Raw genomic sequence first — 57,671 nt, forward strand, 5'->3', positions numbered from 1 at the left:
GCCAGCACCAAGCCCGCGTCAGTCACTACAAACGCCGCAGACACAGCCCCTGAAACCTGCCCAGCACTCAGAACAAGCACCGTTGCAGTACTAAGCGGGTACTGGCGTCCGCCCTGGAGGGCGAGCTCACTGATCACCTGGGGCACGAGACCGGCCGGCGGGCCGAGAGCGGCCGGGAGATCCCTCGGCAGCCGCGTCTGTCTGGCCATCGCCTGTCAGCCCGCTGGAGATCCGGCCAGTGGGCTGGCACCGGCGGACGGACTGCTGGCCGCCTTCGTGGTGAGTTCATCCGCCGTCTGCCTGCTGAGTGGCAGTCCGCGCCAGGCTGCCGAGGTCGAGGCGGTGGCGGGCCCGGGTGACGGCGACGTAGGCGAGACGGGCGTCCGTGTCGCTCACTTCAGGGCTCTGGCCAGCCGCGCTGGCGGCGGGATCGGTGTCCTTGGGCTGGGGGAAGTCGTTGCCGACCCTGACCGTCGGCCATTCGCGGCCTTTGGCCTTGTGGGCGGTGGAGACGGTGACGTCGGCATGCGCCTCCTCGGTGAGCTGCGACACGGCGGCGAGGATGGCGTCGGGGCCGTGGGTGTCGACGAGGTCGACGAAGGGCTGAAGGTCCTTGCCGGCCGGGTCGTAGGCGGCGTAGTCCTGCAGGTCGCCCCAGGTCGCGAACAGCTCCAGTTCGGGATGGTGGGTGCGGCGGCCTTCTTTCAAGCCGCGTGCTGCGGAGGCGAGTTGTGCCAGTTGCTGGCCTCCTCGGGTGAGGGCGACGCGGTGTCCTTCATCGAGCAGGCGCATGACCTCGGTCATCGCGCCGATGTTGGTCCGGCACAGCACGGCGTCGGGGTGCTCGACGCTGCTGAGCTCCGCGCGAATGGTAGTGGTTCCCGTCAGGCGGATGGGGGCGCCGGCGAGCGCGAGCCACCGGTTGGCCTCATCGGCGATCTGTGGCCCGAAACGGAACGAGCGGGTGAGGGTCAGCTGCTCGGCGTCGAAGCCGGTCATCACGTCGGTGGCGCCCCGCCAGCCGTAGATGGCCTGGGCCGAGTCTCCGACCATGACGAGCTGGGCGTGCTCCCGCTGTGCGGTGAACACCTGTTCCAGAACGGGGTTGGTGTCCTGGGCCTCGTCGAGGAAGAGGAAGTCGGCTTCGATCTTCGGGCCGGTCAGGGCCCACATTTTGAGGTAGTGGTCGTGCTCGAAGCGGACGACGCCGTGGTCGGGGCGCTGCAGGTCTGCCCAGGCCTTGGCTGCGAAGGGGAGCACGGTTTCGGCGAACTGTCGGTGGCCGGCGGGAGCGTCGAGGCCGCGCAGGGGTGGGACATGGTGACGGGCCAGGGTGGTGTCGGCGGAGTGGCAGAAGCGGGTGACGGTGCGCAGCACGTTGTGGGACAGGGTTCTCTGACTGATTTCGTGGTCGGCGATCCGCACGGGGTGCAGGATGCCGAGGGCCCGGCCGGTCATCCAGGCCGGCTGGCGCGGGGACTTGAGTCGGTCGGCGTAGCGGTGGCCGAGCGCGGCGAAGGCGGTGGAGTGGGCGGTGCGGCAGCGCACTGTGGAGGGGAAACGGGCAGCGGCGTCCTCGGCGATGGCCTTGTTGAAGGCCAGGTAGCGGCCACGTCGTTTGGTGCCGGCGGCGAGCAGGCACAGGGTGCTGGTCTTCCCGGTTCCGGCACCGGCCTGCAGCGCGAGGTGCCGGCCGGCACGGAAGGTGTCCGACGCGTGGAGCTGTTCGGGGGTGGGGGTGTGCAACAAGGGCTCCGTTTGGTGGGAACGGCCAGGCCGAGGCGCATGTGGCGTCTGCGGCTGGCAGGGGAACGCCAGCGGGTTCATTCGGGCGGACGTGTCTGGAGGAGGCACTCTGCCGCGCCGGCCAGGATTTCTTCCGGGGTGTGGCCGGTGAGCAGGCTCCGCAGCTGCGTTTCGAGGCGATGGCGCCGGTGGCGTTGCTCGCATGTGAGGTGAGCCGTGATCCGCTCGCCCAGAATGTCTCGGGGCCGTCGCCCGGTGGCGGCGGCCTCCTGGCGGATCCGCGCGTCGGCGCCGCGGCCAAGGACGACGTTGAGCAGGACGCGGCCGTGGCGGTCGGGGTAGTGCGTACTGAGCACGTCGATGGGCAGGAGCGAATCCAGCCGGTGTCGCAGCCGGTGCAGGGCCCTGCCCGGGCTCTTGCCGCTCTGCAGCGCCATCAGCCGCGTACGGTCGCAGTTCACGGCGAACCTCACGCGGCGGCTGGCCTCGTGGAGTTCCCTGTCGTAGGCGGGCCGGGTCAGGGAGATCTCGACCGCGAAGTGACGCCTCACGGCCGGGGCCGCCGTGAGGTGTGAGCTCCGTGGCCGGGACGGCGCCCACGGGTGGGCAGGCGGGTGTGGATGTGCTCGTGGTGACGGAGCGGGTCGAAGGTCTCCCAGTCGGCCGCGGCGAGATCACCGGCCGTGGAGGCAACGGCGTGCTGCGGGCACCGCTGGGCGCGCCAGCGCAGCTGCTCCTGATACGGCAGTGCGGACAGGCTGTAGAGCGCCATGACGTCGGCGGGCAGGGCGAGTTGGCCGTGTGCTGCAGTGACCGGGACCAGAGCCCAGGTGCCGCCTGGAGCGTCGGAGGCGAGCAGCGTGGCGGTGCAGCGGTGCCGGCGCCGCGTCTGGGCGACACACTGGATCTCGTCGACGGGTCGGGACGCCAGGTAGCGCACATACAGCAGCTGCACGATGGGTCTGGCCGGGCGGCAGACATCCCCACCCAGGCGCGGGCCGTCCGGTGGCGGGGGCGCGGACGGGGTGAAGACCCCGGTGTCGAGCAGCCTGCGCGTACGCAGGGCGAGAGAGCGCCGCAGCCCGTACAGCTCGGGCGCGTCCGGCGACGGCGGACGCGCGGGGCACAGCACGGCGTGAGGCAGGCGGCACCAGGTGCTCCCGTCGCCCGAGGGATGAGCGACGCCAGAGCTGACATGCCAGCGGCAGGACTCCGGCACCCGGGCTGCGGGCACCTCGTGCGGATGCAGCCGCACCCGGCGCTCGTTGCTGCGCGCGTACCACTCGACCGGATTGCCGCACTCGCGGCACCGCGCAGTCTGTCCACAGCGCAGCAGTCGGCTGACGCCCTCCGGGTCGACGCGGAGGGCCCTGCGCGACGCGGAGCTTGTACGGCTGCCGTCCCAGCGCCGTGCAGAGGGATGAGGAGAAGAGCACATGCGGGCGAAGCTTCCAGCCAACACGCCGCACCCGCAGCACCCGGCCCGTCGGATCCCCCGGACAGCCCACAATGTCGCTACACCAGTGCGGACCGATGACCGTACGTTCGATGCGGCACTGCCGGTTCGGGTGATTCGCCGCAGCCGCCGCGCACCCTTGATCAGCCGTCAGCGACCCCGGGCAGCTCATGCCCACGGCAGAGGGTGGCGAAGAGCTCGTCGAGCCGGGTGTCGAATGCGTGGGCGAGAGCGTGCAACGTCTTCAGCGTGCCGACGGTGCGCCCCTGCTCGATCTCGATCACAGTGCGCCTGGCCAGGCCACTGCGGGCCGCGAGCTCGTCGTAGCTCCACCCCCGGACGGCCCGCAGACGCGCCAGCTCCAGCCGTAGCGCGTCGAGGTCCGGATCGGGCGGCAAGATCGTCACCCAACCATCCGACGGTGCAGCCCCCTGCCCTGTCAGTGCAGACCTCTGCCCTATTTCTCCCGGTCGCCCCTGCGGCAGGAGGGCAGAGATCTGCACTACGGTGACGCCCGCCCGCCACAGGCGAGGAAGGGCCGACGCGCAAACAGGAAGGAGGAGCGCTTGTTCACGCGACTGCGCACCGAATGCTCTGCGCCGCCGCGCGCCTGGACAGTGGAGCTGCAATCCCAGTCCGGCCGACTGGTCCTGACATGCCAGCAATGCCCCCAGACCAGACGGCAGGTCACCGCGGCCTCCGCCCGATCGGTGGCGTTGGCCCACCTCGCCCGGCACGCCCGCGGCGACCTAAGAGCCCCCCATCTGCGGACGTGTCACTGCCATGAACGCGGCTGCCACTGGCACCGCCGCCACCGCGGGTGCGACGGGCCCATCCACCTGCTCCTGGCCTGTGAAGGCGGCGGCCGGGTATGGCGCCTGGTCGACGCCTGCAGCGCCTGCGCCGCCGCAACAGCCCAGGCCGCCGTCGTCCCCGACACCGTGCCGGCCAGCCCCCTCCGCCCTCCCTCCGCACGGCCGCGCCGCCCCCGGCCGGCCAGGGGGCCAGGCGAGCGCGTACGCGTGGGCTGGATCCTCAGCTACCTGGCTGCGGCCGTGCCCGAGGGTGTGTCCGCCGAAGCAAGGCTCCTCGCCCTACAGTGCGCCCTGCGCATGAACACACAGATGAGAGTCACATTCCCCGCGGGCATGCTGCGCAGCCTTCGCATCGACGCAGCACCAGCCTGCCGCGAGCTGGAGCGGGCACGGTGGCTGAGCATCGACGACGAGCCCGAAGGGGCCGGAATCAGCGCGCAACTGCTCGACGCCTCCCTGCTCACCCAGCCACCCGCCCGTCCCGACCGAAGGCGCGCCGCCGACTGGGCGCTGCGCACAGGGTGCCCGGCACGGATCGGAGTGGCAGAGCCACGGCTGCAGCTCCTCGGCACCTCCCTCACCGCCCACAGCGATCCGTCCTCGGGAGACGGACGGCACGAAGGCGATCGGATCCTGCGTGACTGCGGTATGCCCGGTCATGAACTACCCAGTGCGATGAGCCGCCTGACGGACAGCGGCGTTCTGGAAGCGTGGCAGATCTGCCCCGACTCAGGCGACCTGCACTGGACTCTCACACCGGGACAACGATGAGATCGGGCCGAGGACCTGGGGGGTTGAGACTGGTGGGCTCGCATGTTGAGGTGTCGCGTACTCCGGTGGCTTCCAGCTTTCGTCACAGCGAGTCGTAGTCGGGGTTCTGTCGCTGGGCGGGCGACTTCGGCGAAATCGCGGCCTGAGTGTGCCTTGTTCTTGTATAGCTCCGGCCAACGGACACGCAGCGCCCAGCGTGGGGCACGGAAAGCGACCCACCTTCTATAACCCTAGGAATCCAAGTATTTCCAAGCATTGCTAGGAGAGGCTAGGGTAGCTAACCTGACGGCATGACAGACAGTGCGACCACCAACCGCTGTTACTGCGGCTGCCAGACCGCCATCGGCTACGGACGTACCTTCGCCGCCGGTCATGACAAGATCGCCGAAGCCGCCTACCTCGCCGTCCACCACAACGGCTCCGTCGCCGAACTCCTTAAGAGCCAGGGCTACGGCCCCGACAACCCCGTCACCGACGCAGCCGTCGAAGCGGGCGCTTGGAAGAAGTGCGACCACTGCGACTACAAGGGCGCCCCTGAAAGCATCCGCAACCACATGGCCAAGGTGCAGAAGGCTGAGAACACCCAGCGAGAGTCCCTGGAGAAGTCTGTTCGCACGCTCGGCGGAACCTGGGACCCGAGCCGCGGAATGCAGACCCTGCGAGACGCTGGCTACCACCCCTCCGAGAAGTACATCCGAGAGGTGTACCGACGGCTGTCGGACAGTGGCCTGCTGGAGAAGGTGGATGAGCACCGGGCCATCTACTTCGTCGTCGAGAAGTAGGGCCAGCAAGTTGGCCCTGTGCTCGTGAAGCTCCGGCCAGGGGACGTGCCCCCGTGGCCGGAGCTTCACGAGCACAGGGCCGGGACGGCCCGGACGCCGTGCGGGATGTGTGCGAGGCGGGCGCCTGACGGCCGTGCTACGGAGTGCCGTCGATGCCGGATGCCGTGGCGTTCGGAGTGCCGACCTTCCGCCGGGGCATCGAGCACGTCTGCCGGCCGTGCCCCGTAGGCGACGCAAAGGGCTTCGAGGCGGTTCCGAAGGATGTGCTCACCGACGATCGACACTCTTCGCTGCTGCTCGACGGGACGCAGCGGCACGGCATACCAGGCCAGTTGCGCAAGGTCGTCGAGGGCGTGGCCGGGCGCTGCGAAGTCCCAGTCGATGAAACCGGCCAGGTGGTCGCCGTTCCAGATGGAGTTCCACGGACCGAGGTCTCCATGCCTGATGATCATGCCGGGACTCCAGGCGTCCTCCTGGCCCTGCCATCGTGCGTCGGCCGGCGGCTGGAAGTCCCGGACAGCGTCGTGGTATTCACGCAGCCAGCACCCCAGTTCGCTGATTCCGAGGGTCGATCGCAGAGCCGACGGCCAAGGCGAGAACGCGGGTTCGCCGTGCACCAGAGACAGCACCTCATCGGTGCCGTCAGTGCCAAGGGCCCGCGGAGCCCGAGTGAAGCCCACCGTTTCCAGGTGGGTCAACAAGGCGTGTACCGCGGACGTCCACTCGCCGACGGGCCGGCGGATCGTCTCTCCGACCCGCCGCACCGTGGTCACGCTGCCCTTGTCCGTAGCACCATCCGCGATCATCGGCTCAGCGTAGCCCTGCCGCCCACATCATCGTCGTGGATATCGGCGCCCACGACAGTCAGCGCGACACGTCTATGACAGGCACCAACCAGACCGTTGAGGTCGCACTCCCCACGGATGCTGCCAGTTACGGGACAGCCTTTAAAGGGTGTTGCAGAAGGCTGCGTTTGGGCAGGTCAGAGCCCGCGACCACAGTCTTCTGGTCATGATGTGAGTGCGAGGTTGTGCATGTGGGCAACGGCCTGGACGGCGTGGTGGAGGCCGTCGCCGTGCTGTCGGCAGTCGCGGAGGATCTTGTAGTTCTTCAGTCGGCCGATCACATGCTCCACCCGGGCACGCACCTTGCGGTGGGCGGCATTGTCGGCTTCCTCGCCCGCCAGCAGGGGCCGGCGCGGGCGTTTACGGTGCGGCACGACCATCCCGCAGTTCAGGTAGGCGCCGTCACCCAGGACGGTCACGTCATGGCAGTGCTCGGCGAGGCCGGACGCGCGCCAGGCGTGGGCGTCCGCCGTGGTGCCCGGCGCGGGTCGCGCGGCCGCGATCACCAGCCGTGAGTTCGCGTCCACGATGACCTGCACGTTCGCCGAGAAGCGGTAGTTGCGGCTGGACGCGCCGACCTTGCGGTCACGGACCGGGACCAGCGTGCCGTCCACGATCCACAACCGGTCCGCGGCGTCGGCCGGACGCGAGACGGGCTCCAGGGCCAGCAACGGTCCAAGACGTTGGATCACCCGGCACACGGTGGACGAGGACACTCCGAACAGCGGTCCCAGTTGCCGCATGGTCAGGTTCGTCCGGTAATACACCGCGACCAGCAGCACCCGCTCGGCCAGCGGCAGGCTCCACGGGCGACCCTGCATGGTGCCGTTGCCACCCCGCTCCCGCACTGCCCTGAGCAACCGCGAAAACTGCGTCAACCGCAGCCCCGTGAACGTCTCCACCCACACCCGTTCAGCACTCAACACCCCAGCCATACAAGGGAAATGCCCAGCTCGCAGCCTTCTGCAACACCCTTTACTGACCTTCAATGCGTGTGTCGTGAGAGCTGACAGCTGGTGATCCCAGCGGTATGCCGTCTTCATGAGGTACGCGCAGGGTGGCGGCCTGACCGCCGAGCGTCGGGCGTTTCGGGAGCGACTTCGGACAGAAGCGGCCGAGCGGTTCGCGCGCGGCGACGACACCGGCGTCGTTGCTCATGACCTGCGGGTCACCGTCCGCTCGGTGCAGCGCTGGCGGAGAGCCTGGGCCGAGGGTGGGACGCGGGCTCTTGCGTCGAGGGGACCGGCGTCCCTGCCGCTCCTGCGCGATGACCTGTTCGCGGTCCTGGAAAGGGAGTTGGACAAGGGCGCAGTCGCGCACGGCTGGCCCGACCAGACCTGGACTCTGGCACGGATCAAGACCCTGATCGGGCGCCGGTTCCACATGAGCTACACGATCCAGGGCGTCGCGGCCCTGCTCAAACGGCACGGCTGGACCTGCCAGCTTCCCGCCCGCCGGGCCCTGGAACGCGATGAGACAGCGGTGGCCGGCTGGGTGAAGGAGACCTGGCCGCACGTGGAAGGACCGCGGCGGCGCTCGACGCCTGGCTCGTCTTCGAGGACGAGGCCGGCTTCTCGATGACGCCGCCCACCCGCCACACCTGGTCCCGCCGCGGCCGCACTCCCGTCGTGCGCGTACGGGGCCGCTCCCGCCGACGATTATCCGTCGCCGCCCTGGCCTGCTACAAACCCGGCGAACGCTCCCGGCTGATCTACCGGCCCTGCCCGGATGCCCGGCCCGACGGACGCAAGAGCTTCTCCTGGAAGGACTACCGCGACTTGATCCAGACCGCGCACCAGCAGCTCGGCGGCCCGATCGTGCTGGTCTGGGACAACCTGAACACCCATCTGACGGCCGGAATGCGCCGCTACATTGCCGAACGGGACTGGCTCACCGTCTGCCAACTCCCGCCCTACGCACCCGACCTCAACCCGGTCGAAGGCATCTGGTCGGTACTGCGGCGCACCACCACGGCAAACCGCGCCTTCGCAGACCCGCACGACCTGATCACCGCCGTCCGGCGCGGCTTACGCCAGCTCCAATACCGCCACGACGTCCTCGACGGCTGCCTCACCGGAACCGGATTGGCACCCGCCTCACCATGACGACATCACCCATTCAAGGTCAGTAGGTGTGCAGATATCAGCCCCGCTTAGCGAACAGATCACGCCAGACCCCTCCTAGCCAAGAGGATCGAGCAGTCTTCGACGTGTCGAAAATTTCGAAATGTTTAATCGCTGTGATGCCTGACAGTGGATGTCAGCAGTGCGGTCTTCCTCAGGGAAGACCGTGGCACGTGAAACCACCCGCGGTCGGCAAAGTTTTCGTAAGGTTGCTATCCGGCCACGTGGCGATAAATCGAAGCGCTTCGACATGCCTGTTGACTTTCACGCTTGGGTTTTGTGATCGTGAGGCGTCACCACTCGTACTGGCAACCAAGAAGGGTTGACCTAGCAATGATGCGTGAACGAGCGATGGTTCCGGCGTCCAGCGACAACGGGCGGGCACGGGCGATGGTTCCGGCGTCCAGCGACAACGGGCGGGCACGGGCGATGGTTCCGGCGTCCAGCGACAACGGGCGTGCACGGGCGATGGTTCCGGCGTCCAGCGACAACGGGCGCTAGTTTCCGCCCTGAATCGCGGAACATGCCAGGAATCTTGGGTCATTTCCCTCGCTTCCGGTAAGTGTGCGGTCTGAATAGCCTGGCCAGGCAGAATTGAGCGCGTGTGGTTTCGGTTCCGGTATCTCGGTATCGAAACCACACGTGTCCATGCCATGGCAGTAAGAAGTCGTCTACGGCAGTCGCATCACCGATCGCGAGGACGCTGTGTGGCCCGATGGTAAGAACTTTGGCGAGGCGCTCAATGACTGGATGGACGGCGTGTCAGATGTCCTTGACGTGCCTGAAGCGCTGGTCGAGGAATCGGCAGCCGCTTCCGCCGATTTCCTGCTCTGCGCGCTGATCAGCCGGGTTCAGGCAGGTGAGGATGGCCAGGGTGCCAACTGTGGTGCCGATGCCGACAATACCGCGAACGCTCCAATCTGGTGGACGGGAAAGACGGCCACCATCGAACACGCGGCCTCGACGAACCTCGCCGCCGGCATAGCCGCCGATTTCGACTCGGTTCACTATTTGGCGGGAGGGCACCTTGCGGCGTTCCTGACGCCGTCGCTGTTCGGTCAGCCTGATATCTTCATGGGTGACATGCTGCGCATTCAAGCAGTAGCTACCGAATTCGGTGTGCGTCTAGGGCAGGCAGTCAAGGATCAGGTGCGTGCCAACGCATTTCATGTCACGCCGATCATCGGGGGGCTGAGTGCTGTGTACGCATTGGCCAGCAGGAACAGACTTCCTGTGGAACGCATCAGATGGTGCCTGCGCCTATACCTCTCGACATACAGGTCCGACTATCAACTCCTGGGCAGTGACGGACGTATGTATCAGATGGGTCAGGCCATGAAGCAAGCGCACGGAGTGGTGACAGAAGGCGGTGTGCACACCAAGATCGATCGACGTGCCGCCAATGAATGGTGGCAACCATTTTCCGCCATGGGCGTGTCGACGAATTCTCAACCAAAGAAATCGGAAGAGTGGCTCTCCCGTTCAAGGGTCACCACTCTGAAGTCCGCGCCGTGCTGCGCATACTTCTTCGAAACATTAGCTGCTGTCGCAGCCCTCCGGAGAGAAGTTCCTGGTGACACATTGCGGCAGCTCCACGTATATGTCCCGCGGTACGTCCTCGCCGCACATCGTGGTTCGACCGATGCCACCTGGCTGGACCCGTTCGACCTCGTGCACAACATCGCCATCTGTTGGGTGCTGGGAAGGGAGTCCTGGACTCCATTGGCTGAACGGCCGATCGGCGTCGTGGAACGGGCCGCGAAGCTGATCACGCTGCATGAAGTGTCTGATCGGACATCGGCGGCACTGACGGCGGTGATGAGTGACGGAGTTGTGACGAGTAGCGCTGAAACGATCCCAAAGAGGAACGACCGAGAACGCTCATATCCGGCACTGCAACGAAAGGCCGAGATCGTTACCGGACTCCTCAACGGGGAATGGCGACGCTGGGCAGTTGCGGATGATCCACGACAACTGTTGCGCCAACTCCTCGATGCGTGCGGCGAGGACGTCTACGAGCAGACAAGTGGAGTGCGTATGAGCGTTGGAGGCTTCCAGTGACGTTTCCCCCGGTTGAAGTGTCGAGCGTTCACGTTCTGGCGTCTCAGGAGTTCACGTCCGTGTCGGCGGAGTTGAAAGCGCTGCTGTCCGACGACGAGGAGCGCAACTCCGTACGCGAGGGTGGAACTGCGGCGCAGGCACTGTGCGTGGAGGTCGTGAGCGTCGGCGGAATCGACGATCTGCTGCCCAGAGCCCTCGACTGGACTCGACGCGGCGGCCTTCACCTGCCAGTCGTCGTCGGTGCGCAGCACACATTCGTGGGACCGCTCACCAGTCCGGGCTACGCCGCTTGCATCCAGTGCGCCGGCTACCGCGGTCGCTTTGACTCGACGACACCACCTGCCGTGGCGGACGGGCATGGAAGTCCGCCCGATGTCTCCGCGCTCACCGTGAAGCTGATTTCCGTCACGGTGGCACAGGAGATCGACAGAGTGGTACATGCCGCGAACACCCTGCCCATGACCCTGGGCGGCTTGATCCGCATCGACCATGTCACGGGGACCGTGGGCATCGAGAGGGTCGGCCAGGTCGACGGCTGCGAGGTGTGCTCGTCGCTGATCGAGTTCGCCTTCCAAGGGGCGCTGGGATGACCAGAATCCATGAACTGTCGCAGCACATACGTCAGCTGGAAGAACTGCTCCTCGACGAGAGCGGCCAGGTGTCGACTCTGCAGCCCCTTGACGACTTCTACAACGACGAGCCTCGAGGGCAGGGCTGGGTTGCACAATTACCGCCCAATGCGCACTTGCCGCTGGGTTCGGCCCATAATCCGCGAGCCACCGGAGGGCGGGGGCGAGGGGAACTGGCCCGGTTGAAAGCCTTGATGGAGGCAGCTGAGCGCATCTGCCTCAGCACGGTACCCAAGGAAAGTCTCCGGTACGGTTCGGCATCGGAGCTCGACAACTGCATCGCTGCCGAGGCGTTTCCGACACCTTGGCGCGATTCTCCGGTATGGCGGATGCCTGTTCACTGGTGTGCAGCCACCAAGATCGGCTCACCGTCATCGGCGCCCGTCCTGATTCCGGCCCAACTCGTCTACTGCCCGTTCAGGGAAACCGATGAGCGCGCGATGCTCTGGGACCCGAGCAGCAACGGTGCTGCCGCCGGCTTCTCTGTCGAAGACGCGGTGGTGCGCGCGACGCGGGAGGCATTCGAACGTCACGCCATCATGCTCTCCCACTACTTGCGCCTGGGGGGCCGGGAAGTCGACTGGAGTGACCTGGCCCTTGAGCCGGGCCCCATGGCCATGGCGATGGAGGCCACGGCGCTGGGGCTGCGGATACGGGTGGCATGCCTGGTCGAGACACCCTTCCCCGTGGTCGTCTGCCGTGTGGTCGATCCGACCGGCAGGTTTCCGGCGCTCACCACCGGCAGCGCCTGCAGCGCTTCGCTTGGGGAAGCCGTAGGCGGTGCGATGAGTGAGGCACTGTACGCCCGCAGGCAGGCTCGGGATTTCCTGACGAACATCGCGGCTGTTGACGCGAGGGACCTGGAGACGATCGAGGACCGTGTCGTCTACTGGGGTCAACCGCAGGCCATGGAGAGACTTGATTACCTTTTCGGTAGCTCCATGCCGCTTGAAGGTACGTACACGAACGGCTTCTTGGACCAGGGGTATGTGGCGGATATCACGACGCCGTTGTTCGTCAAAGCTGGAATTTCGGTTGTGAAGGTGGTCTACCCGCAGCTTCAGCCCCTCTTCTTCGCCGAGAGCGAGAAGCTGATTCTTGGCGATCCGGACGCGAGTCTGATTTCCTCCGAACCGCACCCCTATGCCTGACGGGAAATGAATATGAGCGCGCACAAGGGTGCGGTTGATTCGGCACTCGGCTTTCATCGGACGACCTACGCAGACGCTGCGATGCTCTCCGACTGGGCGATGCTTCCCGTCGACCAGTGGCCCGATGAGTGGTTCACGTACAACGAAAAGAATTTCCCACGCCTTGAGAGCGTGCAGCTCCAGGTGCCGGAGGCTCCGCCTTCCGGTCTCGGCAGTGAATGGCTGGCCCGCCGGGCCAGCAGTCGTACCGCACTCGACGAGATGTCTCTTGCTGCCCTCTCCCAGGTGCTCTGGTACACGACACACTCCGATCCGCCGGATGACCACGCTCCCGGCAGTTGGCATCGTCCGTATCCGTCCGCCGGCGGGCGCCTCGGCTGCGAGTTCTACATCATCGCGCGAACCGTCGACGGCCTGCCGTCGGGCGTCTACAGCTACGGTGTGGCCCGCCATGAACTGAGTCGGCTGCGTCCCGCTGCGACCGAGTCCTTGCTGCGCTTCATCTTCGGCGATGGGTGGGTGACGGGGACCTGCGCGCTCCTGGTCGTCACACTGTCGATGGACAGGCTCGAGACGAAGTACGGCGACCGCGGGTACCGCTACGGGTTGATCGAGACCGGTGCCGCCGCACAGACGGTCTCCCTCGTGGCCGGTGCCGCATCGATCGGGTCCTGCGTCCTCGGCGGGTTCGCGGACGTTCCGTTGGGTCAACTTCTTTTGTGCACCCCGGAATCGGAGGTGCCGGTGGCAACCATCGCCTTCAGTCTCATGGAGGAGGAGCGCTGAGATGCTCGTAACGGACGACCACGTCGAACCCGTTCTGGGCGTCGGCAAGACAGAACTGTCCCGCGTGAAGGGGCGTAAGTGGCTTCACCGGAGCGCCGCCCTGCAGCCCTACGGCACGTACTCGTGGAACGACTTGAACACGTCCTTGCAGTACGGCAATCTCGGCCCGGACCAGGTTCGGCTCGTCGGCGGTGAGGTGTCGGTCGACGAGCTGTTCCTCAGGGGGGTCGCGGGTGGTTCGCGCACCTTCCTACGGATTATCCCCGAGGCGGTGCACCGATCCCTGGCGACCGGCGGGACGCTTGTGATCGACCAGCTTGACTTGATCAACCCCTGGGCCGATCAGGTGTCCCGTGCTCTGTCCGGCATCTTCACCACACGCGTCCAGGCCAATCTCTACGCATCACTGCGTGGAGCACCCGGATTCGGTGCGCATCAGGACACCCATGACGTCTTCGTGGTCCAGGGCAGCGGGAAGAAGCACTGGACCTTGGGAACCGGGGCCGAGACCACCCAACTGACCATGGTCGCCGGTGACGTGCTGTACCTACCCGAGGGCACGAGCCATGACGTCGCCACCGGCACTGAAGGGTCGTTGCACATCACTTTCGCCATCCCGCGACCCAATGTGCAGGAACTGCTGTCGTGGACGATCGGCAATGCACATGACCGCGGTCTGCTGGCAGCCATCGACGAAGGCGATCCCGGCGCCACGGCCACGGCACTTGCCGAGCGGACGCACAAGATCACTGACACCGAGGTGAGCGCCTTCCTCGAAGAAGGTCTGAGCAGGGGTGTGGCACCGACGTACGTCAACCTTCCCCATGTGGTCCGTGAGGCAGAACCAAGCGGGAAGGCCACGCTCTTCGCCCGCCGTTCCTTCGTGAACGTCCTGCCCGACGGCGAGGACGAGCACGCACGGGTGCTGGCCTGTCTCAGCGCGACCGACGAGATGGCCGTGCAGGACCTGTTCTCTGTGAGCGGTGTGAGCAAGCCGCTCGAAGTGGTCCGCGAACTCGCGCAGCGGGGCCTGATCCGCCTGTCGGAGCGTTGAGGTGCACAGGATGCGGGAGGTGGCTCCGGGGTTGGGTTGGTACGACCACGACGGTGGCATCGGCGCGCTCGCGCTGACGTTTCCCGTCGGCTTTCACACCGAGGGAGCCGACCGTCCCGGTCTCGCTCACTTCACCGAGCACATGGTCATGGCGCCGAGGGGCGGGGCCGCGTATCCGTACGCCCAGCTCGAGGAACACGGTTGCCTACTGGAGGCGCAGACCAGACGGGACCATCTCACCGTCACCGTCAGTGGACCGCAAGGGCACCTGCTGCGCGCTGCCGAGACCATGGTCGCTCACCTCACCGACCTGCGCCGTCCGAGCACCGCTGCCCTTCAGCAGGCGGAGATCATCCACAACGAAGTGCTGGAGAAGACCGGGCTCGCTCCCTGGTCGGATCGATGGCGTTGGTGTATTCCCACGCCCGACGGGGGGATCGGCGTGGACCACGATCCCGTCGTCGCCCCGGCGCTCGCGGGGCTGGCGGTCTACGAGGAGGCATGGAAAGAGTTCGCCGCGCAGAACATCCGTCTCGAGCGGTGCACCGCCGCAGTGGTCGCCGACTCGGCGCTGGTTGCTCCTGAGCACGTGGAATCGCTGCTGGGTTCCAGGACGCCGCCTGAGGCCCGTGATGTTTCGCGCCCCGACATTGCCTCCAAGACGATGCACGACGAAATCGTCCTTCCTATGGAAGCGAACGACCTTGCCGGGCAGAGCGCCGCGTTGACAGCCGCCAAGCTGGCGGCGAGAGAGGCTGCCGCGGTTCAACGCCAAGCCGGTGCGGCCGTGCGGTACGGCCTTTTCGACGAATGGTTCAGTGAGAACGCTCCGACGACTGTCACCGTGCCCCTCCCCTCCGACCTTGACTTCGGTGCGCTCGAGCGCCGGCTCGACAGGCTTCGAGAGACCGTGGTCGAGCCGAGCGCTTTGAACTGGGCTCGCGAGCAACTACGGGAGGAGTGGGCCGCGCGCCTCAAGTCCCCCTCGGCATGCGCGCGGTCGATGGCATGGATGCTGTCAGGCGGACGACTGGGCGCCCCCTTTGCGCGACTTGACTCCCGTCTTGTCGAACACAGCGCATCCGCGGCCGCCATGCTGAGGAGGGCCTAGATGCCCAAGCCCATGACACGTGTGAACCGCTGGGGCATGAGCATGGACCTGGTCCGGCGGCCCTCGCATTTCTCTGCCACCGCGTCCGTGCAAGTCGCCTCCCCCGAAGACGTGCTGTCGTGGCTGTGTCTGTGCGAGTGCTTCGCGGGTGGCTTCTCAAGTCCCTTGATGCGCGCGGGTCGGCTCAACGGCACGCTGTTCCGTGTTCACCTGGCGCTGCTCCCCGGTATGCCCGGGGACGGCGTCCTGGCGTTGACGTTCACCTCGTCCGCTCAGTCCGAGCCGACGAGCCTGGTGAGTGTCGATCGGGCGCTCGGCACCATTCTGGAGGCCGGCGAGGTGACGCTCGCGCAATGGCAAAGCGCCGCGCTTCGCCTGCGGACGCGCCTGGACACCAGTGATCGTCTGCCGCGCCGTTCGCTGTGGCACCGGTCCCCGTACGATGCCCGCCTCGTCGATCCGTTGTCGTGGGCGGCTCGCACGCGTCCTGATCCCGAGCTCTACGAGCACCCCCTGGCCGTGCTGACGCACGAACTGTCGGCATATCGAGCTGACGTGCAGGGGGGTCGGTGATGCATTCCTCCGTCAAGAAGGAGGCGCCGAGCCCCGTCAAGGTGCTGCGCAGGACCAGCACGGCGTCAAGCCTGGAAGACGGTGCCTTCGCCCTGATCCTGCCGGTGCTCGCGGAGCAGTCCACAGGGAAGTACGGTGTGGCGGCGGTCTTCGTGGCGGTGACGGCACCCTGGACACTGGCATCACTCCCGATCGGATATCTTGCCGACCACATGTCGCGCACGCGGCTACTGCGGATCGTGGCCGTCGTGCGCGCGGGGCTCGCGGCGCTGCTCGCCGCTCTGTACGTGCTCGGCAGTTCCGTGCCGGGGCTTGTGGCCGCCCTGGCTTTCGGATTGGGCAGCTGCGCCGTGGCTTCGGAGATCGCGCGCCAGTCACTCGTACCGCAGCTGGTGTCGAACCCGGACCGGCTCGTGTCCGCCAACACGGAGATCGCCAAGGTGTCCCAGCTGTACGGCGGCTTCGTCGGGCCGTTGGTGGGTGGCGGACTGCTCACCTGGAGCCAGTCGGGTGCCACGCTCGCTCTGGCGGCGTTCGCCCTGATCACTATGATCGTGACGTGGGGACTGCCGGAAACTCCTGCCCTGCGTGACGAACCCATGCGCGTACAGACCATGGTGTCCGTGGGGTTGGACGGATTCCGCCACATCTACCGCCAGCGCACACTCCTGACGCTGGCCGCTCTGAGTTTCACAGTCTCGGCCATCTGGTACGTCTGGCAGACGTCCTTCACGGCCTTCGCACTGGCCGACAACGGTTTGGGCGCCTCAGGTCTCGGCTACTCGGCTCTGCTCCTGGCCGGTACAGCGGGAGCGCTCGTCGGCAACCAACTGGTGCAGCCCCTGACGCGGACGTTTCCCTTGCGCGCGGTGCTGTCCATGAGTCTGGCCGTCTGGGTCATCTGGTTCGTCGTTCCCGCTCTGACATCGAGTTGGTACGCCATCATCGGCTGCCTGGTTCTGGGCGGCTCCGCCGGACTGCTGTGGAACACCGTCTCCATCACCGCTCGACAACTGGTCACCGAGGGGCACCTGTTGGGTCGGACGACCGCCGCATACCGCATGGTGACGCGCACGGGCCGGGTGATAGGGGCGGCCCTCGCGGGACTCATGATGACGCATACCTCCTGGCAACACATCTTCGCCATCTGTGCCGGTGCCGTCGCAGCCGTCGCCGTAGGAATCCTTGTCCTCTACCGCGACCGATCGCTGCTCGAGCCGGAAGCGCGGTGACCGGGTTGACCACTCGACGGAACCAACGCCGGCCGGTTGGCGAGTGGATGCCCGCCGCATCTCTCGTTCTCCACTCGTGCGACGGCAGCACGGAGTTCCTCGAACCGGACGACATGCGAGGACACCTGGCGCAGATCCGAGCGGAGCTGCGCCAGGAGGTGGCCTCCGACGAGTCCATCTGCCTCCTGCCCAACGGGCAAGCACCGTTCGCGCGCTTCCTGTTGGAGTTCCTCGCCGCCCTTGGACTGCCGAATCCTGTGGCTCTGCCAGACGATGACACCGATACGTCGATTGCTCGACTGGCACGCCTGGGCCTGACGGCTCGTGCACTCGGGCAGGAACGGCGGCCACACGACGAGGCCGCCCGGCGCGAGGCATTGCCGGGCCAGGCCCTGTTGCTCAAAACCGGGGGTACGAGCGGCCGGGTCCGTTACGCGGTGAACACCAGCATGCGCCGAACCCTGGGCCGGGATCGCCGGTTGAGCCTGGCGAGCGCGCTGGCGCTGAGGGACGGAACCCGTGTCTCCCTCGCTGGATCGATTCGTCACGCCGCTCCCCTGAGCATGCTGTTGGAGGCGTTGAACTATCGCACCGAGATCCACCTGTTCGAGAAGCCCGACCCCGCGCAGGTGTTGGGCCACGTCCGCAGGGATCGCGTCCAGTGGCTCGTCGCCACTCCTCTGCATCTGCGGATCATGCAACGCCAACTGCAGGACGGTCTCGGGACGTCGGACCTCAAGACCGTCGTCCACATGAGTGCGGCCTGCTCGATGCCGATCAAACGGTTCTGGCATTCCACACTCGGCCCCGAAAACGTGTACGAGGTGTTCGGGGCCTCCGAAGGAATAGGGACCACGGTGGCTCGTGGAGACGAATGGGAGGAGCGTCCCGGAACGGTCGGCAGGGGCTTCTACACCTCGGTGACCGTCATGGACTCCTCCGGCCGGCCGACGGTGCCCGGCGTACTGGGTGATGTCTACTTCAAGAGCGGAATGTCGGCGCGACCGCTGCACGTCGGACAACGAGACCTCGTCACCTGGACCAGCGACGGGCAAGTCAGTATCGGCGACCGCGGCAGGCTTGACACGGACGGCTACCTCTATCTCGAGCCGAGGCCCCAGCTGAGGATCACCGTCGGGGGGACCACCGTCCTGGCCACGGACATCGAGGAGGCACTGCTCGAAATCCCCGGGGTCCAGGACGCGGCCGCGGCGGCAGTCTCCAATCACGTGACGGGGCAGCGTGTCGTCTGTTTCGTGGTGCGTGACTCCCACGGGTCCACCGCCGGGCCGAACGAGTTGATTCCGGCGCTGCGACGGGTGCTGCCGCCCGCCGCCGTTCCTCGCAGAATCATCGAAGTCGACGCTGTTCCCCGGTCGCTGTCGGGCAAGGTCAACCGCACTCTGATCTCGGAAATGGCGCAGAAGCACTTCGCAAGGGAGAAGAACAGTGACCGTGCAAGCGATTCCTGATCATCCGCATTTCTCAGGGCTTTACCGGCGCACAGCGGACAGTGACTATGTCGTCGCGGTGGCACCTCGCTCCTTCATTTCCGTGCCTGAAGTGCGCGCCGTTTTAAGTGAGCTCCTCGCGACCCAGCCGCACCGAGTCGTCTTTACGGTTCTCCACTCGGGGGAGGGCCTGGAGGACGACGCGATCAGTGACGAGGCGGTTGCCACCAGGAAGTTCCACCGGATGCAGTCCCCCGAAGGGCCGGTGGAGTCGCAGTTGGCGGAGAGACTCCGTCTCACCCTGCCCGATGCCGCGGTACTCAGCATGACCGACGACATCAGGGACCTGGGTGGTGATTCGTTGCTCTGCCTTGAGTTGAGCGAGGCCGTCGCGGACATCTGGGAGGTCGAGATCGAGCCCGTGGACGTCTTCCGGGTCAACTCTCTGGCAGCCCTTGCCGCGAACATCGAGGCGGGACGATGACGTTCGCGGCTTTCGACCTGCTGGCCGAGGGCGCGGACGACGCCACGGCGCTTGTCGATGAGACGCAGATCCTCACCCGCAGGCGGGCACGGCAGATGGCCGATGACATCGCCCGATTCCTGGGTGATGACGCCAAGAAACTCGTGATGGTGGAGAACCCTCGCTCCTTGACGGGAGCTCTGGCCTACGCGGCCGCGTTACGTGCCGGCCATGCGGTGATGCTGATGGAAGCCGCGGGCTATGGTGACGCGCCGAGGTTGATCGAGCGACTCCGCCCCGATGTGCTCATGGGGCCCTCATGCGTCAGAGCGTCCGAACCTTCACCGCATTACCAGCGCCATGTGCGGAAAGTTCCGCACGGCGGGGTGGCTCGTTGGTCCATCGACGCTCACCCGGTCGCGGTCGCACAGGAATTGGCCTTGGTCGCACGTACCTCCGGCTCCACCTCCGAGGGCAAACTGGTACGGCTCTCGTACGACAACCTCGTGAGTAACGCCGAAAGTATCGTTGCAGCGACAGACATCCGCGGCTCGGACCTCGTCGCGACTTCACTGCGCTTGGACTACAGCTTCGGTCTATCCATGTTCCATTCCCATCTCGTGGCGGGTGCCACCGTGGGCCTGACCACGGCATCGCCGACCAGCGACCGCTTCTGGACGGACGTCGAACGCTGGGGTGCGACATCTACGGGGATGGTTCCGTCCACGGTGCGTTTCATCCTGCAGGATCCGGTCTCGAAGGGACGGTTGTCCGCGCTGCGATCGCTGCTGGTGGCCGGCGGCCCATTGCGGGCCGACTCGCTGCGACGGCTTCGCGAAGCGGTCGGTCCCGAGGGTTCCGTTTTCTACATGTACGGCCAGACCGAGGCGACCGCGCGGATGACTTGCCTGGATCCGGGGTTGGCTGCTGAGCACGAAGGAAGTGTCGGAGTTCCGATACCGGGCGGGCGGATCGAGATTCGCGGACCGGACGGATCCGAGGTCGCCCCCGGTCAGCGGGGCGAAGTGCACTACAGGGGGCCCAACGTCATGCTCGGCTATGCCGGGATACGTGATGATCTCGCACTGTCCGACGTCTGCAATGGGGAACTGCGGACGGGGGACATGGGTCGTCTGCAAGACGGCGTGTTGTACATCGAGGGCCGTTTCGATCGCCAGGTCAAAGTACTGGGTGAACGGGTCAATCTGGACGCGGTCGAGGCCGCAGCGGCATCTGCCCTCGGCGGGACCGCGGCAGCGGCCGTGTTCATGGAACCCGATCAAGTCCACCTTCATATCGAGGGAGGACCTGAGTCTCTGAAACGGCTGCGGGCCTGGGGACTGGCTGGTCTGGGAGTTCCAGCGGGATGTCTGAAACTGCGAACCGTGGAACATCTCCCGAGAACTCCTTCCGGCAAAGTGAGGTATCTCTTGCTGAGCTGAATGATGGCGACAAAGAGCACTGGAGTACGGCTCGACGGAAAATGGCCTTTGCTGAACCAGGGATTGGATACCGAGGAGGCGATGTCGGACATGAGTGAAATGACGACACTGGCGGTACGGGGCGAGCCGGGCGTTCTCCCTTTTACCTGGGGGCAGCGGTGGTGGTGGAACGAGTTTCCTCCCGAAAGCCCGGACCGGCGTAGAGGAAACATGATTTTCTCTCTTGATTTCCCGACCGGTAGGTCTCTCGCTGACGCCCTCGGGACGCTGGAAGGAATAGTCGGAAGATTCGACACCCTCCGGACTCGGTACGAATTAGGCGGAAAATCCAAACCGGTTCAGGTCGTTGAGCGTCAGGCGCAGATTCCCGTCTACCTCTACGCTACGCACGGTGATTCTCCGGAACTCCCGGATAGCATTGACAAGTCCATGCGTACGCATAATTTCGATCTTCATGGGCATCCGCCTGTCTGCATGGCCATCGGGCTGGGAATCCGAGGAGAGCCAGTGCGATTCCACGTGTTCCTCGACCACATCATCACTGACTTGGCGGGTGCAGTATATCTGAAGCGCTATTTTCGAAGTGTAATTTCCAGGGAAGGCGCCCCAGTTGGCGCGATACATCAGCCCGCCGATCAGGTGGCCCTAGAGTCTACGGACGCCAGGCGGAGGCGCAATGAAAAGGCTATTGATTATTGGAGATCCGAACTGGCAGCTCCATCTCCCGACGCATGGTTGTCCCATGTGGCCGAAGTGAGGAGTGGCAGTACCCTCGACTTTGCCAAGGTCGCCCTGGACTCTCCCTTCCTCGGTGCAGCTCTTCCGATGCTCGCAGAGCGCCATAAGGTTAGCGTCGGACATATTCTCTGCCATCTTGCCACCTTGACTTTCGAGGGCTTCGCAGAAATTCCACCCCTTTTCAATATGATTGTTTCGACTCGACGTTCGCAAGTGGAGCGGTCCGCCCTGGGGATGTACTCTCGATCCATCCCGATCATTACGAAATCGCGGGGGCGGATGGTAGGTGAGCGCATCGGCGAATCGGCACGGACAATGATGCGCGGACAGCTCTTTGCCGCGTGTGACCCCATGGATTTCGATGCCGTGTGCCGGGATTCAGGGTGGCCGGACAGGGCGATGATCGGAGTTTCTCTCAACGACGGATACAGTGCCACGACCAACCCGGAACAGCTCCGCGCGCGAAGCGATGACCTCGAATCCCTCCTGAAGTTCAGTAATTATGAATATCCGAGCTTCCGGGTTCATCAAAATGGGCGTGCGATCAAGATTGACTCCGGAAAGAGCCCGACAGGCATATTTCGCTTATCTCTCGAAGTGGATGCCAGAATATTTCCCGTCTCTGCTGCAGAGAGAGCTCTGAGTGAAACTGAAGAACGAGTGCTGACGTACCTCAAATCGAGCCTGTGAAGACACGGATTTCCTGTGTGGAAAGAGGGCCGGACCCCCGAGTCCGTGACGCGTATCCGTGTCCTGCTGAAGGAATGGGTCGACCGAAAGATCATCCTCGGCGCTCAGCTGTTCCTTATGGAAAATGGCGAGGGCCGTCACATCGTCGCAGGAGAAGCAGCTCCGGGGACGGACGTGACGCCGGACACCGCTGGACGCCTCTACTGTGCGAACAAGCCCGTGCTGGCTGTCAGTGCGGGCATCGCGGCGGAGGAGGGCCTCATTGGCCTGCGTACCCCGCTGTCGCACTATTTCGACGACTGCACCCCATCCATGGCGTTGGTCACTATTGCAGATTTACTCGGACACGCCGTCAGGCTTCCGCCCACCCTGTACAAAAACACTCCGTCACTGGACGAACGGGCTCGACGCATCGTTGCGTGTGCCGTTCCTCGACCCGGGGCCGCGCACTACAACGCGCAGACCACATCGGCGTTGCTCGGAGCGATTCTCGAGCGCGTGTACTCGATGTCCCTCGAACACGTCATAGCGGAGAAAATCGCTGGACCGCTTGCCCTGCGCGGCCTGTTCCTTGTGCCGCGCTCGGGCTGGCAATACGGCCCACTGCATCGCCGTGACGGGAGCACGCGTTTCGTCCCCGTCGAGGACGAGTCGCGAGGTTTGAACCCTGCAAACCCCGGCCAAGCCGGCGTATCGACGGCCGCGGCTATTGGCCTGGTGTACGCGGATCTCTTGAACTCCTTGAAAGGGCATGGGACTCTGCTGGCTCCGTCAACTGCCATGCTTTTGCTCGAAATCAGCCGTTCGATACAGCTCTACGACCTTGGTCCGCGCAGCTGGGGTCTTGGCTTTCAGCGTGACTTGCATGAGGGAATATTGGGGGCTGGGTGGAGTCGTGAAACTTTCGGTCATGTGGGTACCGCTCCGCGGCGCATCGTTGTTCTTCACGCAGCCGATCCGGTTGCAGGTCGTGTTCTGACGTTCAGGCTCTTCAGCACTGTCGAAGATCATCGGGTTCAGCAGCTGACGACGATGTCGTGATCATTGACCTTCTTCAGCGTTGCCGCTCCAGAGTGAGGATGGATTTGGCGATTGACGTCACGCGGTTCGGACTGCACCGGGAATCAGGGGCTTTTGAGGAGTGTCGAGGTGCGTAACTCGTCGGCTTTGCATGAGAAGTGACGGCTTGTCGTATGTCCACGGTCGGCACTGGGAACGAGCGCAGGCACGGCGCCGGTGATCATGTGGGTGTCGAATCCGTATGACCGCCGAGCGAGACCGTGCCTGCCAGGGCTGATGCGTTCTCAGGTTTCAAGATCGAGTAGTTGGAGTGCGTGGTCGGTTCGTGACCGGTAGTGGTCGGTGGCGGCGGCGATGTTGGTCCATCCGGCCTGGCGGATGAGGCCGATGGCGAGGTTGCGGAGAGTCGCCATGGCGCGGGGTGATGTGCCGGTGCGGACGCTGGAGGCGTCTTCGGCGAAGGTCACGTCCCGGACGTGGTGCAGGGCTTCCACCTGTCAGTGCCCGCGGATGAGTTCGGCGAGCTGGGATGCTGTGGCCTGGTCCGGGGTGAGGCTGGTGACCGCGTGGATCGTCTTGATGGTGGTCTTGCCGGTCCTGCGGTTGGTGCGGCGGCGCTTGACCTCGATGGCCTGGACGGCGTGAGGGAAGAGCAGTCCGGGTTGGACGGTGCAGACCTTGAGCCGGCGGATCTCACGGCGTCCGTGACGCTGGTCGCGGGTGCGGTGCTGGAGCGGGACCTCGCGCCAGGGCAGGCGCCGCAGCTGACGGCGGAGTTTCTTTTGGTTGCCCTTGACGACCAGGATGTAGTGGGCGCCCTGGGCGGTGATCTGCTCGGCGTGGCCGGTCTGGGTGTGCAGCGCGTCGGCGGTGATGACGTGGCCGCGCAGGTCGAGTGGCTCAAGCAGCGGGGCGAAGGCGGGGATTTCGTTGCTCTTCGCGGCGATCTGGCGCTGGGAGATCACGGCCTGGGTCTCGTGCAGGACCGCGGCCAGGAGGTGGACGGCCGTCCGGCCGTCACGGCGGCTGCCGCGTACGGCCTTTCCCACCAGTGCGGGCGCCTCGTCCTCGACCGGGTCACGGGAGTACCGGGCGAGCCAGGCACCCACGGCGTCATCGAAGGCGTCGCCGTCGATGCGGGAGAGCAGGCGGCCCAGGGTGGTGGCACGCGGCAGACGCGTCAGACCGATACGTGTCCCTATTTCGGGGGCGGCGTCGACGGCGAACCGGGCGATGCCGGCCAGGGTGGTGGCGCCGCCGAGGACCGCGAGCAGGCACAAGGCGAGCAGGGAGCCCAGCCGATAGCGACGGCCCCTCACCCGCCTCGGATCGGGGAGTCGGTCCAAGACCTCACGGAGTGAGGCGAGTTGCTCGAGCGGGCAGGGCAGGCCGACGTCCCCGCAGTGGCGCTGCAGGACTTCGATCAGGGAGGATGACACGCGAACGCGACCCCTGTTCGTGATCAAAGGCTTCGAGAACCTTGATCATCGGGGGTCGCGTTCACCGTCTCCAGTCCGGGCAGTCCGGCCGCCTCGGCGCGCACACGCGATCAGCTCATCTCGCTGAGTGAGAACGCATCAGCCCTGCCGTGCCTGCCCGTTCATCATCCCGCATAACCGCCCTCCCTGCGTGCACGAGAGAGCAACCTGCGAAGCCAACTCCACGCCCTGGAAACCCAGATCGCCGACCGCGACGCCTACCTAAAGCTCGCCGACGACCTCGAAGGCTTCCTCGCCCAGCTCCGCGACAACGCCGAAAGCGCCGAGGTCCCCGAGCGTCAGCGCGTCCTGCGACTCCTCGTCAAGGACGTGCTCATCGGCCCCGAGAAGATCACTATCCGGCACCGCATCCCCGTCCGCGAACACGCGGCCAACGACGGCCAACGCCAAGATCAAGACGCTACGGAGGGTGACTCACGCCCTGGTTATCAATTGCGTTGGGGGCGTGGAGGTTCCGCCCTGGGATGTCTACGGCATCAGTCCAAGTGACTGGCGACGAGCGGTCTGGAGAACTTGACCGAGCCGGAAATTCTAGGCTTGGCCGCTGCGTCGCTGTCTGCCCCGTGTGCTGGCTGATCGCTGTACGCGCAGCGCGTGCGGGGTCTGGCGTGCGGTCGGGAGGACGCCGGTCACGACCAGGCGCGGGATCTCGGTGGCACTGCGGGCATGGCTGATGACCCAGATGCTGTCTTCGATGTCACGGTAGCCGGCAGAGTGGTCGCTGGCGTCACCGACGAGAAGAAGCGCAAAGGGCGGTCCGGTAGCGGTGTAGTTCGCTGCCTGGGCGAGGTATTTCCGCTCGATAACCTCTTGGGTCTTCCACGGCGAGGTACGCCACTTGATCTCGGCGACGAATCGGCTGCCGAGCTGCGGCGTGAAGATGACGTCGGCGCGTCCGCCGGCCATGTCCCACTTCTCCCGCTCGACGCTGCCGGGCGGGAAGAGCGGGCTGAGGTGCTGGTGGAAATCGTCCTGGAGGTTCTTCTCGTTCCAGGGGACCTCGGCGCCCTCAGGGTTCTTGTGTGCTGGTCCGAGGTAGGCGGTGCGATCGCCATAGAGATTGGCCTGGGCGTCGAAGCGGTCGTAGAGGAAGCGCAGGAAGTGCTCAAGAAGAGTAGCGAAGTAGTGGCTGTCGCTGGGCTTCCAGGCCGGACTGGTCTTCATGATGTCGAGCAGCGTCTCCAGGTGCCCATCGACGCGGGCGTTGCCAGTGGGGGTGTATCCCTTGCTGATTTCGCGTGCACGCTGCTCGAGCAGGTCGAGAGCGTGCGGGTCGACAACGCCGTCAGTGAGGAAGAGCGCGGCAAGCTCTGGGCGGCCTTCGAGTGATTTTCCCGGCATCCCCTCCTGTTGCGCCGCTGCGGTGGCTGATTGCTGGCGCCGCTTCTGGACGGCGTCGTGCAACGCCTGGGCGTCGGGGTGGCCGGTGAACTGGGGGTCGTGGGCCAGAGCTTGTTCCATCTGGTGCAGGAGGCCTTCGCTGCGTACGAAGGGAGCCTCCAGAGTGGGACTGATCAGTGCGTTGAGTCCTGGCGCGTCGGGTGCGGGGATGTGGATGCTGCGGCTGGCGACGTAGATCTGCAGCAGGTCGTTGAGGGCGCTGGCGGGGTTGTACCAGCTGGGCTGGTCAAGGTGTGTCTGTGCGGTGTTCAGGGTGGTGACTAGGCGTGACCAGGCGCTTTGGGTGAGACCGCGTGCGCTGAGCCAGTCGAGCTGGTGCATGCGGCCTGTCCATGCGGCCAGGTTCGCGGCAGCGGCGTCCAGTTGGTCGGATGCCTCGGTGAGCTGCTGCCGGGCTTTGTCGGCGCCCGTTGGATTCTTCTCAAGGTCGGCGAATGCGAGGACCGCTTTGATGGCGGCTGCGTGAGCTCGGGCGTCAAGGCGGGCTTCGTGGTTGCGGTCGATCTCCGCGAACCGCATCAGGGCTCGGCGTAGTTGCTCGTCGGCCGTGGTGCGGTCTGCGGCCTCAAGGGCGGTGCGCTCGTCGGCCAGGGCCAGCTCGAAGCTTGCGTCGGCCCGCGTGGCTGGGGCGAGATCGGGTTGGTTTTCCAAGGCATTGAGGACGTCGAGGAGCCGGCCGGTGTCGGCGAAATGGTCGCGGGCGATGCCGATCAGGATCGGTAGGCGTTCCAGGGCGTCGGCAGGCTCGGTGCCGGTGATCTCGGTGAGCAGTGCGAGCAGACGGTGCGGGGTGCCTCCGGCGACGGCCAGGCGCAGGAGACCGGCAATGGCCGGCTGAGCAAGTGGGGGATCCGATTCGCCGGAGAGAGCGTCCTCGGCGAGCGAAGCAAGATCTCTCAGTGTCCGGGCGCCTAGGCGGGCCGCGAGGCCGGGCTGGGCGCACACGACGTCGAGGGCGTCGGCCAGGACCCACGCCGAGTGGGGATGGCGCAGTCCGCTCTGGGCAGCAGCGAGAAGAGCGCGCGTCCGGTCGTCAGGAAGGGTGTCGAGGCCGTGGGCCAGCGCGGTGAGGATGTAGGGCAGCTGTGGGCCGCTGGCCCAGGTGTCGGCCTCTGCCGCAACGGCGTCTGCTCCGCCGAGGTCCTCCATGCGGGGGCCAAAGTCCAGTTCCTCCTCGCTCGCGCGGCTGGCCCATTCCTGGAGGGCCTCCTCCACGCTCGAAGCCACCGTCCCTCTCCCTTCTGCTGCGTCCCGTGGGACTCGAACAAGCAGACTAGAACATGTGTTCGCCATCACGGGTGATGAGCTGGTCAGCGGGCAGGGCATCCAGGAGTTCGGGCTGTGCGGTGGTGAGTACCACCTGCAGGTCGGGAAGATCCTTGGCGATGGCTTGCAGCTCGGCGATCAGGGTGCGAGCCGGTACTTCGGTGACCTCCTCGGCCGCGACTGAGTCGATCAGCAGCAGACCGGGATGGGCGGCAACGCCGCGATCCGCTCCGACACGCAGCAGCGCGATGACCGTGGCAATCCGCATCCGGAGCCGGTCACCGCGGCTGAGGCTTTTGAACGAAGTCTTCACACCGGCCTTGACGGCGTTGACCTTGCCCGAGCGATCGAGCCGGACGCTGTCGAGGTTCTGCACTCCGAAGCGGGTCGCCAGCTCAACGATCTGAGTGTTCATCGCTGGGAAAAGCCGCTTGGCGGAGGTGTCTACCGCCTCCCGGACGGCCTCCGTCACGGCCGCCAAGACCTGCGCGGACACGGGCACGGGCGGTTCCTCGGGGACCGAACCGGTAGCGGCCAGGCGCCCTTCCAAACCAGCCGCCTGCAACTCCAGCTGGCGAAGACGCTCATGATTCTGCGACGTCGACAGGGCTTCCTGCAGCGCGGCCGCGGCCGCCCGCTGCTCCGCGAGCGCGTCCGTTACCGTGCCGGTCACGGCATCGCGCTGCCGACCCGCCGCTTCCTCGGCCTTCCGGGCGCTCCCCAGCTGCAATTCCAAGTCGTGCAGAAGCACTTCGGCAGTTTCTTCGTCGACCTCGGGCAGCTGCCGGGTGCACACCGCGCAGGAGGCGTCCTCTCGCTCCTGCTGATGGCGAACCTGGTCGAGGGGCTCCTCGCATCGCGGACAGCACACCGGATTGAGCCGGCCCAGCACCCGCCGTGCCTGCCAGGTCTCGCGCGCGTCCAACAGCGCTTGATCGGCGCGCACCCTGGCCGTGTTCGTCTCGGTCAAGTCCTGCTCGGCCTCGCGCAACAGTCCCTGCGCTTCCCGAAGGCGTGCCGCGGCCTGGTCGGCGGCCTGGAGCAGGGGCGAGACATCCCTGCTCGCCACCTCCCGGAGGTCGGCGATCTGGCGGGAAAGCTGCTCCAACTGTTTCTGCCAGGAGACCCGTTCGGTCTTGCGCGCGTCGGCGTCTCCCTCCGCGCGGCGCTTCTCCTGTGCGAGGGTCTTCCGCTCGCGCTTGCCGGCGACCGACAACTGGGTGAGGACGGTGCTGTAGGGGATGTCGACGAACAGCTCCATGAGCCGGGCGGACAGGCCCACGGCGTTGACGTCCCCAAGAAGGATCTCGTCGCCGCCCGGGTTGAGGTAGCACGCTCCGAAGTACGAGGCCCAACCGTGGACCTGGGGTGCGCCTCCGCCGTCGGCGCCACCGCCGGTCTGCCACAGGCTGGTGTGTCCCATGCGTAGCGCGTCGAGGAAGAAGGATCCGATACTGCGGTCCACTTCGTCGGTTCCGGACGCCTGCCCCAGCAGCCGCAGCCCATTCCCGCTGTCGTCAGCGGCCAGCAGCTGCTCCGGTGTGTCGGCGGAAAGGATGCGTCCCGTCAGTGCTGGATGGGCGTCGGGGTCGATGTCGAGGGCGATACGGATGGCACGCCCGGCCACAGCCAGGTCCAGGCTCAGATGCCGCACCCAGGACCGGACGTCCGGCGGCAGATCTCGCGGCTCCCCGCGCAGGGGCCAGACCAGGAACTCCAACAGGCTGGTCTTGCCTGCACTGTTGTCGGGATGGACGATCGCCCACACGCCGGATGAGAAGCTCTGCTCCACCTTGAAGGGTTCACCCGAGTGCTTCACCCCCTGGGCCCGAAGTCGCAGCATACGCAGCCGGCGGTCGGCCGCCGCGGGGCTCTTCAAGGTGATGTTGGCCTCCGCGAGCGACCGTTCGACCTGTTCCGCAGTCAGGCCCGTCTTCGAGGCGACGCTTTGCAGAATGTCGCCGGCCAGGGGGACGCCGGTTGCCTTGGCGGTACTGTTTTCGGACGGCGCCGTCACGAGGCCTCCTGGTCTACGTTGGGCACGGGCATTGCGGTCTTCAGCTGACGCAGCCGTTCTCGCGCCGGCTCGGTGATGGGTCCGATGTAGTGCCTCCATGGAGTGTCGGCATAGTCACTCAAGAGATACTGCCTGTTCTTGATCTGCGTTCCGCCGAGACCGTCGACCAGCGCCACGACCAGCTGAGTACGGTGGGCGTACCACGCCAGCGCGGGCGCGTCTTCAATCAGCGAGCCGGCCACTTCACGGCCCCGTTCGAGAAGGAAGTACACATGCTCGACCACGCGCTTCTGGCCGGTGCGGCCAAGGATCTGTGTTTTGCGCAGCAGACCACGCTCCACTAGCGGCGCCAGTGCGTCATCGAGTTCCTCGAAGGCACCGAACTTGTGGCGCAGCATGGGAAAGCGCCGAAGGTCCGGCTCTTCGGATTCCAGGATGTCCGCAGCTAGGGCAAGCAGATCCTGCTCGTCAGGCGCTGCCTCGTATTCATTCATGAGCTCGAAGGCCAGGTAGTCCGGGTAGCGCACCCAGAAGTCAAGCTTCTGCAGGCGCACCTGGGTGTGCACCACGCCCACTGTTGACGGGGGCGCCGTCTCGCCCTCGGCCAGCGGCCTTGCTGCCGCGTCGATCAGCAGCAGCAGCCGTACGGAGTCCTGCCAGCGGCTTGCCCTGCGTACCCCCAAGGGCGCGACCATCGTGCTCCTTCACACAGACCATCCATTCCGTTACCAACCGTCATAGTGGCAGCTAAATGGAAGGGAGAGCCAGGCTGATGCACTGAATGAAGGATTGCCGCGAGAACTCGGAACCGACAGCAGCCGTCAAGGCGTCGAAAGTCCTACTTCCGTCGCGCCCCGCAGACTCCGGCGTAGTGGAGGTCGATTGCGGTTACCTTCAGCCCGTCTGCCCTGAGCTGTTTGGTCGCTGTCGCGCCCCGCCCGCCGACGCCTCCCATCACGAGGGCTGCTCTGGATAGTCGTCGTGTCTCGCCGCGACATCGGGGCTGGTGATGCATGGACCCGGACTCAGTGAGTGGATTCACGGCTCACGTCCGAGACGCTGGAGCCGACGAGGAAGTCGCCGACCAGGTGTTCTTGGTGTGGATCATGCGGGCGAGTTCGTCGGCCGGCACGACGAGGCTGATGTGGTCCCCGTACGTGCGAGCGCGAGCGGGCCTCCGGTGCCACGTACAAGACGACGGTGCCGTACGCCGTGCCGCTCATGCGGCTCTCACAGACGAGGACCATGTCGCGCGCACCCTGTTTTGGGGAGTTTCTTCAGGAGCGGCATGTTGGCCACCTTGGGCATGCCCGGGTAGCCCTTGGGGCCGCAGCCGCGCAGCACGAACACCGAGTCGACGTCGAGATCAGGGTCGTCGATGCGGGCGTGGAAGTCCTTGACAGAGACGAAGACGACCGCCCGGCCACGATGGCGCTACCAGCAAGCACGCGGAGGCCGCGGCGGGTTTGGTAAGCGCGCCGTCCGAGGCGAGGATGCCGCGGAGCACCGCGATGCCGTCAGCGAGGTGTTGAGTGCCTCACTCTGCTTCCGTGCGGACACGATCGAGGCCGTCCTCACCGACGGTCCACCACGTCACGGACACCTACGCGATGTATCTGCGCAGTTCACAGCCCACCTGTTCAGTTCGAAAGTTGGTAAACTGGACGGTCGCCGGGGATCAACGATTCCCGCATGTGTCCCCCGGCCTCCGGGGGGGGAGCGTAAGGAAGCTGCGTTTACACAGGTCAGTCTCCGTAGCTCAGTGGGTAGAGCAGGCGCCTTCTAAGCACTTGGTCGCACGCGCCCGACTGCGGAGCAGGCACCAGTTTGGAGTAAGACTCGGCCGCCCCATAAGGCGACCGCTATGCCGTCCACCAGGTCGCACAGTTCGCGGGCCGTGGCGTTGCGGTCCTCGGTCGCCCCGGAAGGCGACCGCCACCGGTCGCCCTCCGGGACGGCCGGGGATCGCAACATCCTCTTCGACTACCAGGACCTCCTGAAGAACGAAGTGGCGGTCGTCCTCCGGGGTGACCGAGGATCGCAACGCCAAGTCGCTAGCCGACCAACGCGGACGCTGCTCATTAGCGGTCACCCTCTGGGGCGACCGAGGATCGTAACAAGCCTACATAGCAGAGAGATCCACGCGTTGACTTCTGTCAGCGCAGCTGCCGCACCTCATGCAGTGATATTGACTGCTACGCCTTCGGCCCCGCCTCAACGCTGCCCCAAGCATGGTGCACCAGAAATCTTCGCCGCAGACCACAGGCGGTACACGGGCTCACGGCTGAGCGACCGCGGGGCGCTCCGACCTTCGCCCACCTCCTCCGTGATCTTTGGCGGCCGGGAGCTGCCCGAGGTCGTCATGAGGCGATCGCATCCGGGCGACCAGCAACCCAGGGCATCCCTTGTCGGGGTTGGCGCGGGGATCCGTCCGGCCTGCCTCGTCCCTCATTCGCCACCCACCACCGTATCCCCGTCGAACCGCAGCGACGTGATCCGCGACTCGCCGACCCACTCCCGGAGGGTGTCCAGTGCAGCGGGCTCAAGTTTCGTGGTGAAGAGGATGGCCAGGTGCTCTCTGGCCCGTGAGCATGCCACGTAGAAGAGGTTGCGTGCCCTGATGAACGCCTCCAGTTCCTTGTCCCTCAGTTCGTCGCGCCGGGAGAAGTTAGCCAGCATTTCGGGGATCTGGAAGCGGGAGTGTCCCTTGCTGACCACGGCGAGGACCCGGTTGAACTCCAGTCCCTTGACTCCGTGTTGTGTGGCGAAGGGCGTGCCGCCGCCGAGGTGCTCGTTCAACGCCAGCAACTCCGCGTACGGCACCTGGCGCAGTTGTTGGTACTCCTTCGACCGCGCCGCCGCCCGGGCTTCGGCCTTGTCGTCACTCACAGCCTGCGGGTCGGTGCCGGATGGTGACACGGCCTTCCGGTGACGCTCGCGCACCTTCCCCAGGCCGTCGAAGAGCTGCTGCTCAAGACAGAGGTCGAGGACGTCGCCGACCGTGCCCGTCTTGCGGGCCTCCCCCAATTTCGTCAGGAACGCCATCCATTCCTGCTTGTCGGCCGACGAGTTGATGGGTGGGCGGCCACGGGGGTCGAGTGCGTCGAACATCGCGCCGTAGCGCTTGTTCCGGTGGTGGAGCAGGGCCGGTTCCAGCGTGTCCATGAAGAAGGCCATGGCGTGGTCCTCCTTCCTCACGTAGGAATCGTTGCGCCGAAAGGCCCCGTGGAGCTTCTGATATCCCAGTTCGCCTGCGATCGTCTCGTGCGTGAGCATGAGGATCTTCGTGCTGGGCTCCTCCGTCCGCTCCTGGGCATCGTGCCCGGATGCCCAGGTGCTCCATAACCGGTCGAGGACGTCGTCCAGTACCCATTTCCGGGCCGCGTGGGCCGCGTCCCAGCCGAGCTGACCCTTCCGGTGGTGGGTGAGCCTCGTCCCGGCCCATTCGTTGGTGTGATAGACGGCGACGGTGCCCTCGCCAACTCCTGACGCCGTGGTCTGCGTCAGTTCGGGACGCATCGTGTTCAGGAGGTTCACGACGGCGCGCTGCGAGCGCCGATTGCGCCGTCTGAAGACCGGTGTCGGGCGGGCGTCCTCGAGTGCCCCGCACGCGTTGTCGTAGATCTGCTGCCAATGGTCCCCGAAGAAGCCGCAGAGGGGGCCGCGCGCGGTGGCCTCATCGCCCGGCGTGCCCAGCATGGCCTCCACCAGACCGGCGGGGGTGTCCTGGTACTCGTCCACGAAGACGATCGGGAACCGGTCGGCAGCCAGGGCCCGGAACTTGGGAAGGGCGAAAAGCGCCCTCGCGAGGACGGGCAGATCGTTGTGACCCAGCTGCACGCGACGGCTGTCGTGGTCCACTTTCTGGAAGCCGGTGCTGTACTCGACGGTGTAGCTGTCCAGTGAGGTGTGGCCCTCTATCTTCGACAGCATGAGGTCCAGCTCGACGATGTGGCGCAACAGGTGCTTGCGGAAAGGGGAGAGCAGCTGCCACAGGAAACCATGGATGGTTTCGGCGAACACGTACGGGCTGCGGTCGGTACGGCTGATGATCTCGTCGCGGGCCACATTGGTGTAGGTGACGCAGGCGATGCGCTGGTGGGGCCGCGGGAGGTAGCGGGGGCGGTCAGCCAGGATGCTCTGGAGCGCCTCGATCAGTGAGCTGGTCTTGCCCGCACCTGCACCGGCCTCCACCTTGAAGTGAAGGCCCGCCTGGAGAGCCGTCAGGATCGCGTGCGTGACGTCTTCCGTCTCGGTCGTCACTGGACGTCCGCCTTCGTCGCCGTCCCGTCCTGTGCCATGAGCCACTCGAGGCCGCGCCTGATGTACTTCGGGACCTGCCAGTCGTGGTCTCCGAGGACGTGGTCGAGGGCGAAGTCGACCTTGCTGCGCCTGGTCTCCACGCTGCTACGGGCCTGTTGTTCCAGTTCCTCGGCGGGAGCGGCACCCGTGGGGATACCGAACAGGGCCCGGTTGGCCAGCGCGAAGGCGTCCTCGAAGGTGCGGCCGCACGGACCGCCGGGCTCCTCCGGCACCTGGTAGGCGAGGCACATGCTGCCGCCGGCGATCGGTGGGTCCGTCTCGGCCCGCTGCAGTAGCTCGGCCACCGTGATGTCGGCCATCTCGGGGGACCACGCCCTGATGGACTGGTTGGACGTGTGTCCGGATTCGGACACCAGGCATTTGCGGATCTTGGGCTCCCTGTCGTCGACGGGATCAAGATCCGTGATGATCAGGGCTGGGATCCCGAGGACCTTCAGCAGCGGATAGAACCTGTGGGCATGCGCCCCGCCGACCTCCATCAAGGTCACGTAATGGTGCTGGGGCGTCTCTCCGGGCCTTCTCGCCGCCAGCTTCTCCTCCGCAGCCGGGACGAAGATACGCTCGCTGGCGCCCTCGACGAGGATGGCCTTGTCCGCGAAGTAGAGGTCGGCCCGGGTGAGGGTCAGGTACTTGCGGAGGAACCTCTCGTCGCCGGTTACCTGGGACAGGTCCTTGATGACGGTGCGGGCCGGCCCTGGCTCGCTTCCGCTCTCCACGGTGTCCTCCTCCTTCCGGAAGTACCGGATGTCGGAGAAGTGTCCCCGGTTGGCCACGTGTGCCGAGTGGGTGGTCACCACGAACTGAGCGTTCCACCGGGGGCTGCTGTCGATTGCGGTGCTGCTCTCCTCGGCCACTCCCATTGGTCCGGGCATAGTCGCTCTCATCTGCGCGTCGATCCGGGGGAACAGATTGACGGAGTACGTGAGTCGCTGGATGAACGCCTCCTGCATCTGCGGATGCAGATGGGCCTCCGGTTCCTCCAGGAAGACGAGATGGATCCCCGACTCCGGAGAGGTCGCCGTGTGGTCGCGGTAGCAGGTGAAGAGCCTGAGCAGAATCATCACCAAGTTCCGCGTACCGAGGCCGTTGTACGACTCCGGGAACCGCACCCCGGCCACTCCCGGATAGTGAATGCGCGCGAAGTTCCTGAGCAGCCTCTTGGAGTCCAGCCGGGCGGCCGTGACGAACTCCTGGTTGGCCAGACCCGGATAGCCGAATGCCTTCAACGTCGGCGCCACCCGTTCGCGGACCTTCTGGAGGCTGCTGTCGAGACTGCCGGAGGTGTCCACGAGTGTCCTGTCGATGTTCGCGGCGAGCTCCTCCAGCCACGTCGCGTTCTGGCTCTTCTCCGCCGCGGTCAGCAGTTGCTCGAAGACCGCTCCGATTGGTGCGGCATGCCCGTCGCTCTCGTCGTCCAGCCCTCGCTGCGCCTCGACGAAGTCCACCCTCACCAGGGTGCGCACGTCCGCGAGGTCGACCGGTCGGACGTTCGCCTCATCGGTCGGGTCGACCGCCATCACCGACATCTCGAAGTGCTTCGGGATACCTCTGCCCAGCTGCTCAAGCGTGGCCGTGGCATCCGGCCCCACCGGCACGCCGCCGAAGAACTCCTTCAGGGCACCGTCTCCCAACGCGAAGGCGAACCTGATCACCACCTCGGAGCAGTCGGGGTCGAGGTCCACCACGAAGGGGGCCAGGGGTCCGTACTGGCCGCAGTCCTTGTCGTAGGAGATGTGGAGGGTGAGGGTGACTGCCGGAACCGTGTCGCGCGCCTGCTCCGCCTCACCCGAGGCGAAGAGGCGATGGGCGGCGAGGAACTCCTCGTAGCAGTCGGCGGAGAAGTCCTCGATGCGCAGCGCGGCCTTCTTCCTCGCCACGAAGAATTCGAACAGTTTCGCCAGTGAGGTCTTTCCCGTGTTGTTGCGGCCGACGCACAGTGTCACCTTATCCGTGAAGGAAAGCTCGGTTCTGCGGAGCAGCCGGAAGTTGCGGATGACCGCCTTGGTGAGCCGGGGCGGCACCGGGACTACGGTCCCGTGTGGTTCGGCGGAGCCGTCTCGCGGGCCTGGGATGGCACGCGGATCACTGGGCTGGGTCATCGCGGCTCCTTGCTGCGCTCGTACACACCCTGGGACGTCCGGCGGGAACACACAGCAAAGGAAGCCACAAGCCCCATGAGATGCCGTCACCCCCTCAGGATCTGGGGTCGCATCTTGTCACCATAATTCTCTAAATGCACGGCGGTCGCATTTGATTCTTTTTCGGTCGCCTATCGGTCTGAATTCACTCTCGAATGTTCGAGATACGGCACCCATGCGGCCACCACCTCATAGGCCGACGGACCGGGTGAGGAATGGCCATGTACGAGGCGCACAGCGTGACCGGTGCTCAGCGAAGGCGTTGCGCCAGGAGCGGTGAATGGGTCCGCATCAGGTCCGATGCCAGCCCATGGCCAGTCCCGTCGAGTCCTTGAGGACCTGGTTCAGCGCTTCGACCTGTCCGACGTCGTCGAAGAGGCTGCGGGGAAGGTGGTCGTGAGCGAGAGGGCCGACGCCGTGCAGGATGTCGTCGTACGCCGACGCCACGGCGGCACCTATCAGTAGGTCCGTCGCCTCATCGAGGCCCACGTGCTCCGCCGGCCACCGGTACTCACCCTGACTCACCTGGAACACCGGGAACAGCCACTGCATGTCCCGGCCGGGCTTGATGAACCTGGTCGCTCTCTCGCCCAGGAAATTGACGCCGTAGTGCGAGATCGAACAGACGTCTCTTTCCCGCAGGGCAAGCAGACGTGAAGCGCACATGAGGGACACAGCAGGCGTTCGCGCGGACAGGCGCATGGGGGCCGTGGCGGCTTCCCGGAGGGTCGAGAGGTCGGACAGATGGGAAGCCACGCTTCCCATCCGGAGCCCACTGCGCTTGGCCAGCATGTGCTGGAAGTGGACCGTCGCCTCGTGGCTCGGATACTGGAACTCCAGGTCCGTCTCCCAGCCCGTCATCGCCTTGGCTGCCGTCACGAATCGGTAGGGAGGGTAGAGCTCTTTCCAGTCGACGGACGGGAGAACAGCCGGGAGGGACTCCCGCCTTCCCGAATCCACTCTCAGCGGTTGACCAGCATCGCAGGACGCCACCAGTCCTAGACAAACACTTTGTGACCCCGCACCCCCGCGCCCTTGCCGACGGTTCCTTCATCAACACAAGCGGCGGTGAAATGCCCCCAGGAAAATCACAATGCTGCTCTGCGACCAGAAACAGGAGCTTGGGGCCTCTGGCTGGACGCAACAATGAGACGCCCGTTCCGCATGCCCGGCGGCGACTCCAGCGAGAGGGCGTCGGCCTCCCCTAACCAGCCTTCACGGATGGCGCTCACGGGGCGCCGAAGCCCACGGCTTCTTCTGTTTCGGCGCGGAGAGAACCCACGCCCCGAATCCCCACACCCGCCGCAGCCGCGCACCCCGCAGTCACTCAGAGTTACACCCCGATTCAGGGCTAAACCGACCGGCCCCACGTCCACGAGACTCGCAAGTACTGTTTCCACGCCTCCTGACGCCTCGTCAACAAAGTCAGCATTGGGTCAGCATAAGGCCCGCTGCCCACCGCCTAGCATCGCCACCAAGCGCCAAGATCTCCAGCTGCCAGAGCCCGCCCCGGATCCAACGGCCCCTCAGCACACCCGTCACCCACCTTGTAGACACCCCACAATCCGACACCCTTCCCGGGCAGCAGAGAAGGTGACACACTCCGGCCGCTTTCTTCGGACACACATCCCGGCGTCGAGCACATCGTGTAACTATGACCGGGCGATGCCGGGACGACGAGGGGGAAGATCCCCAGACCTCTCGTCGCTGCCGCCTCGTACAAGTCTCGATGCGTGCGACAGGAGTGGAACACCGAATGCCCAGCCCTTCCGCCACCCAGCCCACCGCCCAGATCGGCGTCACCGGGCTCGCCGTCATGGGCAGCAACCTCGCCCGCAACTTCGCCCGGCACGGGCACACCGTCGCCGTCCACAACCGCTCGTCCGCCAAGACCAAGGCGCTGATCGAGGAGCACGGTCACGAGGGGAGCTTCGTCCCGGCCGAGACCGCCGCGGAGTTCGTGGCCGCTCTGCAGCGGCCGCGGCGGCTGGTGATCATGGTCAAGGCGGGTGCGCCCACCGACGCCGTCATCGAGGAGTTCGCGCCCCTCCTCGAAGAGGGCGACGTGATCATCGACGGGGGCAACGCGCACTTCGAGGACACCCGGCGCCGGGAGGCAGCGCTGCGCGAGCGCGGGCTGCACTTCGTCGGCTCCGGCATCTCCGGTGGCGAGGAAGGCGCGCTCAACGGGCCCAGCATCATGCCCGGCGGATCGGTGGAATCCTACAAGTCCCTCGGACCGCTGCTGGAGAGCATCTCCGCCAAGGTGGACGGCACCCCGTGCTGCACCCACATCGGCCCGGACGGCGCCGGACACTTCGTGAAGATGGTCCACAACGGCATCGAGTACGCGGACATGCAGCTCATCGCGGAGTCGTACGACCTGCTGCGGCGCGCGCTGGGGCTGACGCCGGGTGAGATCGCGGAGGTGTTCCGCACCTGGAACGGCGGTCGGCTGGAGTCGTATCTGATCGAGATCACCGCCGAGGTGCTGGCGCACACCGACGCCGCGACCGGCAAGCCGTTCGTGGACGTGGTGCAGGACCAGGCCGAGCAGAAGGGCACCGGCCGCTGGACCGTCCAGACCGCGCTGGACCTGGGCGTGCCGGTGAGCGGCATCGCCGAGGCGGTGTTCGCCCGCTCGCTGTCGGGCCACGCCGATGTGCGGGACGCCTCGCAGGGGCTGCCCGGGCCCACCGCCGAGCAGCTCACGGGCGAGGCGGCGGAGCGGTTCGCCGACGAGGTCGAGCAGGCGCTGTACGCGTCGAAGATCGTGGCGTACGCGCAGGGCATCCACCAGATCCAGGCGGGCAGCCAGGAGTACGGCTGGGACATCGACCCCGGGGCGGTGGCGCGGATCTGGCGCGGCGGCTGCATCATCCGGGCCCGCTTCCTGAACCGGATCACCGAGGCGTACGGCAAGGAGAACAAGCCGGTCACGCTGCTGGCCGACGACTACTTCGCGCAGGCGCTGGGCGAGGCGCAGGACGCGTGGCGGCGGGTGGTGACCACCTCGGTCGAGCTGGGCGTGCCCGCGCCCGGCTTCTCGGCGGCGCTGGCGTACTACGACGCGCTGCGCTCGGAGCGGCTGCCCGCGGCGCTGGTGCAGGGGCAGCGGGACTTCTTCGGCGCGCACACCTACCGGCGCACCGACCGCGACGGCTCGTTCCACACCCTCTGGGGCCAGGGCCGCAGCGAGCGCGAAGCCTGAGATCCGGGACCCCGTGCGCGCGCCCGCGACCGGGCGCGCGCACGGGCGCCGGTCAGGCCGTGTAGCGCCGGAAGCCGGGCACCGCGACGGCCAGGCCGAGCATCAGCACGGCGACCAGCAGCCCGCCCGCGGCGACCGCCGTGCGGGGTCCGAGGAGGGAGCCCGCCGTGCCGTGCAGCAGATCGGCGACGCGCGGGCCGCCCGCCACCACCACGGTGAACACGCCCTGCATCCGGCCGCGCATGTCGTCGGTGGCCGCGGACTGGAGGATCGCGCCGCGGAAGACCATGGACACCATGTCGGCCACGCCCGCGGCGGCGAGGAACGCGGCCGCCCACCACAGGCTGGAGCTGAGGCCGACGCCGCAGATGGCGACACCCCAGGCCACCACGGCGACGATGACCATGAGGCCGTGGCGGCGGGCCCGGGAGAAGGTGCCCGACAGCAGTCCGCCGGCCACCGCCCCGATGGGGATCGCGGCGAAGAGCAGGCCGAGCGCGAAGCCCTCGCCCCAGGGCGCGTAGGTGTGCGAGGCGAGTTGGGGGAACAGCGCGCGGGGCATGCCGAAGACCATGGCGATGATGTCCGCGAGGAAGGACAGCAGCAGTACCCGGTGGGCGGTGATGTAGCGGAATCCGTCGGTCACATCGCGCCATCCGGCCCGTGGCCTGCCACCAGCGCTGTCCTTGAGCGGCGGCATCGCGGGAAGCCGCCAGACGGCCCACAGGGTGACGCAGAGCGCGACGGCATCGGCCAGGTAGAGGGCGGGCAGGCCGACGACGGGTATCAGCGCGCCCGCCATCATCGGGCCGACGATCATGCCGGTCTGGGCGACGGTGGACTGCAGGGCACCCGCGGCGGGCAGCTCATGAGCGGGGACGAGCCGGGCGATGGAGGCGTTGCGGGCCGGGGAGTTCATGCCGAAGAACCCCTGCTGGGCGGCGAGCAGCACGATCAGCAGCGGCACGGAGTCGAGACCGGCGAAGGACTGCGCCCAGAACAGCAGCGAGGTGACGGCGATCCCCGCGTTGGTGACCAGCATCAGGGTGCGCCGGTCCATCCGGTCGGCCACCACACCGCCCCACAGCGCGAACACCACGAGCGGCAGGAGTCCCGCGAAGCTCGCGTAGCCGACCCAGGCCGAGGATCCGGTGATGTCGTAGATCTGCTTGGGTACGGCGACGGCGGTCAGCTGGCTGCCGACGGCGGTGACCGTGGTGGACGTCCACAACCGGCGGAACGGGCGGTGGCGCAGTGGCCGGGTGTCCATGACCCAGCGGCGCCAGCCGGTCTTCGGCGGGGCGGCCGCGTCGGTTCCCTGGTCGGCGGTGGCGGGGGTGTCGTCGGGAAGCGGTTCTCCGGCGTCGTCGGTGGCTCGCGTGGTCTCCACGGCGGTTTTGATTTCCTCCTACATCCACTTCGGTCGCGGACCATTGTGACGGTCCGCGGCCAAGCGCCGTGCCCGCGTCTCAGCCCTCGGCCGCCGGGCGCACCGCCTGAGGCCCGTGGATACGGCCGGTGAGCGAGGTCAGCCGGGTGCCGCTGCCGTCCCAGCGGTCGGCGATGATCTCGGCCGCGATGCTGACCGCGGTCTCCTCGGGCGTACGGGCGCCGAGGTCCAGGCCGATCGGGGAGGCGAGCCGGGCCAGCCGGTCCTCGCCGATCCCGGTGTCGCGCAGTCGGCGCAGCCGGTCCTCGTGGGTGCGGCGGGAGCCCATGGCGCCGACGTACGCCAGCGGCAGCCGCAGCGCCTCCTTCAGCAGCGGCACGTCGAACTTGGGATCGTGGGTGAGGACGCAGACGACGGTCCGCTCGTCGACCCGGCCCGCCTCGGCCTCGGTGCGCAGATAGCGGTGCGGCCAGTCGGCCACCACCTCGTGGGCCTCGGGGAAGCGGCGCTTCGTGGCGAAGACGGGCCGCGCGTCGCACACGGTGACGTGGTAGCCGAGGTAGGTGCCGATACGGGCCATGGCCGCCGCGAAATCCACGGCGCCGAAGACCAGCATCCGGGGCGGTGCGGCGTGCACCGAGACGAACAGGGTCAGCTCCTCGTCGGTGCGGACGCCGTCGTAGCCGTAGCGCAGCGTGCCGGTGCGCCCGCCCGCCAGCAGTCCGCGCGCGTCCTCGGCGACCGTCGCGTCCAGCCGCTCCGAGCCCAGGGAGCCGGTGGCGGTGTCCGGCCGGACGATCAGCCGTCGGCCGAGCCGCCCGGCCGGGTCGGGGCCGTCGACCGCCACGCAGATGACCTCGGCCACCGGCTCGCCGTCGCGCACCGCCACGGCCACGTCGTCGTATTCGGGGAAGGCGGCGCGGTCGATGCGCTCCACGAAGACGTCGATGACTCCCCCACAGGTCAGGCCGACCGCGAAGGCGTCGTCATCGCTGACCCCGTACCGCTCGAGGACCGGCGTGCCGCTTTCGGTGACCTCCTGGGCCAGTTCGTAGACCGCGCCCTCGACGCACCCGCCGGAGACGCTGCCGACAGCCGAGCCGTCCGGTCCGACCAGCATGCTCGTGCCCGGCGGCAGCGGTGAGGAGTGCCAAGTGGCGACCACCGTGGCCCGGGCGAAGGGCTCGCCCGCGCGCCACCATCGGTGCATCTCCGCTTCGACGTCTCGCATGGAACTCCATTCTCCTCGCCACGAATGTAAGAGGTTGATACATTCAATGTATGAGCCTCTCACATCGCTCTCCGAGTAGCGACATCAGCTTGCGAATCAATGGCACGACCCACGTCTTGACCATCGACAACCGGACGACGCTGCTCGATGTGCTGCGCGAGCGGGTTGGCCTGACGGGCACCAAGAAGGGCTGTGACCACGGACAGTGCGGCGCCTGCACAGTGCTGATGGACGGCGAGCGGGTGAACAGCTGCCTGATGTTCGCGGTGGCGGCCGAGGGGCGGGAGGTCGTCTCGATCGAGGGGGTCGCGGATCTGGCGGACGGCGCGGGGCTGCACCCGGTGCAGCAGGCGTTCCTCGACCATGACGGTCTCCAGTGCGGCTACTGCACCCCGGGCCAGATCTGTTCGGCGATCGGCGCGCTCGGCGAGGCGCGGCGCGGCTGGCCGAGCCATGTCACCGAGGACACGGCCGCGGGTGTGCCGGGCTCCGCGGGGCTGGACGAGACGGAGGTGCGCGAGCGCATGAGCGGCAACCTGTGCCGCTGCGGCGCGTACGGCGGGATCGTGGACGCCGTCATGGAGGCGGCCGGGGCCGAGGGCATCGAGGGCGCCCGGTCCGCGAGCGCCGCCGGAGGCGTGCGGTGAAGGAGTTCGCCTACGCCCGTGCGGGCGATGCCGCCGAGGCGGCCGCGCTGATGGCGGAGCGGCCCGACGCCACGTATCTGGGCGGCGGGACCAATCTCGTGGACCTGATGAAGCTCGGGGTGGCGGGCCCGGGGCTGCTGGTGGACGTGTCCCGGCTGCCGTACGACCGGATCGAGCACCGCGACGACGGTTCGGTGCTGATCGGTGCCACCGTGCGCAACGGCGATCTGGCGGGCGACCCGGGCATCCGGGAGCGATTCCCGCTCCTGGCGCAGGCGCTGCTGGCGGGCGCTTCCGGGCAGCTGCGCACGGTGGCCACGGTGGGCGGCAATCTGCTGCAGCGCACCCGCTGCGTGTACTTCCAGGACGTGTCCAAGCCGTGCAACAAGCGTGAGCCGGGGTCGGGTTGTCCGGCCATCGGGGGCGCGCACCGCGATCTGGCCGTGCTGGGCACCTCCGACCACTGCGTGGCGTCCCATCCCTCCGACATGGCGGTTGCGCTCGTCGCGCTGGACGCGGTGGCGCATCTGCGGTCGGTGGACGGCACGAGGCGCACCGTCCCGGTGGCGGAGCTGTACCGGCTGCCCGGGGACACTCCGCACCAGGAGACCGTGCTCGGCCACGGCGATCTTGTCACCGCCGTCGAGCTGCCCCCGCCGCCGAGCGGCGCGGCCATGCGGTACCGCAAGGTGCGCGACCGGTGGTCGTACGCGTTCGCGCTGGTGAGCGTCGCGGCCTCGGTGTCCGTCGCGGACGACGGCACGCTCGCGGACGTGCGGATCGCGCTCGGCGGAGTGGCGCCGCGCCCGTGGCGCGCCCGGATCGCCGAGGAGCGGCTGCGCGGGCGGCGGCCGGAGGAGGAGACGCTGCGCGAGGCGGCCCGGGCCGAACTGGCGCAGGCCCGCCCGCTGCCGGACAACGCGTTCAAGGTGGATCTGGCCGCCGATCTCATCGTCGCGGTCATCCGCGATCTCGTCGCGAGGAAGGACCGCGCATGACCACCGCGACCACCACCCGGCAGACCGTCGGCACGCCGATGACCCGGGTCGACGGCCTGGCCAAGGTCACCGGCGCGGCGCGCTACGCGTATGAGTTCCCGACGCCGGACGTCGGCTATGTGTGGCCGGTGCAGGCCACCATCGCCCGCGGCCGGGTGACGGAGGTCGACGGCACCCCGGCGCTGGCCCGGCCCGGTGTGCTGGCGGTGCTGGACTCGGGCAACGCCCCGCGGCTGAACACGCAGGCCCCGGCGAGCCCCGATCTGTTCGTGCTGCAGTCCCCCGAGGTGGCGTACCACGGCCAGATCGTGGCCGCGGTGGTGGCCACGTCGCTGGAGGCGGCGCGCGAGGGCGCGGCGGCGGTGCGGGTGAGCTACGAGCGGGAGCCGCACGATGTGGTGCTGCGCTTCGACGACGAGCGGGCCCACGTCGCCGAGGCGGTGACCGACGGCAGTCCCGGGTTCGTCGAACGCGGCGACACCGAGGGCGCGCTGGCGGCCGCGCCGGTGCGGACCGAGGCCATGTACAGCACGCCGGTCGAGCACACCAGCCCGATGGAGCCGCATGCCGCCATCGCCGTCTGGGACGAGGACCGGCTGACGCTGTACAACTCCGACCAGGGCCCGTTCATGTCCTCCCAGCTGCTCGCTGCGGTGTTCGGGCTGGAAGAGGGCGCGGTGGAGGTCATCGCGGAGTACGTCGGCGGCGGCTTCGGCTCCAAGGGCATTCCGCGCTCCCCCACCGTGCTGGCGGCGCTCGCCGCGAAGCACCTCGGCCGTCCGGTGAAGATCGCGCTGACCCGGCAGCAGATGTTCCAGCTGATCCCCTACCGGGCGCCCACCATCCAGCGGATCCGGCTCGGCGCCGAGCGCGACGGACGGCTGACCGCGATCGACCACGAGGTGGTGCAGCAGCGCTCCGCGATGGTGGAGTTCGCGGACCAGACGGGGACCTCGACGCGGATGATGTACGGGGCGCCCAGCGTCCGTACGACGGTGAAGGTGGCGCCGCTCGATGTGCTGCCCCCGGCGTGGTTCCGCGCCCCCGGCCACACGCCGGGCATGTTCGCGCTGGAGTCGGCCATGGACGAGCTGGCCACCGAGCTGGAGATCGACCCCGTCGAGCTGCGGATCCGCAATGACACCGGTGTCGACCCCGACAGCGGCAAGCCCTTCAGCAGCCGCGGTCTGGTGGCGTGTCTGCGGGAGGGCGCCGCGCGCTTCGACTGGGCGCTGCGCGATCCGAAGCCCGGCATCCGGCGCGAGGGGCGCTGGCTGGTGGGCACCGGCGTCGCCTCCGCACACCACCCGGACTATGTGTTCCCCTCGTCGGCGACGGCGCGGGCCGAGGCCGACGGGACGTTCACGGTACGGGTCGGCGCCGTCGACATCGGGACCGGCGGGCGCACCGCGCTGACCCAGCTGGCGGCGGACGCCCTCGGCGTCCCGGCCGAGCGGCTGCGGCTGGAGATCGGGCGCGCCTCGCTCGGCCCGGCGCCGTTCGCGGGCGGCTCGCTGGGCACGGCCTCCTGGGGCTGGGCGGTGGACAAGGCGTGCCGTGCGCTGCTGGCGGAGGTGGACAACCGTGGCGGCGTCGTCCCGGACCGGGGCCTGGAGGTGCGGGCCGACACCACCGAGGACGTGGAGCTGCGGGCCTCGCTCTCCCGCCACTCCTTCGGCGCCCACTTCGCCCAGGTCCGGGTGGACACCGACACCGGCGAGATCCGTGTCGACCGGATGCTGGGCGTGTTCGCCGCGGGGCGGATCGTCAATCCGAAGACGGCCCGTTCGCAGTTCCTGGGCGCCATGACGATGGGTCTGTCGATGGCGCTGCTGGAGATCGGCGAGGTCGACCCGGTCTTCGGCGACTTCGCCAACCACGACTTCGCGGGCTACCACGTCGCGGCCAACGCCGACGTTCCGAAGCTGGAGGCGGTCTGGCTGGAGGAGCAGGACGACAACCCCAATCCGGTGCGCGGCAAGGGCATCGGCGAGCTGGGCATCGTGGGCGCGGCCGCGGCGGTCGCCAACGCCTTCCACCATGCGACCGGACAGCGGGCGCGCGATCTGCCGATCCGCGTGGAACGCTCGCGCGAGGCTCTGCGGGCGGCGCGCACCGAGGCCCGTCAGCGCAGGCCGGGGGCGGCGGGGCAAGGGAAAACGGTCGGGTAGGGTCGCCCGGATGGCACCCACCTGCAAGGGGCGCGCCACGTACCACCACGGCGATCTCGCCGCCGCGCTGGTACGGGTGACTCTGGAGATCGTCGACGAGGTCGGGGTGCGCGGTTTCTCCGTCGCGGAGGCCGCGCGCCGCACCCGCGTCAGCCCGGGTGCGCCCTACCGCCACTTCGCCGACCGCGACGCGCTGTTGGCGGCCGCGGCGCTGGAGGTCGTGCGGCTGTTGCGGATCGGCTATCTGGAGGCGGTGGCCACGGTCGAGTCGCCGCAGGAGCGGCTGGCCACCATGGCGGGCAGCATCGTGCGCGCGGCCGGCCGCTTCCGGGGCGGGTACGAACTCCTCTACGCCTCCGGTGCGCGCACCGCGCACCCCGAGGTGCTGACCGGCAAGCGGGAGTTCGTGGACCTGTTGCTGCCGAGCGCCTTCGAAGTGGTGGCGGAGGACCGCGGGGCGGCGGTGGCGCTGTTGGAGGCGCTGCAGGCGCTGGCGCGTGGATACGCCACCCTGCTGCTCGACGGCGTGTTCGGCGAGCCGGACGAGGTCGTGGAGGATGTCGCCGCGCGGGCGACGCGGTCGGCGCGGGCCCTGGTGGCGGGGTATTCCACCGCGCCTGCGGACGGCTGACATCTCCGAAATTCCCTGACGGGGACGGAAATTCAAGGTTTCCCACTTTATAGCCGGCCATACCGTCGGCGGTGACGGCGGCGACCGCAGGGTGGACCCATGCAATTTCCAAAATCTCTTCCATATGTTTGATCTACGCGCGTACCTTCGGTGCGGACTGCTCTCCCCACGGAGCACCAATTCCGGAGGAACAGATGTCCCTAAAGGCCGGAAAGGGGCGGCACCGGGCCCCCTCGCGCTGGCGCTCGCCGTATGCCATCAGCGGTTTGGCGGCCGCGGTCGGCGCCACCGCGCTCGCCACGCTCGTGCCCGCGATGGCGTCGACGACCGTCAATGACACCGACTCCGCCCCCAGCCGCCCCCTGTCCTCGTCCGTCCCGCACCCCGAGCGGGACTGGATGGGGTCGACCCTCTCCGCGCACGAGAAGGCCGCGCCGAAGGCGGCTCCGGCTCCCGACGCCGCCACAGTGGAAGGCGTCGATGTGAGCAACCACCAGGGCTCGGTCAACTGGACATCCCTTTGGAACAAGAACGTCCGGTTCGCCTACGTCAAGGCCACGGAGAGCACGACGTACAAGAACCCGGCCTTCTCCTCGCAATACAACGGGGCCTTCAAGAAAGGCATGATCCGCGGCGCGTACCACTTCGCCCTGCCGAACAAGTCCAGCGGCACCAAGCAGGCGGACTTCTTCGTGCGCAACGGCGGCGCCTGGTCGAACGACGGCAAGACGCTGCCGCCCGTGCTGGACATGGAATACAACCCGTACGGCGGGGCCTGCTACGGCAAGACGAAGGCTCAGATGGTCAGCTGGATCAAGGACTTCAGCGGCCGGGTCAAGTCCCTCACGGGCCGCGATCCGGTGATCTACACGACCACCAGCTGGTGGAAGTCCTGCACCGGCAACAGCGGCGCCTTCGCCTCGAAGAATCCGCTGTGGGTGGCGCGCTACGCCGCCACGCCGGGGGCGCTGCCGGCGGGGTGGAAGACGCACACCATATGGCAGTACACCTCCACGGGTGCGGTGGTGGGTGACCACAACCGCTTCAACGGCAGCCTGACCGCGCTGAAGGCGCTGGCCAAGGGGTGACCGCCCACCCCGCCCCGCTCCGGGGCGGGGTGGGGACCCGTCAGCCGCCGAGTGCGCCGGTCAGGCCGCCGACCACACCGTCCAGCGTGTCGCCGAGGCCGTCCACCACATCGCCGACCACACCCGTCCCCTGGCCGCCGCCGTTCCCCGGCTGCGGGGACTCGCTGGGCTGCCCGCTCGGGGTGCCAGGAGTGGCCGGGCCGCCGCTGGGCGTACCGGCGGGCGACGAGGGGTCGGCGGGGGTCTGGTCGGAACGCTGGGCCGGCGTGGGGGCCACGTCGGTGTGCGCGGGCGTGGAGGGGACCGCGCTCGGCGTGTGCGACGGGGTGGCCGCCGCCGAGGGCTCCGTACCGCCGCCGGTACCGCCCGTGCTGTCCGTGTGGTCCGTCTGCTCCGGGAGCGGCCGGGGCTTCGCGGACTCGGAGGGCGAAACATGGCTGCCCGTGGGCTTGTCATCGGCCGTGGGATCGATGTCCGGTATCTGCTCCTGATGCGCGTGGACATCGGAACGGGCCTGGGTGGACTTGTCGCCCCCGACCGAGGAGTGAAGGCCGAAGGCTATGGTCCCGGCCACTCCGAGGGCGGCGGCCGCCTTGAGGGATGTGGCTCGGGCCTGCTGTGCAGGGGTGGGACGGCTGTGTCGGCCCATATCGCTGATGTCTCCCCGTTATTACGTCAAGAACAAGCCAGATGATAGTCATGCGTCCCCGGTGTGCGAAGAGCCGCACACCGGGGACAACCAGTGACACACCGGCACGTACGGTGGCACAGTCCTAGCGCGCCACTTCCGGATAGAAGTCCCGCGACTGCCCCTTGGCGTCCTTCAGCCGACCGAGCAGGCTCGCCGGGTACTCGATGACCCAGTAGCTCACGATCGCCGCGGCCACCGCCACCACCAGCACGATCAGCACGGCGAAGGGGAAGCCCTGCTGGCCCGCGGGCGGCAGCAGTCCGGCCTCGTAGAGGCCGAGCATGATGGGCTCGTGCCAGACGAAGAGGCTGTAGCTGGCCAGTCCGATCGCGGTGAGCCACCGGGCCGACAGCCACGCTTCCAGCCGCCCTTGCGTCCGCACATGGAGGGTGGCGAACAGCAGCACGGTCCACATCAGGGCGGAGAGCGGATGGTAGAAGGTGGTGGCGAAGTCCTCGGGGTCCGCGCTGAGCAGCGACAGCACGTACAGGCCCACGAGCGGCGCCACCCGCAGCGGGATCGCCGCCTTCGGGCCGAGCCGTCCGCGGTCGCCGAGGGCGACGGTCAGCACCGCGAGGCCCATGCCCGCCGCGAACCCGCCGAAGCGGGCCTGCGGCCCGAAGTACACCGGCCATTCGGTGTGCGGCACCTCGAATCCGTAGTGCGCCACGGCGATCCAGACCATCGGCCCCACGTACAGCAGCGCGCATCCGGCGGCGCACACCGCCACCCGCGCGGACCGGCTGTTCAGCCGTCGGCAGGCGCGGGCGGCCAGCGGGCCGAGCGCGACGAGCGCCAGATAGAACATGATTTCCAGCGACAGCGACCAGGTGGGGCCGATGGTGTAGAAGATCTGTTCCTTGTCGAAGACCTGGGTGAAGGTGAGATGCCGGAGCAGGTCCATCCAGTCTCCGGGCAGCGAGGGATTGCGGGTCGCCCAGATGAACAGGATGGCGAGGAAGTACAGCGGCACGATGCGGATGGCGCGCCGGAAGAGGAACACCCGGGCGGGCTTGGTCGAGCCGCCGTCGATCGCGGCCCGCGCGTACGACAGGGTCAGCAGATACGCGGACAGCACGAAGAAGAAGTCGATGACCTCCAGCGAGACCAGCGCGTTCGCGTAGGTGTTGGCCACCGGCGCATGAGAGCCGTCCGCGTCGTACGTGAAGTACTGCTGCCACACGTGGAAGACGACCGTCGCCATCGCGGCCAGCCCGCGGTAGCCCTGGATCTCACCGTTGCGGCGGCGGGCGGTCGTGGACCGCGGCGGCTTCACTACGGAGGCCGCGGCGGGGTGGCCGTGGTTGTTGACCGTGGACAGGGTGCTCATGCGCGGGGCACCGCCTTGTCGCCGCCGGACCCGCCCGACCCGCCGGACCGCGGGGTGACCCGCCACTGGTGGTCCCGCAGCACCTCCTTGAGGAGCGCCTGGCGGGCCACGATGTTCTTGAAGTGGCTGTAGAAGAAGGTCGACACGAACAGATACCGCCAGAACCACGCCCTGCGGCGGCGCAGTTCGGGTATCGCCAGCCGCCAGGCGAACAGTGCCTGCACCACTCCGGCGGAGAGCGTGAACAGCGTGGCCAGCAGGCAGATCGGCACCGCCCAGTCCAGCTCGCCGGGGCCGCCCGCGCGCCAGGCCGCGTACAGCAGGACCGGCAGGATCTGCAGGGTCAGCCACGGCTGCACCTCGCGCCAGCCGAGGAGGACGAACAGCCCCGCCTTCTGGCGGAAGGTGAAGTCCGGCGAACGCATCGCGTGCCACAGGTACTTGAGCGACACCTGGAGCCAGCCCTGCGCCCAGCGCGACCGCTGGTTCCACAGCGCCTTGAGGGTGGTGGGGGCCAGCTCGCGGGAGACGAGGGTGCGGTCGGTGGCGATTTTGGCGCCTTCGTGGAGGGCGCGCATGGTGGCGTCGATGTCCTCGGTGAGCATCGAGCCGTGCATCCGGGTACGGGCGAGCAGATCGGTGCGCCAGAAGCCGTTGGAGCCGCCGAAGACGCCGAACGTGTAGAGCCGGGTGCGGCCGGGGTGGCTGACGGCGTAGATGGCCTCGAACTCCACGCCCACCAGCTTGGCGACCCAGGAGCTGTCCCCGTTGCGGATCACGCAGTGGCCCTGCACGACGTCGTAACCGTGGGACAGCCAGTGCCAGGCGTGCCGGAAGGAGTCGGGGGCCGGATGGTGGTCGGCGTCGAAGATGCCGACCATGTCGCCGCGCACCCGGGTGACGGCGGCGTTGATGTTCTGCGCCTTGGAGGTGGACCCCGCCACCGGCAGCAGCACCAGGCGCGGATCGCGGCGTGCCATTTCCCGGAGGGTGTCCTCGACGGGCATCGGATGCGGGGTGTTGTAGGCGAGCACGATTTCCAGCTCGCTGGGGTAGTCCAGCCGCAGAAACGATTCGACAGTGTCGACGATCGTCGCGGCCTCATTGGGGAGATAGGCGGCGATGACGGCGCTGGCCGGTGGATACGGCTGTGCGGGCCGCTCGGGGCGGGACTTGGCGTCGAGCGAGAAGAGGCATTCCAGCACGATGAGCACGGCGGAGACGATGAGGCCGCCGACCACCACCCAGTAGGCGGCCGACCCGATGTCCCAGCCCAGTTCGTACGCCTGCTGGTAGATCACGAAGGGGATGGCGACGCCGAGGACGAGGACAAGTAAGGGCGAGAGTGCCGAGAGCAGGGCCTGCACCGCCACGGTGACACGGCGCCGCCCGCGGGGCGCGCCGCGCATCCAGGCCGCGTACTTGACGGGGCGCAGATCCCGGTGGCGGATGGACTCGGCCACCGCGTCCCGGGCCTGGTCCACGGCCTGGTGGCGGTCGGGGCAGTCGGTGAGCGGGGTCCAGCCGATGGCCGGGGTCAGCCGGACGTTCTCATCGGCGACGACGAAGCGGGTACCGGCCACGGTGTTCGCGAACTGCTGCAGACCGCGGCGCGCGGTGTCCTCGTCGACGCCCGGCATCAGCATCAGCAGCCGGCCGTCGTCGTCCCAGCCGAGCCGGTCGCACACGCCGCCCAGCTTCTCCGCCACACCGGCCAGCCGCTCGGCGACCTCGCGGCGCACCCGGGGCCCCAGCCGGGCCTCCAGCGCGGCCATCTCGGCGACGCCGACCATGGCCACGACGCCGCCGCTGCGGCTGTCGTCGGCGCGCTTGAGTTCCCGGTCGAGTTCGCCCAGGAAGTGCGGCTGGGAGTAGAGGCCGGTACGCGGGTCCAGCAGCAGGTTCTCGACCGGCACCGGGACCCGGCGCAGCTTGGCCTCGATGCGGGCGGACAGTTCGACGGGGTCGGAGGTGTCCGGTACGCAGTCGTCGGCACCGCCGCGCAGCATGTCGGCGACGCCGGTGGGCCCGGGATCCGTGGTGACCATGAGCAGGGGCAGTGCCCGGCCCGCGGGGGCGGCACGGACCTCGCGGATCACCTCCAGTCCGTCGTGGCCGCCGTCGAGGGCGACGATCGCGTCGGGCGGGGTCTGCCGGAGCTGCTTGCCGACTTCGCCGGGCCGGGCGTGGCTCACCTCGTGGCCCGCGGACACCAGGGTCCGGGTCAGCTGGTCGATTCCCGGGCCGGGTGCGCCGACCGCCAGCACATGTCCGCTCGGGCCGTCGGCGAGGGCCTGGGGCGTCCCGGACTCGCCGGGTTCGGACGATCCTCGGGGCGATTTCCCGGATGATTCGAGTGACCGCGGATGGTGCGAAATGAGCACCTGAGAAGTCCCTTCCTTGCCAAGTCGTGCGTCACCGAACGGGATACCCGGGGGCGGACGCCGGGGCGTTGCCGGGCGCGCGGACATTCCGTCCGCGCGCGGGCATGCCGAGCGTGGCCGGTTATCCGTCCGAGGGGGCCGTGGAGTGGCGAATCGCCGTTGGTGAGGCTTCGCGTGCGGTTTTCGAGGTCGCTATGCGGCGACGATGGCCGGTCCGCGGCCGCGAGGGGGTGTCTTGTCGGTCAGGCCGGATCAGCGAGCGGCGTCTGGTGCAGGGGGCAGCTCCCAGCGGTAGCTGGGGGAGGCTCGCAACCCGCGTGAGGAGAGCGCAGGGGGCACCGCCCAGCGGTAGCTGGGGGAGGCGCTGCGTGCGACAAGCGCGGGGCCGCGAGGTGCCGTGCCAGGCGTCGGGAGCCCGGCATGACCGGCAAGACACCCCCTGGCGCCGGGTCTCCGGCGCTGCCCGGGACAGGCGCGCACGGCTCTTGCCGGGCCTCGGGACACGCGAGCGTGTTCCAGCGAAATGTGCATGGGTCCCATCCTTGTTCGGATCGTGGGGGGAGGACCGAACGTCACCAGTGCGACCAACCGGCTTTTTGTACGGGCCAGTCGGAAGCCCCAGTCTCTTCGATGACAACAGAACCGCACAACACCATCAGGTAACACTCTCATTAATCGATCACTGCGCCGCGGTGACTCCCGCGGCGTTCGGCCTTGTCGGTGCCCTGTCGGTGGCGCGTAGGCGGCGCATCGGTGCGGTGTCGGTGGCCTCCCTCACTCTTACGAGAAGAAGCGATTCGGGGGACGGAAAAGGAGTTCACGATGCGGAATATGAGAGTCCTGATTTCCGGTGCCAGCGTGGGCGGACCGGCTCTGGCGTACTGGCTGGACCGCTACGGGTACGAGGTCACCGTGGTGGAGCGGTATGCCCGGCTGCGGCCCGGAGGGCAGGCCATCGACGTCCGGGGCACGGCGTTGGAGGTGTGTGAGCGCATGGGGGTGCTGGAGGAGATCCGCGCGCAGAGCACCGGCCTGCGCGGTATGTCGACGGTCGACGACGACGGCAAGGAACTGTCCAGGACCACCGATTGGACCTTGAGCGGCGGTCAGCTCGACCGCCCCGACGTCGAGATTCTCCGCGACGATCTGGCGACGATTCTCGTCGGCGCGGGTGGAAACGGCATCGAATATCTCTTCGACGACTCGATCGCCGCACTCGCCCAGGGCCCCGGCGAGGTGGCCGTCACCTTCCGCAGTGGAGTGTCGCGCACCTTCGATCTTGTGGTGGCCGCCGACGGAGTGCACTCCGGCACCCGTGGGCTCGTCTTCGGCCCCGAGGAGAACTTCATTCGCCCGCTGGGGAGTTATCTGGCGGTGTGGACCGTGCCGAACTATCTCGGTCTCGACCGCTGGCAGGTGGCCTACCTGATGAAGGGCGAAGGCGCGTGGGGCGGGATGGTGATGAGCGTCCGCGACAACACCGAGGCCCGGGTCTACGTCGGGTTCGACTCGGACGAGCCGCCCGCCCAGGTCCTCGGCGACCGGACCCCCTCGGAGCACAAGCAGCTGGTGGCGGAGCGGTACGCGGAGGCGCGCTGGGAGATGCCACGGCTGCTGGAGTACATGTGGGGCGCCCCCGACTTCCACTTCGACGCGGTGGCCCAGATTCATATGGACTCCTGGTCCCGTGGCCGGGTGGCGCTGCTCGGCGACGCGGGCTACTGCGGCTCGCCCGCCGCCGGCCAGGGCACCTCCATGGCCCTGGTCGGGGCGTATGTCCTGGCGGGCGAGCTGAAGGCCGCGGATGGTGACCACACCACGGCCTTCGCCGCCTACGAGCGCGAGCTGCGCGACTTCGTGACCGCCAACCAGGGGCTGGCCCTGGCCAACCAGGAGCGCATGGAAGCCGAGGTCGACGGGGACGGCCAGGACGCGTACACCGAGGACTTCTACAAGGTGGTCAACTCGCTGACCCTCAAGGACTACTGACCGGGGCCCTCGCGGCCTAGGACACCACGTCCTTCCGGCCGAAGCCGCGGAAGGCGAGGGCGAAGAGCACCAGCGCGTACGTCACGGACACCGACGTCCCCTTGAGCATTCCACCCCACTCCAGGTGGGGCTGGAGTGCGTCGGCCCAGGCGAACTGCCAGTGCGCGGGCAGGAACTCGCGCCACGAGCCCAGCGCCGTGACGGCGTCCAGCACATTGCCCACGATGGTCAGCCCGACCGCCCCGCCCACTGCGCCCAGCGGTGCGTCCGTGACGGTCGACAGCCAGAACGCGAGGGCGGCGGTGACCAGTTGGGACAGGAAGATGTACGCGACCACCACGGCGAGCCGGGCGAGTGCGTCACCCGTTCCCAGCTCGCCGCCGGTGGGCAGGCGCAGCGGCCCCCAGCCGTACGCCACCGTCCCCACCAGCAGCGCGACGAACGGCAGCAGCACCATCGCGGCCGCGCTGAACCCCAGCGCCACGGCCAGCTTTCCGGCCAGCAGCCGCGCCCGGGGCACGGGCGCGGCCAGCAGATAGCGCAGCGAGGACCAGTTGGCCTCCGAGGCGACGGTGTCGCCGCAGAACAGCGCCACGGGCACGACCAGCAGGAAGGCCGCCGAGACGAAGAGCGCGGTGGCCGCGAGGTTGGCGCCCGAGGAGGTGGCGGTTTCCATCAGGGTGACCCGGCCGTCCCGCCCCTCGGGCGTGCCTCCGATCGCGAACGCGGCGACGAGGACGAACGGCAGCGCGGCCAGCACCACGCCCATCACCAGGGTGCGGCGCCGACGCAGCTGCCGTACCGCCTCGACCCGCAGGGGCAGGGTGTGGCGCGCCCGGTAGCCGGGCGCCGCCTCCGTCACGGAAGCGCTCATGCGGAGCCTCCTTCGATCAGCGTCAGAAACGCGTCCTCCAGGCGCCGGTTGGGCCCGAAGCTGGTCACCGGGATCTCCAGCCGCATCAGCTCGGCGAGCAGCCGCGCCGGGGTGGCGTCCTCGATCAGGACGAGCAGCCCGGCGTCGGTGCGCGCCGCGGAGGTGATGCCGGGCAGGGCGCTCACCTTGTCGACCAGGGCGTCGCTCAGCTCGCCCTCGTGGCCGACCAGCAGGCTCTCCCCCGTGCCGGTGATCTCCCCGACCGGGCCTGCCTGCACCAGCCGTCCGCGGTCCATGACGACCAGATGGGTGCAGGACTGTTCGACCTCGGCCAGGAGATGGCTGGAGACGATCACCGTGCGGCCGTCGGCCGCGTACCGGATCATCACCTCGCGCATCTCGCGGATCTGGGGCGGGTCGAGGCCGTTGGTCGGCTCATCCAGGATGAGCAGATCCGGCAGGCCCAGCATGGCCTGGGCGATGGCCAGCCGCTGCCGCATGCCCTGGGAGTACGTGCGCACCGCGCGCTCCAGCGCGTCGCCCAGGCCCGCGATCTCCAGCGCCTCGTCCAGGTGCGCGTCCTCGGCGGGCCGTCCGGTGGCGCGCCAGTACAGCTCCAGGTTGGCGCGTCCGGTCAGATGCGGCAGGAAGCCCGCTCCCTCAACGAAGGCACCCACCCGGGACAGGACGGGTGCGCCGGGGCGGATGGCCTGGCCGAAGACACGGATCTCCCCGCCGTCCGGGCCGATGAGGCCCATCAGCATGCGCAGCGTGGTGGTCTTTCCGGCGCCGTTGGGCCCGAGCAGTCCGAGCACCTGCCCCTTCTCGACGCGGAAGGAGAGGTCGCGTACGGCGTACCGGTCGGCGGACTTGGCGTAGCGCTTGCTGAGGTCGGTGATCTGCAGCGGTACGTCGGCCAGCGCGGGGTCCGGCGGCGGCGCGGCCGTCGGCCGACGGCCGGTCAGCAGCAGCGCGAGCGCCACCACGGCGCCGCCCAGCGGCAGTCCCCACACCCACCACGACAGCGGTGCGGGCTCGGTGTGCGTCCCGGGCGCGGTGGGCACCGTGAGGCCGTCGCCCGCGAGCGCGACGCGGTACGTGGCGGGCTGGGCCGGGGTGGCGTACCCGAGGTCGGTGGAGGCGAGCACGAGCCGCAGCGAGTGGCCCGCGATGATTTCGTGGTCGACGGCGGGCAGCCGGAGCGTGACGGTCTTCCCCTTCTTCGCGTCGGTGACGCGGACGGGCGCGACGAGCTGGGAGGGCAGCGTCTGCTGTCCGTCCGGCCCGACGTCGTAGACCTTGGCGAACAGCACGGCGTCGTCGGCGTCCGCCCGCACCCGGACCTTCACCTCGGGTGCCCCGGTGATCCGCAGGGGCTGCTCGAGCGGCGCCGAGTCGAAGCGGGCGAACTGGCCGGGGATGTCGAGGGAGACGCCGATACCGAACGAGGACGCCTGGGACAGCGCGGCGATACCCGGCACCGTGGAGACCGAGGGCGGTCCGCCGCCGGGCGGGTTCGCGAACGACTGCTCGCGGCCGCGCAGCGCCACGGTCCGCCGGCCGTCCTCCAGGCCCGGGTAGCGGTCGCCGGTGGCGCCGCGCAGCTGGACGGCGCCGTTGGTGGAGTCGACGCCACCGGCACGGGTGACCCGGAAGGCGGGCCCGGTGTCGGTGGCCCGGTCGCCCTTGAGGTAGCGGTCGAACCAGTCCCGGGTGCGGGACTGGACGCGCCCGGTCTCGCGGTCGCCGCCGTCGTGTCCCCCGTCGGTCCAGTCGACGTCGACCGGGGCACCGTTGGCCTTGATCGTCTTCGCCATCTCGTCGGCCTGGCCGAGCGGGAAGAGGGAGTCGGACTGGCCCTGGAAGATCAGCGCCGGGACCTTGATCCGGTCGCCCACGGCGGACGGGCTGCGGGCCTCCAGCAGGCGCCGGGCCGCGTCGTCCGGCTTTCCGGCGACGGCGACGCGCTCGTACATCGCGCAGAGCTGCTTCTCGAACCGTCCGCACCCCTGGTTCCGCCCGTCCCCGGCAGCCGGGGCACTCGGAGCGGTCTGGCCGCCCCCCTGGCCGCCCTGGGCCCCCTGGCCGCCGCCACCCTGGCCGCCTTCGCCGCCCTGTGATCCGGTCGCGTCCTGGGAGCCCTGGGAGTCCTGGCCCCCTTGTCCGCCGCCGGAGAGATCGGCCGAGCCGGTGGTGAAGAAGAGCCCGGCCCACAGCTTCTTGAACACGCCGTTCGGGAAGAGCGCGTCCGCCAGATTCCAGTACGTGATCTCGGGCGCGATGGCGTCGACCCGCCGGTCGTACCCCGCGGCGAGGAGGGACAGCGCTCCGCCGTACGAGGCACCGGCGACGCCCACGCGCGGATCGCCCCGGGCATCGAGCCGCACCTCGGGCCGCTTGGCCAGCCAGTCGATGAGCCGCCGGGCGTCGGCCACCTCATGGTCCGGGTCGTTGAGCCCGATCTTGCCGGTCGAGGTGCCGAAGCCGCGCGCCGACCAGGTCAGCACGGCGTAGCCGTCCCGCGCCAGCTCCTCGGCCTGCTCCCGGACATCCTCCTTGCTGCCCCCGAAGCCGTGGGCGAGCAGCACCGCGGGGCGGCGGCCCTGGCCCGCGGTGAAGTACGAGGTGTCGAGGCGCGTCCCCGGCATGTCCAGCACCCGGTCCTCACGGTGCACGGTCGGCCCGTCGTCGGCCGCTACGGCGGCACCCCACGTGCCCGTGCCCGCGAGGACGACGACGGCGGCCACCGTCGCGAGCAGCCGTCGACCGCGCAGGGTCTTTCGGAGATCCATGACAGAACCCTAGGCATGAGATCCCGACACCGGAGCTGACATCAGACGGATTCCGTCCTGCTTCTCAAGGAGTATCCGGCAACGCGCCGTACACCCACCGCGGTATGCCGCGGATCACGCCGTTCCGCCCGCGCGGAGGCGCGGGGCACGTCACCATGACGCCCATAAGGGACTATATGGACGAAAATCTGCGTCGGCTGATCCGCGAGGCGATGGCCGATCCCGACCGGAAGCTCCCGTTCGCCCGCGACAGCCGGGAGTCGGTGCTGTCCCCGGAGACCCTGCGCAATATGGCGACGATCGTCGACCGCGCCCGGGACCGTCTGACGCCCGAGCAGGTCGGCGCGGCCGAGGTGGACATCGAGGCGGTCTATCTGGCGGCCTGCTTCCACCTGGCGCGATACCCGCACGCCCCCGGGGCCGAGGCCGGGGAGGACGGCATCGCTTCCGGCTCCCTCTTCTCCGTCGTGCACGCGCTGCGGCCCGCCGCCCTCCCCCGGCCGCTCAGGGATGCGCTGACCGGCACGGCCGCACGCGTGGCACCGGCCTGGAAGATCCTGCACGCGATCGCCGTGGTGCTGTTGTCCGGCAGTGCGTCCGCCCGGGACGAGGCCGGGCTGTGGCGAGCCGCCGAGATGTTCCGGCACGCGCGGGAGAGGGC

Annotated in this window: 47 protein-coding genes and 1 pseudogene (1 of these 48 running past the window's edge); 24 read left to right on the plus strand and 24 right to left on the minus strand. The window is 67.9% G+C overall.

What is annotated here, in order from left to right; translation table 11 throughout:
- Nucleotides 1–285: 285 nt before the first annotated feature.
- The 4 genes from ACZ59A_RS40880 to ACZ59A_RS40895 form a co-directional block, all read right to left on the minus strand.
- Nucleotides 286–1,746: a UvrD-helicase domain-containing protein gene (locus ACZ59A_RS40880; RefSeq protein WP_470969865.1), complete on the minus strand. Its 1,461-nt coding sequence runs from the start codon at nt 1,744–1,746 to the stop codon at nt 286–288.
- Nucleotides 1,747–1,823: 77 nt separating this feature from the next.
- On the minus strand, nt 1,824–2,297 hold the full coding sequence (locus ACZ59A_RS40885; protein ID WP_470969868.1) for a hypothetical protein: 474 nt from the start codon (nt 2,295–2,297) through the stop codon (nt 1,824–1,826).
- Entirely contained in the window at nt 2,294–3,184 is an 891-nt protein-coding gene (locus ACZ59A_RS40890) for a DUF6083 domain-containing protein (protein WP_470969871.1), read from the minus strand. Before ACZ59A_RS40890 ends, ACZ59A_RS40885 begins: the two co-directional genes overlap by 4 nt.
- A 161-nt stretch (nt 3,185–3,345) precedes the next feature.
- Nucleotides 3,346–3,609: a helix-turn-helix transcriptional regulator gene (locus ACZ59A_RS40895; protein WP_470969874.1), complete on the minus strand. Its 264-nt coding sequence runs from the start codon at nt 3,607–3,609 to the stop codon at nt 3,346–3,348.
- A gap of 717 nt (nt 3,610–4,326) precedes the next feature.
- Between ACZ59A_RS40895 and ACZ59A_RS40900 the strand changes: the two genes are divergently transcribed.
- Entirely contained in the window at nt 4,327–4,788 is a 462-nt protein-coding gene (locus ACZ59A_RS40900) for a hypothetical protein (RefSeq protein WP_470969877.1), read from the plus strand.
- A 290-nt stretch (nt 4,789–5,078) separates the two neighbouring features.
- A complete protein-coding gene (locus tag ACZ59A_RS40905) occupies nt 5,079–5,570 on the plus strand; it encodes a hypothetical protein (RefSeq protein WP_470969880.1) in 492 nt (163 codons plus the stop codon).
- A 65-nt stretch (nt 5,571–5,635) separates the two neighbouring features.
- Here the strand turns inward: ACZ59A_RS40905 and ACZ59A_RS40910 are convergent, their stop codons facing one another.
- Both ACZ59A_RS40910 and ACZ59A_RS40915 read right to left on the minus strand, forming a co-directional pair.
- Entirely contained in the window at nt 5,636–6,376 is a 741-nt protein-coding gene (locus tag ACZ59A_RS40910) for a phosphotransferase (protein WP_470969883.1), read from the minus strand.
- Between the two features lie 203 nt (nt 6,377–6,579).
- Entirely contained in the window at nt 6,580–7,350 is a 771-nt protein-coding gene (locus ACZ59A_RS40915; protein WP_470969885.1) for a transposase family protein, read from the minus strand.
- Nucleotides 7,351–7,456: 106 nt separating this feature from the next.
- Here ACZ59A_RS40915 and ACZ59A_RS40920 point away from each other — a divergent pair.
- Nucleotides 7,457–8,520, plus strand: a protein-coding gene (locus tag ACZ59A_RS40920; RefSeq protein WP_470969888.1) for an IS630 family transposase whose coding sequence is annotated in 2 segments (ribosomal slippage) — nt 7,457–7,900 and nt 7,903–8,520 — 1,062 coding nt in all. Because the reading frame shifts where the segments join, the coding sequence is not laid out codon by codon here.
- A gap of 311 nt (nt 8,521–8,831) precedes the next feature.
- Here ACZ59A_RS40920 and ACZ59A_RS40925 read toward each other — a convergent pair.
- The gene (locus tag ACZ59A_RS40925) at nt 8,832–9,029 is read right to left on the minus strand and encodes a hypothetical protein (protein ID WP_470969891.1); all 198 of its coding nucleotides are present in this window, start codon (nt 9,027–9,029) and stop codon (nt 8,832–8,834) included.
- Between the two features lie 259 nt (nt 9,030–9,288).
- Here ACZ59A_RS40925 and ACZ59A_RS40930 point away from each other — a divergent pair, with 259 nt between their 5' ends.
- Genes ACZ59A_RS40930 through ACZ59A_RS40990 form a run of 13 tightly spaced genes read left to right on the plus strand, consistent with a single transcriptional unit; the run spans nt 9,289 to nt 22,960 of the window.
- On the plus strand, nt 9,289–10,599 hold the full coding sequence (locus ACZ59A_RS40930; protein WP_470969894.1) for a hypothetical protein: 1,311 nt from the start codon (nt 9,289–9,291) through the stop codon (nt 10,597–10,599).
- A 59-nt stretch (nt 10,600–10,658) separates the two neighbouring features.
- Nucleotides 10,659–11,189: a hypothetical protein gene (locus tag ACZ59A_RS40935; RefSeq protein ID WP_470969897.1), complete on the plus strand. Its 531-nt coding sequence runs from the start codon at nt 10,659–10,661 to the stop codon at nt 11,187–11,189.
- A complete protein-coding gene (locus ACZ59A_RS40940) occupies nt 11,186–12,379 on the plus strand; it encodes a YcaO-like family protein (RefSeq protein WP_470969899.1) in 1,194 nt (397 codons plus the stop codon). Before ACZ59A_RS40935 ends, ACZ59A_RS40940 begins: the two co-directional genes overlap by 4 nt.
- A gap of 12 nt (nt 12,380–12,391) precedes the next feature.
- Nucleotides 12,392–13,165: a SagB/ThcOx family dehydrogenase gene (locus ACZ59A_RS40945; RefSeq protein WP_470969902.1), complete on the plus strand. Its 774-nt coding sequence runs from the start codon at nt 12,392–12,394 to the stop codon at nt 13,163–13,165.
- A 1-nt stretch (nt 13,166) separates the two neighbouring features.
- Nucleotides 13,167–14,219, plus strand: coding sequence for a JmjC domain-containing protein (locus ACZ59A_RS40950; RefSeq protein ID WP_470969905.1), 1,053 nt, complete (start codon nt 13,167–13,169; stop codon nt 14,217–14,219).
- 10 nt (nt 14,220–14,229) lie between these two features.
- Nucleotides 14,230–15,330, plus strand: coding sequence for an insulinase family protein (locus ACZ59A_RS40955; RefSeq protein WP_470969908.1), 1,101 nt, complete (start codon nt 14,230–14,232; stop codon nt 15,328–15,330).
- A complete protein-coding gene (locus ACZ59A_RS40960; RefSeq protein ID WP_470969910.1) occupies nt 15,331–15,903 on the plus strand; it encodes a hypothetical protein in 573 nt (190 codons plus the stop codon). It begins immediately after the preceding gene.
- The gene (locus tag ACZ59A_RS40965) at nt 15,903–17,135 is read left to right on the plus strand and encodes an MFS transporter (protein ID WP_470969912.1); all 1,233 of its coding nucleotides are present in this window, start codon (nt 15,903–15,905) and stop codon (nt 17,133–17,135) included. The genes ACZ59A_RS40960 and ACZ59A_RS40965 overlap by 1 nt, the downstream gene beginning before the upstream one ends.
- A complete protein-coding gene (locus ACZ59A_RS40970; protein WP_470969915.1) occupies nt 17,132–18,607 on the plus strand; it encodes an ANL family adenylate-forming protein in 1,476 nt (491 codons plus the stop codon). Before ACZ59A_RS40965 ends, ACZ59A_RS40970 begins: the two co-directional genes overlap by 4 nt.
- The gene (locus ACZ59A_RS40975; RefSeq protein ID WP_470969918.1) at nt 18,585–19,070 is read left to right on the plus strand and encodes an acyl carrier protein; all 486 of its coding nucleotides are present in this window, start codon (nt 18,585–18,587) and stop codon (nt 19,068–19,070) included. Before ACZ59A_RS40970 ends, ACZ59A_RS40975 begins: the two co-directional genes overlap by 23 nt.
- The gene (locus tag ACZ59A_RS40980) at nt 19,067–20,491 is read left to right on the plus strand and encodes an AMP-binding protein (protein WP_470969921.1); all 1,425 of its coding nucleotides are present in this window, start codon (nt 19,067–19,069) and stop codon (nt 20,489–20,491) included. The genes ACZ59A_RS40975 and ACZ59A_RS40980 overlap by 4 nt, the downstream gene beginning before the upstream one ends.
- The gene (locus ACZ59A_RS40985) at nt 20,492–21,919 is read left to right on the plus strand and encodes a condensation domain-containing protein (protein WP_470969923.1); all 1,428 of its coding nucleotides are present in this window, start codon (nt 20,492–20,494) and stop codon (nt 21,917–21,919) included. It begins immediately after the preceding gene.
- A 45-nt stretch (nt 21,920–21,964) separates the two neighbouring features.
- On the plus strand, nt 21,965–22,960 hold the full coding sequence (locus ACZ59A_RS40990; RefSeq protein ID WP_470969926.1) for a serine hydrolase domain-containing protein: 996 nt from the start codon (nt 21,965–21,967) through the stop codon (nt 22,958–22,960).
- 263 nt (nt 22,961–23,223) lie between these two features.
- On the opposite strand, the gene ACZ59A_RS40995 is transcribed toward ACZ59A_RS40990, so the two are convergent.
- The 10 genes and pseudogenes from ACZ59A_RS40995 to ACZ59A_RS41040 all read right to left on the minus strand — a co-directional run bounded on the left by ACZ59A_RS40995 (nt 23,224) and on the right by ACZ59A_RS41040 (nt 36,576).
- Complete coding sequence (locus tag ACZ59A_RS40995; protein ID WP_470969929.1) at nt 23,224–23,406, minus strand: hypothetical protein; 183 nt, start codon at nt 23,404–23,406, stop codon at nt 23,224–23,226.
- Between the two features lie 30 nt (nt 23,407–23,436).
- Nucleotides 23,437–24,378, minus strand: coding sequence for an ISAs1 family transposase (locus tag ACZ59A_RS41000; RefSeq protein ID WP_470969931.1), 942 nt, complete (start codon nt 24,376–24,378; stop codon nt 23,437–23,439).
- Nucleotides 24,379–24,639: 261 nt separating this feature from the next.
- Nucleotides 24,640–24,828 carry a hypothetical protein gene (locus ACZ59A_RS41005; RefSeq protein WP_470969933.1) on the minus strand — a complete coding sequence of 63 codons (189 nt, stop codon included), beginning with the start codon at nt 24,826–24,828 and terminating at the stop codon, nt 24,640–24,642.
- Between the two features lie 141 nt (nt 24,829–24,969).
- The gene (locus tag ACZ59A_RS41010; RefSeq protein ID WP_470969936.1) at nt 24,970–27,066 is read right to left on the minus strand and encodes a hypothetical protein; all 2,097 of its coding nucleotides are present in this window, start codon (nt 27,064–27,066) and stop codon (nt 24,970–24,972) included.
- 46 nt (nt 27,067–27,112) lie between these two features.
- A complete protein-coding gene (locus ACZ59A_RS41015) occupies nt 27,113–29,122 on the minus strand; it encodes a hypothetical protein (RefSeq protein ID WP_470969938.1) in 2,010 nt (669 codons plus the stop codon).
- Nucleotides 29,119–29,817, minus strand: a complete 699-nt coding sequence (locus ACZ59A_RS41020) for a hypothetical protein (RefSeq protein WP_470969940.1) — start codon at nt 29,815–29,817, stop codon at nt 29,119–29,121. The genes ACZ59A_RS41015 and ACZ59A_RS41020 overlap by 4 nt, the downstream gene beginning before the upstream one ends.
- A gap of 330 nt (nt 29,818–30,147) precedes the next feature.
- Nucleotides 30,148–30,638, minus strand: a pseudogene (locus ACZ59A_RS41025) (dihydroxy-acid dehydratase); the annotation flags it as partial.
- Between the two features lie 932 nt (nt 30,639–31,570).
- Entirely contained in the window at nt 31,571–33,385 is a 1,815-nt protein-coding gene (locus ACZ59A_RS41030) for a UvrD-helicase domain-containing protein (protein WP_470969943.1), read from the minus strand.
- The gene (locus ACZ59A_RS41035; protein ID WP_470969946.1) at nt 33,382–35,544 is read right to left on the minus strand and encodes an ATP-dependent nuclease; all 2,163 of its coding nucleotides are present in this window, start codon (nt 35,542–35,544) and stop codon (nt 33,382–33,384) included. Before ACZ59A_RS41035 ends, ACZ59A_RS41030 begins: the two co-directional genes overlap by 4 nt.
- A 330-nt stretch (nt 35,545–35,874) precedes the next feature.
- Entirely contained in the window at nt 35,875–36,576 is a 702-nt protein-coding gene (locus ACZ59A_RS41040; RefSeq protein WP_470969948.1) for a hypothetical protein, read from the minus strand.
- 763 nt (nt 36,577–37,339) lie between these two features.
- On the opposite strand from ACZ59A_RS41040, the gene gndA reads away from it, so the two are divergent.
- Nucleotides 37,340–38,794, plus strand: a complete 1,455-nt coding sequence (gene gndA / locus ACZ59A_RS41045) for an NADP-dependent phosphogluconate dehydrogenase (RefSeq protein WP_468050335.1) — start codon at nt 37,340–37,342, stop codon at nt 38,792–38,794.
- 52 nt (nt 38,795–38,846) lie between these two features.
- On the opposite strand, the gene ACZ59A_RS41050 is transcribed toward gndA, so the two are convergent.
- Together ACZ59A_RS41050 and ACZ59A_RS41055 are read right to left on the minus strand one after the other, a co-directional pair.
- Nucleotides 38,847–40,184 carry an MFS transporter gene (locus ACZ59A_RS41050; protein WP_470969951.1) on the minus strand — a complete coding sequence of 446 codons (1,338 nt, stop codon included), beginning with the start codon at nt 40,182–40,184 and terminating at the stop codon, nt 38,847–38,849.
- Between the two features lie 79 nt (nt 40,185–40,263).
- Entirely contained in the window at nt 40,264–41,415 is a 1,152-nt protein-coding gene (locus ACZ59A_RS41055; RefSeq protein ID WP_470969953.1) for an XdhC family protein, read from the minus strand.
- A 50-nt stretch (nt 41,416–41,465) separates the two neighbouring features.
- Between ACZ59A_RS41055 and ACZ59A_RS41060 the strand changes: the two genes are divergently transcribed.
- The 5 genes from ACZ59A_RS41060 (at nt 41,466) to ACZ59A_RS41080 (ending at nt 46,950) form a co-directional block, all read left to right on the plus strand.
- Nucleotides 41,466–42,062 carry a (2Fe-2S)-binding protein gene (locus ACZ59A_RS41060; protein WP_470969956.1) on the plus strand — a complete coding sequence of 199 codons (597 nt, stop codon included), beginning with the start codon at nt 41,466–41,468 and terminating at the stop codon, nt 42,060–42,062.
- Nucleotides 42,059–43,060 (plus strand): FAD binding domain-containing protein, encoded by a 1,002-nt coding sequence (locus ACZ59A_RS41065; protein WP_470969958.1) that lies wholly within the window; start codon nt 42,059–42,061, stop codon nt 43,058–43,060. Before ACZ59A_RS41060 ends, ACZ59A_RS41065 begins: the two co-directional genes overlap by 4 nt.
- Entirely contained in the window at nt 43,057–45,231 is a 2,175-nt protein-coding gene (locus tag ACZ59A_RS41070) for a xanthine dehydrogenase family protein molybdopterin-binding subunit (protein WP_470969961.1), read from the plus strand. Before ACZ59A_RS41065 ends, ACZ59A_RS41070 begins: the two co-directional genes overlap by 4 nt.
- Before the next feature lie 10 nt (nt 45,232–45,241).
- Complete coding sequence (locus ACZ59A_RS41075) at nt 45,242–45,862, plus strand: TetR/AcrR family transcriptional regulator (RefSeq protein ID WP_470969964.1); 621 nt, start codon at nt 45,242–45,244, stop codon at nt 45,860–45,862.
- 194 nt (nt 45,863–46,056) lie between these two features.
- Nucleotides 46,057–46,950 (plus strand): lysozyme, encoded by an 894-nt coding sequence (locus ACZ59A_RS41080; RefSeq protein ID WP_470969967.1) that lies wholly within the window; start codon nt 46,057–46,059, stop codon nt 46,948–46,950.
- Between the two features lie 40 nt (nt 46,951–46,990).
- On the opposite strand, the gene ACZ59A_RS41085 is transcribed toward ACZ59A_RS41080, so the two are convergent.
- The 3 genes from ACZ59A_RS41085 to ACZ59A_RS41095 all read right to left on the minus strand — a co-directional run bounded on the left by ACZ59A_RS41085 (nt 46,991) and on the right by ACZ59A_RS41095 (nt 51,355).
- Nucleotides 46,991–47,599, minus strand: a complete 609-nt coding sequence (locus ACZ59A_RS41085; protein WP_470969969.1) for an extensin — start codon at nt 47,597–47,599, stop codon at nt 46,991–46,993.
- Between the two features lie 124 nt (nt 47,600–47,723).
- Nucleotides 47,724–48,971, minus strand: a complete 1,248-nt coding sequence (locus ACZ59A_RS41090; protein ID WP_470969972.1) for an acyltransferase family protein — start codon at nt 48,969–48,971, stop codon at nt 47,724–47,726.
- A complete protein-coding gene (locus ACZ59A_RS41095) occupies nt 48,968–51,355 on the minus strand; it encodes a glycosyltransferase (RefSeq protein WP_470969975.1) in 2,388 nt (795 codons plus the stop codon). The genes ACZ59A_RS41090 and ACZ59A_RS41095 overlap by 4 nt, the downstream gene beginning before the upstream one ends.
- An 822-nt stretch (nt 51,356–52,177) precedes the next feature.
- Between ACZ59A_RS41095 and ACZ59A_RS41100 the strand changes: the two genes are divergently transcribed.
- On the plus strand, nt 52,178–53,344 hold the full coding sequence (locus ACZ59A_RS41100; RefSeq protein ID WP_470969978.1) for an FAD-dependent monooxygenase: 1,167 nt from the start codon (nt 52,178–52,180) through the stop codon (nt 53,342–53,344).
- 16 nt (nt 53,345–53,360) lie between these two features.
- Here the strand turns inward: ACZ59A_RS41100 and ACZ59A_RS41105 are convergent, their stop codons facing one another.
- Nucleotides 53,361–54,218, minus strand: a complete 858-nt coding sequence (locus ACZ59A_RS41105) for an ABC transporter permease (RefSeq protein WP_470969980.1) — start codon at nt 54,216–54,218, stop codon at nt 53,361–53,363.
- Entirely contained in the window at nt 54,215–57,010 is a 2,796-nt protein-coding gene (locus ACZ59A_RS41110) for an alpha/beta fold hydrolase (RefSeq protein ID WP_470969983.1), read from the minus strand. The genes ACZ59A_RS41105 and ACZ59A_RS41110 overlap by 4 nt, the downstream gene beginning before the upstream one ends.
- 176 nt (nt 57,011–57,186) lie before the next feature.
- Here ACZ59A_RS41110 and ACZ59A_RS41115 point away from each other — a divergent pair, with 176 nt between their 5' ends.
- Nucleotides 57,187–57,671, plus strand: the beginning of a protein-coding gene (locus tag ACZ59A_RS41115) for a CHAT domain-containing protein (RefSeq protein WP_470969985.1). Its footprint extends 2,587 nt past the window's final position; only the first 485 of its 3,072 coding nucleotides appear in the window; it begins with the start codon at nt 57,187–57,189; the stop codon falls past the right edge of the window.

This window comes from Streptomyces sp. NPDC040405, assembly GCF_055595765.1.

Excerpts from the sequence above, each read along its gene's own strand:
- ACZ59A_RS40890 (WP_470969871.1), bottom strand. The coding sequence starts at position 3,184 with ATGTGCTCTTCTCCTCATCCCTCTGCACGGCGCTGGGACGGCAGCCGT.
- ACZ59A_RS40900 (WP_470969877.1), top strand. The coding sequence starts at position 4,327 with ATGAGAGTCACATTCCCCGCGGGCATGCTGCGCAGCCTTCGCATCGAC.
- ACZ59A_RS40905 (WP_470969880.1), top strand. The coding sequence starts at position 5,079 with ATGACAGACAGTGCGACCACCAACCGCTGTTACTGCGGCTGCCAGACC.
- ACZ59A_RS40910 (WP_470969883.1), bottom strand. The coding sequence starts at position 6,376 with ATGATCGCGGATGGTGCTACGGACAAGGGCAGCGTGACCACGGTGCGG.
- ACZ59A_RS40915 (WP_470969885.1), bottom strand. The coding sequence starts at position 7,350 with ATGGCTGGGGTGTTGAGTGCTGAACGGGTGTGGGTGGAGACGTTCACG.
- ACZ59A_RS40930 (WP_470969894.1), top strand. The coding sequence starts at position 9,289 with ATGGACGGCGTGTCAGATGTCCTTGACGTGCCTGAAGCGCTGGTCGAG.
- ACZ59A_RS40940 (WP_470969899.1), top strand. The coding sequence starts at position 11,186 with ATGACCAGAATCCATGAACTGTCGCAGCACATACGTCAGCTGGAAGAA.
- ACZ59A_RS40945 (WP_470969902.1), top strand. The coding sequence starts at position 12,392 with ATGAGCGCGCACAAGGGTGCGGTTGATTCGGCACTCGGCTTTCATCGG.
- ACZ59A_RS40950 (WP_470969905.1), top strand. The coding sequence starts at position 13,167 with ATGCTCGTAACGGACGACCACGTCGAACCCGTTCTGGGCGTCGGCAAG.
- ACZ59A_RS40955 (WP_470969908.1), top strand. The coding sequence starts at position 14,230 with ATGCGGGAGGTGGCTCCGGGGTTGGGTTGGTACGACCACGACGGTGGC.
- ACZ59A_RS40960 (WP_470969910.1), top strand. The coding sequence starts at position 15,331 with ATGCCCAAGCCCATGACACGTGTGAACCGCTGGGGCATGAGCATGGAC.
- ACZ59A_RS40965 (WP_470969912.1), top strand. The coding sequence starts at position 15,903 with ATGCATTCCTCCGTCAAGAAGGAGGCGCCGAGCCCCGTCAAGGTGCTG.
- ACZ59A_RS40980 (WP_470969921.1), top strand. The coding sequence starts at position 19,067 with ATGACGTTCGCGGCTTTCGACCTGCTGGCCGAGGGCGCGGACGACGCC.
- ACZ59A_RS40985 (WP_470969923.1), top strand. The coding sequence starts at position 20,492 with ATGATGGCGACAAAGAGCACTGGAGTACGGCTCGACGGAAAATGGCCT.
- ACZ59A_RS41020 (WP_470969940.1), bottom strand. The coding sequence starts at position 29,817 with ATGGTCGCGCCCTTGGGGGTACGCAGGGCAAGCCGCTGGCAGGACTCC.
- ACZ59A_RS41035 (WP_470969946.1), bottom strand. The coding sequence starts at position 35,544 with ATGACCCAGCCCAGTGATCCGCGTGCCATCCCAGGCCCGCGAGACGGC.
- gndA (WP_468050335.1), top strand. The coding sequence starts at position 37,340 with ATGCCCAGCCCTTCCGCCACCCAGCCCACCGCCCAGATCGGCGTCACC.
- ACZ59A_RS41055 (WP_470969953.1), bottom strand. The coding sequence starts at position 41,415 with ATGCGAGACGTCGAAGCGGAGATGCACCGATGGTGGCGCGCGGGCGAG.
- ACZ59A_RS41060 (WP_470969956.1), top strand. The coding sequence starts at position 41,466 with ATGAGCCTCTCACATCGCTCTCCGAGTAGCGACATCAGCTTGCGAATC.
- ACZ59A_RS41070 (WP_470969961.1), top strand. The coding sequence starts at position 43,057 with ATGACCACCGCGACCACCACCCGGCAGACCGTCGGCACGCCGATGACC.
- ACZ59A_RS41075 (WP_470969964.1), top strand. The coding sequence starts at position 45,242 with ATGGCACCCACCTGCAAGGGGCGCGCCACGTACCACCACGGCGATCTC.
- ACZ59A_RS41080 (WP_470969967.1), top strand. The coding sequence starts at position 46,057 with ATGTCCCTAAAGGCCGGAAAGGGGCGGCACCGGGCCCCCTCGCGCTGG.
- ACZ59A_RS41085 (WP_470969969.1), bottom strand. The coding sequence starts at position 47,599 with ATGGGCCGACACAGCCGTCCCACCCCTGCACAGCAGGCCCGAGCCACA.
- ACZ59A_RS41090 (WP_470969972.1), bottom strand. The coding sequence starts at position 48,971 with ATGAGCACCCTGTCCACGGTCAACAACCACGGCCACCCCGCCGCGGCC.
- ACZ59A_RS41100 (WP_470969978.1), top strand. The coding sequence starts at position 52,178 with ATGCGGAATATGAGAGTCCTGATTTCCGGTGCCAGCGTGGGCGGACCG.
- ACZ59A_RS41105 (WP_470969980.1), bottom strand. The coding sequence starts at position 54,218 with ATGAGCGCTTCCGTGACGGAGGCGGCGCCCGGCTACCGGGCGCGCCAC.
- ACZ59A_RS41110 (WP_470969983.1), bottom strand. The coding sequence starts at position 57,010 with ATGGATCTCCGAAAGACCCTGCGCGGTCGACGGCTGCTCGCGACGGTG.